General features: G+C 60.0%; 56 protein-coding genes, 1 tRNA gene and 2 pseudogenes (2 of these 59 running past the window's edge). 25 read left to right on the top strand and 34 right to left on the bottom strand.

Annotated features, from left to right (window positions below; translation table 11 throughout):
* Both FB598_RS06510 and FB598_RS06505 read right to left on the bottom strand, forming a co-directional pair.
* Positions 1-1,043, bottom strand: the 5' portion of a protein-coding gene (locus tag FB598_RS06510; protein WP_255515737.1) for a TonB-dependent siderophore receptor. It extends 1,090 nt beyond the left edge of the window; only the first 1,043 of its 2,133 coding nucleotides appear in the window; its start codon is at positions 1,041-1,043; the stop codon falls past the left edge of the window.
* Between the two features lie 432 nt (positions 1,044-1,475).
* Positions 1,476-1,551: transfer RNA gene (locus FB598_RS06505), tRNA-Arg, on the bottom strand.
* Between the two features lie 232 nt (positions 1,552-1,783).
* On the opposite strand from FB598_RS06505, the gene FB598_RS06500 reads away from it, so the two are divergent.
* Positions 1,784-2,359, top strand: coding sequence for a cytochrome c5 family protein (locus FB598_RS06500; RefSeq protein ID WP_141913944.1), 576 nt, complete (start codon positions 1,784-1,786; stop codon positions 2,357-2,359).
* A 76-nt stretch (positions 2,360-2,435) separates the two neighbouring features.
* Here FB598_RS06500 and FB598_RS06495 read toward each other — a convergent pair whose 3' ends face one another.
* The 5 genes from FB598_RS06495 to FB598_RS06475 form a co-directional block, all read right to left on the bottom strand.
* Entirely contained in the window at positions 2,436-3,134 is a 699-nt protein-coding gene (locus FB598_RS06495; protein ID WP_141913945.1) for an OmpA family protein, read from the bottom strand.
* Positions 3,135-3,315: 181 nt separating this feature from the next.
* A complete protein-coding gene (locus FB598_RS06490; protein WP_370455005.1) occupies positions 3,316-3,729 on the bottom strand; it encodes a hypothetical protein in 414 nt (137 codons plus the stop codon).
* Between the two features lie 62 nt (positions 3,730-3,791).
* Positions 3,792-4,193: a phage holin family protein gene (locus FB598_RS06485; RefSeq protein WP_141913947.1), complete on the bottom strand. Its 402-nt coding sequence runs from the start codon at positions 4,191-4,193 to the stop codon at positions 3,792-3,794.
* Between the two features lie 11 nt (positions 4,194-4,204).
* Complete coding sequence (locus FB598_RS06480) at positions 4,205-4,513, bottom strand: YqjD family protein (protein WP_141913948.1); 309 nt, start codon at positions 4,511-4,513, stop codon at positions 4,205-4,207.
* 243 nt (positions 4,514-4,756) lie between these two features.
* Positions 4,757-5,809, bottom strand: coding sequence for a gamma-glutamyl-gamma-aminobutyrate hydrolase family protein (locus FB598_RS06475; RefSeq protein WP_141913949.1), 1,053 nt, complete (start codon positions 5,807-5,809; stop codon positions 4,757-4,759).
* Between the two features lie 319 nt (positions 5,810-6,128).
* Here FB598_RS06475 and FB598_RS06470 point away from each other — a divergent pair, with 319 nt between their 5' ends.
* Both FB598_RS06470 and FB598_RS06465 read left to right on the top strand, forming a co-directional pair.
* Positions 6,129-6,689 carry an NAD(P)H-dependent oxidoreductase gene (locus tag FB598_RS06470; protein ID WP_141913950.1) on the top strand — a complete coding sequence of 187 codons (561 nt, stop codon included), beginning with the start codon at positions 6,129-6,131 and terminating at the stop codon, positions 6,687-6,689.
* Positions 6,690-6,702: 13 nt separating this feature from the next.
* Positions 6,703-7,641: pseudogene (locus tag FB598_RS06465) on the top strand (monovalent cation:proton antiporter-2 (CPA2) family protein); the annotation flags it as partial.
* A 406-nt stretch (positions 7,642-8,047) separates the two neighbouring features.
* Here the strand turns inward: FB598_RS06465 and FB598_RS06460 are convergent.
* From FB598_RS06460 to FB598_RS06440, 5 genes are all read right to left on the bottom strand, one after another.
* Complete coding sequence (locus FB598_RS06460) at positions 8,048-9,529, bottom strand: DegQ family serine endoprotease (RefSeq protein WP_141913951.1); 1,482 nt, start codon at positions 9,527-9,529, stop codon at positions 8,048-8,050.
* Positions 9,530-9,759: 230 nt separating this feature from the next.
* Complete coding sequence (locus FB598_RS06455; protein ID WP_141913952.1) at positions 9,760-11,091, bottom strand: ATP-binding protein; 1,332 nt, start codon at positions 11,089-11,091, stop codon at positions 9,760-9,762.
* A complete protein-coding gene (locus FB598_RS06450) occupies positions 11,088-11,744 on the bottom strand; it encodes a response regulator (protein WP_141913953.1) in 657 nt (218 codons plus the stop codon). The genes FB598_RS06455 and FB598_RS06450 overlap by 4 nt, the downstream gene beginning before the upstream one ends.
* 17 nt (positions 11,745-11,761) lie before the next feature.
* Positions 11,762-11,956 carry a DUF2905 domain-containing protein gene (locus FB598_RS06445; protein ID WP_050467708.1) on the bottom strand — a complete coding sequence of 65 codons (195 nt, stop codon included), beginning with the start codon at positions 11,954-11,956 and terminating at the stop codon, positions 11,762-11,764.
* Between the two features lie 10 nt (positions 11,957-11,966).
* Positions 11,967-13,127, bottom strand: coding sequence for a class I SAM-dependent methyltransferase (locus FB598_RS06440; RefSeq protein ID WP_141913954.1), 1,161 nt, complete (start codon positions 13,125-13,127; stop codon positions 11,967-11,969).
* A gap of 22 nt (positions 13,128-13,149) precedes the next feature.
* Here FB598_RS06440 and FB598_RS06435 point away from each other — a divergent pair, with 22 nt between their 5' ends.
* The 9 genes from FB598_RS06435 (at position 13,150) to rfbD (ending at position 21,444) form a co-directional block, all read left to right on the top strand.
* Positions 13,150-13,929, top strand: a complete 780-nt coding sequence (locus FB598_RS06435) for an SDR family oxidoreductase (protein ID WP_141913955.1) — start codon at positions 13,150-13,152, stop codon at positions 13,927-13,929.
* A gap of 18 nt (positions 13,930-13,947) precedes the next feature.
* Positions 13,948-14,343, top strand: coding sequence for a dihydroneopterin aldolase (locus FB598_RS06430; protein WP_183405700.1), 396 nt, complete (start codon positions 13,948-13,950; stop codon positions 14,341-14,343).
* A 20-nt stretch (positions 14,344-14,363) separates the two neighbouring features.
* A complete protein-coding gene (gene ttcA, locus FB598_RS06425) occupies positions 14,364-15,356 on the top strand; it encodes a tRNA 2-thiocytidine(32) synthetase TtcA (RefSeq protein WP_221292210.1) in 993 nt (330 codons plus the stop codon).
* A 452-nt stretch (positions 15,357-15,808) separates the two neighbouring features.
* On the top strand, positions 15,809-16,885 hold the full coding sequence (rfbG, locus tag FB598_RS06420; RefSeq protein WP_183405699.1) for a CDP-glucose 4,6-dehydratase: 1,077 nt from the start codon (positions 15,809-15,811) through the stop codon (positions 16,883-16,885).
* Between the two features lie 35 nt (positions 16,886-16,920).
* On the top strand, positions 16,921-17,931 hold the full coding sequence (gene galE / locus FB598_RS06415; RefSeq protein ID WP_141913958.1) for a UDP-glucose 4-epimerase GalE: 1,011 nt from the start codon (positions 16,921-16,923) through the stop codon (positions 17,929-17,931).
* 16 nt (positions 17,932-17,947) lie between these two features.
* Positions 17,948-19,012 carry a dTDP-glucose 4,6-dehydratase gene (gene rfbB, locus FB598_RS06410; RefSeq protein ID WP_141913959.1) on the top strand — a complete coding sequence of 355 codons (1,065 nt, stop codon included), beginning with the start codon at positions 17,948-17,950 and terminating at the stop codon, positions 19,010-19,012.
* A 2-nt stretch (positions 19,013-19,014) separates the two neighbouring features.
* Complete coding sequence (gene rfbA / locus FB598_RS06405) at positions 19,015-19,911, top strand: glucose-1-phosphate thymidylyltransferase RfbA (protein WP_141913960.1); 897 nt, start codon at positions 19,015-19,017, stop codon at positions 19,909-19,911.
* A gap of 26 nt (positions 19,912-19,937) precedes the next feature.
* On the top strand, positions 19,938-20,483 hold the full coding sequence (rfbC, locus tag FB598_RS06400) for a dTDP-4-dehydrorhamnose 3,5-epimerase (protein ID WP_141913961.1): 546 nt from the start codon (positions 19,938-19,940) through the stop codon (positions 20,481-20,483).
* Between the two features lie 10 nt (positions 20,484-20,493).
* A complete protein-coding gene (rfbD, locus tag FB598_RS06395) occupies positions 20,494-21,444 on the top strand; it encodes a dTDP-4-dehydrorhamnose reductase (protein WP_141913962.1) in 951 nt (316 codons plus the stop codon).
* Positions 21,445-21,527: 83 nt separating this feature from the next.
* Here rfbD and FB598_RS06390 read toward each other — a convergent pair whose 3' ends face one another.
* Genes FB598_RS06390 through rfbF form a run of 4 tightly spaced genes read right to left on the bottom strand, consistent with a single transcriptional unit; the run spans position 21,528 to position 25,862 of the window.
* Positions 21,528-23,276: a hypothetical protein gene (locus tag FB598_RS06390; protein ID WP_141913963.1), complete on the bottom strand. Its 1,749-nt coding sequence runs from the start codon at positions 23,274-23,276 to the stop codon at positions 21,528-21,530.
* 27 nt (positions 23,277-23,303) lie between these two features.
* Positions 23,304-24,527 carry a class I SAM-dependent methyltransferase gene (locus FB598_RS06385; RefSeq protein WP_141913964.1) on the bottom strand — a complete coding sequence of 408 codons (1,224 nt, stop codon included), beginning with the start codon at positions 24,525-24,527 and terminating at the stop codon, positions 23,304-23,306.
* Positions 24,524-25,081, bottom strand: coding sequence for a dTDP-4-dehydrorhamnose 3,5-epimerase family protein (locus FB598_RS06380; protein ID WP_141913965.1), 558 nt, complete (start codon positions 25,079-25,081; stop codon positions 24,524-24,526). Before FB598_RS06380 ends, FB598_RS06385 begins: the two co-directional genes overlap by 4 nt.
* A gap of 4 nt (positions 25,082-25,085) precedes the next feature.
* Complete coding sequence (gene rfbF, locus FB598_RS06375; RefSeq protein ID WP_141913966.1) at positions 25,086-25,862, bottom strand: glucose-1-phosphate cytidylyltransferase; 777 nt, start codon at positions 25,860-25,862, stop codon at positions 25,086-25,088.
* Between the two features lie 308 nt (positions 25,863-26,170).
* On the opposite strand from rfbF, the gene FB598_RS06370 reads away from it, so the two are divergent.
* The 7 genes from FB598_RS06370 to FB598_RS06340 all read left to right on the top strand — a co-directional run bounded on the left by FB598_RS06370 (position 26,171) and on the right by FB598_RS06340 (position 34,078).
* A complete protein-coding gene (locus FB598_RS06370) occupies positions 26,171-26,950 on the top strand; it encodes a TylF/MycF/NovP-related O-methyltransferase (protein WP_141913967.1) in 780 nt (259 codons plus the stop codon).
* A complete protein-coding gene (locus FB598_RS06365) occupies positions 26,950-28,332 on the top strand; it encodes an FAD-binding oxidoreductase (protein ID WP_141913968.1) in 1,383 nt (460 codons plus the stop codon). The genes FB598_RS06370 and FB598_RS06365 overlap by 1 nt, the downstream gene beginning before the upstream one ends.
* Positions 28,333-28,340: 8 nt before the next feature.
* Entirely contained in the window at positions 28,341-29,054 is a 714-nt protein-coding gene (locus tag FB598_RS06360; protein ID WP_141913969.1) for a WbqC family protein, read from the top strand.
* On the top strand, positions 29,047-29,688 hold the full coding sequence (locus FB598_RS06355; protein ID WP_141913970.1) for a class I SAM-dependent methyltransferase: 642 nt from the start codon (positions 29,047-29,049) through the stop codon (positions 29,686-29,688). Before FB598_RS06360 ends, FB598_RS06355 begins: the two co-directional genes overlap by 8 nt.
* Positions 29,689-30,690, top strand: coding sequence for a class I SAM-dependent methyltransferase (locus FB598_RS06350; protein WP_141913971.1), 1,002 nt, complete (start codon positions 29,689-29,691; stop codon positions 30,688-30,690).
* Between the two features lie 22 nt (positions 30,691-30,712).
* Complete coding sequence (gene rffA, locus FB598_RS06345) at positions 30,713-31,873, top strand: dTDP-4-amino-4,6-dideoxygalactose transaminase (protein WP_141914219.1); 1,161 nt, start codon at positions 30,713-30,715, stop codon at positions 31,871-31,873.
* Between the two features lie 276 nt (positions 31,874-32,149).
* On the top strand, positions 32,150-34,078 hold the full coding sequence (locus FB598_RS06340) for a glycosyltransferase (protein ID WP_255463850.1): 1,929 nt from the start codon (positions 32,150-32,152) through the stop codon (positions 34,076-34,078).
* 48 nt (positions 34,079-34,126) lie between these two features.
* On the opposite strand, the gene FB598_RS06335 is transcribed toward FB598_RS06340, so the two are convergent.
* Entirely contained in the window at positions 34,127-35,173 is a 1,047-nt protein-coding gene (locus FB598_RS06335) for a glycosyltransferase family 4 protein (protein ID WP_141913972.1), read from the bottom strand.
* A gap of 277 nt (positions 35,174-35,450) precedes the next feature.
* Between FB598_RS06335 and glmU the strand changes: the two genes are divergently transcribed.
* Positions 35,451-36,809 (top strand): bifunctional UDP-N-acetylglucosamine diphosphorylase/glucosamine-1-phosphate N-acetyltransferase GlmU, encoded by a 1,359-nt coding sequence (glmU, locus tag FB598_RS06330; protein ID WP_141913973.1) that lies wholly within the window; start codon positions 35,451-35,453, stop codon positions 36,807-36,809.
* 94 nt (positions 36,810-36,903) lie between these two features.
* On the opposite strand, the gene FB598_RS06325 is transcribed toward glmU, so the two are convergent.
* Positions 36,904-37,383: an Lrp/AsnC family transcriptional regulator gene (locus FB598_RS06325; RefSeq protein WP_141913974.1), complete on the bottom strand. Its 480-nt coding sequence runs from the start codon at positions 37,381-37,383 to the stop codon at positions 36,904-36,906.
* A gap of 194 nt (positions 37,384-37,577) precedes the next feature.
* On the opposite strand from FB598_RS06325, the gene glmS reads away from it, so the two are divergent.
* Entirely contained in the window at positions 37,578-39,395 is a 1,818-nt protein-coding gene (glmS, locus tag FB598_RS06320; protein ID WP_141913975.1) for a glutamine--fructose-6-phosphate transaminase (isomerizing), read from the top strand.
* A gap of 66 nt (positions 39,396-39,461) precedes the next feature.
* Here the strand turns inward: glmS and FB598_RS06315 are convergent, their stop codons facing one another.
* From FB598_RS06315 to FB598_RS06275, 9 genes are all read right to left on the bottom strand, one after another.
* Positions 39,462-39,884, bottom strand: a complete 423-nt coding sequence (locus FB598_RS06315; protein ID WP_370454657.1) for a cupin domain-containing protein — start codon at positions 39,882-39,884, stop codon at positions 39,462-39,464.
* Positions 39,885-39,985: 101 nt separating this feature from the next.
* Positions 39,986-40,546, bottom strand: a complete 561-nt coding sequence (locus FB598_RS06310) for a carboxymuconolactone decarboxylase family protein (RefSeq protein ID WP_141913977.1) — start codon at positions 40,544-40,546, stop codon at positions 39,986-39,988.
* 38 nt (positions 40,547-40,584) lie between these two features.
* The gene (locus FB598_RS06305) at positions 40,585-41,499 is read right to left on the bottom strand and encodes a VOC family protein (RefSeq protein ID WP_141913978.1); all 915 of its coding nucleotides are present in this window, start codon (positions 41,497-41,499) and stop codon (positions 40,585-40,587) included.
* 68 nt (positions 41,500-41,567) lie between these two features.
* Positions 41,568-42,413, bottom strand: coding sequence for a fumarylacetoacetate hydrolase family protein (locus FB598_RS06300; RefSeq protein ID WP_141913979.1), 846 nt, complete (start codon positions 42,411-42,413; stop codon positions 41,568-41,570).
* Between the two features lie 21 nt (positions 42,414-42,434).
* Positions 42,435-43,460, bottom strand: coding sequence for an alpha/beta hydrolase (locus FB598_RS06295; RefSeq protein WP_141913980.1), 1,026 nt, complete (start codon positions 43,458-43,460; stop codon positions 42,435-42,437).
* On the bottom strand, positions 43,457-44,794 hold the full coding sequence (locus FB598_RS06290; protein WP_141913981.1) for an amidohydrolase family protein: 1,338 nt from the start codon (positions 44,792-44,794) through the stop codon (positions 43,457-43,459). Before FB598_RS06290 ends, FB598_RS06295 begins: the two co-directional genes overlap by 4 nt.
* Positions 44,794-46,251 (bottom strand): FAD-dependent monooxygenase, encoded by a 1,458-nt coding sequence (locus tag FB598_RS06285; RefSeq protein WP_370454645.1) that lies wholly within the window; start codon positions 46,249-46,251, stop codon positions 44,794-44,796. The genes FB598_RS06290 and FB598_RS06285 overlap by 1 nt, the downstream gene beginning before the upstream one ends.
* 101 nt (positions 46,252-46,352) lie before the next feature.
* Positions 46,353-47,420: a porin gene (locus FB598_RS06280; RefSeq protein WP_255515734.1), complete on the bottom strand. Its 1,068-nt coding sequence runs from the start codon at positions 47,418-47,420 to the stop codon at positions 46,353-46,355.
* Between the two features lie 26 nt (positions 47,421-47,446).
* Complete coding sequence (locus FB598_RS06275; RefSeq protein WP_141913983.1) at positions 47,447-48,724, bottom strand: MFS transporter; 1,278 nt, start codon at positions 48,722-48,724, stop codon at positions 47,447-47,449.
* Between the two features lie 203 nt (positions 48,725-48,927).
* On the opposite strand from FB598_RS06275, the gene FB598_RS06270 reads away from it, so the two are divergent.
* A complete protein-coding gene (locus FB598_RS06270) occupies positions 48,928-49,926 on the top strand; it encodes a LysR family transcriptional regulator (protein ID WP_141913984.1) in 999 nt (332 codons plus the stop codon).
* Positions 49,927-50,052: 126 nt separating this feature from the next.
* On the opposite strand, the gene FB598_RS06265 is transcribed toward FB598_RS06270, so the two are convergent.
* Positions 50,053-51,048: an alpha/beta fold hydrolase gene (locus tag FB598_RS06265; protein WP_255515733.1), complete on the bottom strand. Its 996-nt coding sequence runs from the start codon at positions 51,046-51,048 to the stop codon at positions 50,053-50,055.
* A 93-nt stretch (positions 51,049-51,141) separates the two neighbouring features.
* On the opposite strand from FB598_RS06265, the gene FB598_RS06260 reads away from it, so the two are divergent.
* The gene (locus FB598_RS06260; protein WP_141913985.1) at positions 51,142-51,561 is read left to right on the top strand and encodes an Rrf2 family transcriptional regulator; all 420 of its coding nucleotides are present in this window, start codon (positions 51,142-51,144) and stop codon (positions 51,559-51,561) included.
* A 432-nt stretch (positions 51,562-51,993) separates the two neighbouring features.
* Here FB598_RS06260 and FB598_RS06255 read toward each other — a convergent pair whose 3' ends face one another.
* The 5 genes from FB598_RS06255 to FB598_RS06235 all read right to left on the bottom strand — a co-directional run bounded on the left by FB598_RS06255 (position 51,994) and on the right by FB598_RS06235 (position 54,600).
* Positions 51,994-52,290 (bottom strand): hypothetical protein, encoded by a 297-nt coding sequence (locus FB598_RS06255; RefSeq protein WP_141913986.1) that lies wholly within the window; start codon positions 52,288-52,290, stop codon positions 51,994-51,996.
* A 162-nt stretch (positions 52,291-52,452) separates the two neighbouring features.
* Positions 52,453-52,632 carry a hypothetical protein gene (locus tag FB598_RS06250; protein WP_141913987.1) on the bottom strand — a complete coding sequence of 60 codons (180 nt, stop codon included), beginning with the start codon at positions 52,630-52,632 and terminating at the stop codon, positions 52,453-52,455.
* A 180-nt stretch (positions 52,633-52,812) separates the two neighbouring features.
* On the bottom strand, positions 52,813-53,154 hold the full coding sequence (locus tag FB598_RS06245) for a hypothetical protein (protein WP_141913988.1): 342 nt from the start codon (positions 53,152-53,154) through the stop codon (positions 52,813-52,815).
* Positions 53,155-53,165: 11 nt separating this feature from the next.
* A complete protein-coding gene (locus FB598_RS06240) occupies positions 53,166-54,026 on the bottom strand; it encodes an SDR family oxidoreductase (RefSeq protein ID WP_141913989.1) in 861 nt (286 codons plus the stop codon).
* A gap of 202 nt (positions 54,027-54,228) precedes the next feature.
* Positions 54,229-54,600, bottom strand: coding sequence for an alpha/beta hydrolase (locus FB598_RS06235; protein ID WP_255463849.1), 372 nt, complete (start codon positions 54,598-54,600; stop codon positions 54,229-54,231).
* 113 nt (positions 54,601-54,713) lie between these two features.
* On the opposite strand from FB598_RS06235, the pseudogene FB598_RS06230 reads away from it, so the two are divergent.
* A pseudogene (locus FB598_RS06230) lies at positions 54,714-55,400 on the top strand (LysR substrate-binding domain-containing protein); the annotation flags it as partial.
* Between the two features lie 168 nt (positions 55,401-55,568).
* Positions 55,569-56,042: a cyclophilin-like fold protein gene (locus FB598_RS06225; RefSeq protein WP_141913991.1), complete on the top strand. Its 474-nt coding sequence runs from the start codon at positions 55,569-55,571 to the stop codon at positions 56,040-56,042.
* Positions 56,043-56,139: 97 nt separating this feature from the next.
* Here FB598_RS06225 and tcuB read toward each other — a convergent pair whose 3' ends face one another.
* Positions 56,140-57,235, bottom strand: partial view of a tricarballylate utilization 4Fe-4S protein TcuB gene (gene tcuB, locus FB598_RS06220; RefSeq protein ID WP_141913992.1) — the 3' portion only. 107 nt of this gene lie beyond the right edge of the window; the window shows 1,096 of its 1,203 coding nt (coding positions 108-1,203); the start codon falls outside the window, past its right edge — the gene reads right to left on this strand; its stop codon occupies positions 56,140-56,142.

Below are 57,235 nucleotides of genomic sequence, written 5' to 3'. Positions count from 1 at the left end.
AAGGTGCTGGTGTCGCCGCGCACGTTCATGATGGTGGCGCTGGGCCAGCTCTGCGCCGATTCCGCCACGTGGTAACCGACCGCGCCGTAGGCAGTCAGCGTGTCATCGATGTCATATTCCAGGCGCGTGGCGACAGCCTTGTCGTCGGATTGCAGCGTCGTGCCCGGATAGAGATTGGTCTTGCCCGAAGGAGCGGCCGGCATGGTGGTCAGGCTGCTGTCGATGCTGAACTGCGGACGGAAGTTGCGCGCGTCCTCGTGCTGGGTGTACGCATCCAGGCTCCAGCGCACGCGGCCGCCGTTGTAATCCAACGCGACCGAACCCATGGTTTGCTGCTGGTTGCTGCCGGACAGGCCGGTATTGCCGTCGGCATACAGCGCGTTGACGCGGATGCCCCATTCCTGATTCTCGCCGAAACGGCGACCCAGGTCCGCCTTCAGGCCGAATTGGGAGTTGGACAGGTAAGTCGCGCTCACGCTGGAAACGGGATCCTCGGTGGCGCGCTTGGGCACCAGGTTGACCGCGCCGCCAATCCCGCCGGAGGGGCCCATGCCATACATCAACGTGCCCGGCCCCTTCAGCACTTCGATCCGCTCCACCATCGCGATCGGCATGCGGGTCAGCGGCACCAGGCCGTACAAGCCATTGAAGGCCACATCGTTGGCCGACATCGTGAAACCGCGGATCTGATAGCTGTCGCCGAAACCGCCATTGCCGTTGGTGTTGCGCACGGAAGCATCATTGGCGATCACATCGCCGATCGCACGTGCCTGTACGTCTTCGATCCCCTGGGACGTGTAGTTGGTGGTGCTGAACGGCGTATCCATCACGCTGGCCGTACCGAGCACCCCCAGGCTGCCGCCGCGGGCAACCAGGCCACCGGCATAGGGCGCGGTGGGATCGGCGCTTTCGGTGACGGTCACGGTGGGCAGTACGGCATTGCCGTTGCTGCCGGCGCCGCCCGCCGACGCGGTCTGGGCATAGGCCACCGGAGCCGCCAGCATCGGCGCCATCAGCGCCAGATGGCGCGCAGCACAGGCCACGGCCTTCATTGGGAAAACGGAATTGCATCGGCGTCTCGACGCCCGGACCTGCACCATGATCTGACCTTTCGCTTGGAGATAGAAAAATTGAAACGCCTCATATGGAAAAAAGAAGCGTTCTCATTTGTCATGACCAACGAAAAACCAAAACGGATCACATCATCGGGAATCATCCCGCAACCGGCCGAAGAAATCGGGCCTTCCGCCCCTTTTATCCCAAAGGCTGCATGGCGGCAGTTGCCGACAGCCCGCCTTGATATTGCCTTGACGCCAACAACAGCATCACTGAGCACTGACTTGAACGGCGGACAGCTCCGTCAGCGTTGGGGAATCTTGGAAAAAAACGGGATTTACAATGGCATGGCCTGCCTGCAACGGCGCATGCCGTGCATCAGGTTGGAACTTGAACTGGTGAAACGAAGATCAATTCTGTGGCGCGGCTGGCGGGGATCGAACCCACGACCCTTGGCTTCGGAGGCCAATACTCTATCCACTGAGCTACAGCCGCGTTGTGGGGCAAAACCCGAAGAGGCCTGAAGAATACCGTTTTTCATGCAGGCCGTCCATTGCCGCAGGCGTTTTTGCGTGTCAAACGGAAAGCATTGTGACTATAATCAAGGGTTCGGCGAGAGAGCGCAATGAAAGCCCTGCCTGATAATGAGTCCATATAATGCCAGGCGATACAAAGGGAACCGACGTTTTCCGCCCCAATTTCGAGGAAACATTACGGAGGGACACCAATGAGCACAGCTCATCATGATGAACACGAGTCGGCCATCAAGACTCCCAAGCAATTGATCGCAGCTGTCGTAGCAGGTTTTCTGGTTCCAATCGTCTGCATTGTGCTTCTGGTCCAGTATGTCGCCAACGGGCAGAAGACCGGCGCCGGCTCCGATGGACAAACCCCCGAGATGGTCGCCGCGCGCATCAAGCCGGTCGCCGACGATGGCTTCACCTTCCGTGACGCCAATGCCCCCAAGCAACTGCAATCCGGTGAAGAAGTCTTCAAGTCGACTTGCGCCGCCTGCCATGCCGCCGGCGTCGCAGGCGCGCCCAAGGTTGGCGATGAGGCCGCCTGGAAAGCCCGCCTCGCCGAAGGCTATGACAAGCTGGTTTCACATGCCATCAACGGCCTGCGCGCCATGCCGCCCAAGGGCGGCAATCCCGACCTGGACGATATCGAAATCCAGCGCACCGTGGTCTACATGGCCAACCAGTCCGGCGCCAAGTTCAAGGAACCCGAGGTGAAAGCCCCGGCCGCAGCTCCAGCTCCTGCAGCAGGCGACGGCGCCGCAGCGGCCGCCCCCGCGAAATAAGACGCCGCCAGCAAAAAGCCCCGAATGGTATTCGGGGCTTTTTATTTCCCGGCAACTCACCGGAATCGGACCGCCATCAATAACGTGGCGGAGGCGGCGGCGCATATCCGGCAGGCGCCTGTTGTTGCTGCGCCTGCTGCTGCGGTTCAGCCACGTAGATTTCCACGCGGCGGTTCTTGGCGCGGTTGGCGTCCGAGGTATTGGGCACGAGCGGCTCGTGCGAACCGCGGCCTTCGATCATGAAGCGGCCCACACCCACGCCGCGCGTGGTCAGATAGTCGCGCGTGCGCGCTGCGCGCTGGGTCGACAACGGGTCGTTGATCGCATCGCTGCCGGTGTTGTCGGTATGGCCGACGATGGTGACGGTGGTGGCCGGATTTTCGACCAGGGTCGCGGCGAAGCGGTCCAGCACGGGGCGCAGCTCGGGCTTGATGTCGGCACGGCCGGTATCGAAGGAAATGTCGCTGGGGATTTCAAGTTTCAGGCGGTTGTCCTGGGTCTGGGTCACTTGCACGCCGGTGCCCTGGGTTGCCTGCTCCATGGCGCGCTTCTGCTCCTCCATCCGGTTGGACCAGATATTGCCGGCCACGGCGCCAATGGCGCCGCCGATGGCCGCGCCGCCCAATGCACGTCCGCCGCCACCGCCGCCGGTGACGGCGCCAAGGATACCGCCAATGCCGGCGCCGGTGGCCGTACCGCGCTGCGTCTGGCTCATGTCCGCACAGCCGGAAATCGCCAGGACCCCGGCGATGGCGGCAATCGATAATGTCTTCATCTCATTTCCTTTCTTGCCTTCTCAGCGTTGTTGTTCAGGCCTCGCGGCCGGTCAGATTCAGAGCAGGATGAACGCATTTATGTTCCGCCGCCAGCGATATTTCGCTTCCCGGAAAGAACAAAGGCATCCGGCGCGGCGGATGCCTTTGTCTCGATTGATCATCAACACCGCAGGTTGCCGCTCATGGCGCTTCCGGCGGTTCGTCCTGCCCGGCCGCTTCACTGGCGGCATCCTGCCTGTCGGGACGGTGGCTCAGGTAATACGCCAGGCCGCCGACCGCGCTGATGATGCCGCCATATAAAAGCGGCTTGCGCAGCCAGCGCCTGGACAACAGGGAGACACCGGTGATCAGCAACGGCATGGCCGACTGCAGGTTGACGCCGCCAAGACCGCCGGCAGCCAGCGACCTGATCGACTGCAGGGTCTTGTCGCCGCCGATGAAGGAAGTGGCAAAATGCGCAGCCCGGCTCAATGCCCCCTTGGCCAGCGATTCGGCACTCAGGCTGTGCCGCACCGCGTCACGCGCCTCCATCACGCCCAACCGGTACAACGCCCCTTGCGCCAGCGCTTTGCGCTTGCGTTCTTCGTGCGTCATACCGTCATCCTGGTTTGCTTGCATACGGCTCCTTTCCTCCTTGTCGGCAACGGCTGCCATCGTTACAGCAAGGCATCGCGGTCCTTGCGCAATTCGGACATGGTGGCCGGCAGCGAGAGCTTGCCCTGCAGCAGCACCGAGCGCGCATACAACACCAGGCCGACCGTGAGGACGGTGAAGATGGCGCCGAGCAACGCCAGGATCTTCCAGCCCCAGGTATCCCACGCCAGCATGACGAGCAACACCGACCAGAATGCGACCGCAAACCATAATGCAATGGCTGCCAGCACGAAGATGACCGCGAAGCGAACCAGGTTTGCGCCGATCTCGGACATTTCCAGCGATGCCAGCTCGATGCGGCTGATGATGAGGCCGAGCAGGTTCTTGGCCAGGCCCAGCAGGCCTGCGGTCAGCCCGGGCGTGGCGGGCTGCGCCGGCTGGCCTTCCTTGTGCGGGGTCGCCATCGGTACCCGGCTTACTTGCTGCGGCCGATGACCAGCCCCACCAGCAAACCGATGCCGGCCGAAATAGCCACGGCGCGCCACGGGTTTTCATGCACGTAGTCATCGGTCTTGGCGGCGACTACCTTGCCCTTTTCGATGGCGGCGGCCTGCGCGCCCTGCGCAGCTTCCGCCGCTGCCTCCAGCAGGGTCAGTCCCTTGGCGCGCAAGGCATCGGCCTTTTCGCCGGTGGCGGTCGCGGCTTCAGCAAACAGGGCCTGGGCATCCTTGACGAGGGTTTTCATATCGTTCCTTACGGTCTTGAGAGCGGCGGATTGGGTCATGCGGATTCTCCTTTTTATCCCAGTTGGCGAAATGACAAAACTAAAATGCGAGGCCGGCAGCGATGCCATCAAGCGCAACGCATCGGACCGGCTTGAGTCGATTCTACAGAGACGGTTCGCTGGCGTGTAGCCGGAGCGGGGCAATATTGCGGCAGCGCAAAGAAAGTTCGATGGCACATCCAGGCATTAGTTTCCTGCACGGAAATATAGGCCATGCATGTGCAGGCAGCGCCCGGCCCACACTCAAAAACGCGTCTCGCGCGCCGTGCGCAGGAAACTGTCGAGAATCGGCGTGCAATCCAGCAACTCGGCGCCGCCGGAGCGGTGGAATTCCGGATGCCATTGCAATCCCATGACAAACGGCGCCTTGCGGTAGCGGATGGCCTCGACGATCTGGTCGGGGCCGGACACCGCCTCCACCGAAAGGTCGCGGCCGAGGTCGCGCACCGCCTGGTGGTGGATCGAATTGACGATGGCGTTCTCGGTCTTCACCAGCGTCGCCAGCGAAGAGCCCGGCGGGAACTGCAGCGCATGGAAATTGCTGTCGTACATGTCGTTGACGTGCGGGATCGCGCTCGGCACATCGGTGGCGATGTCCTGGTACAAGGTACCGCCGAAGGCCACGTTGATCAACTGGCAGCCGCGGCAGATGCCCAGCACCGGCTTGCCGGCCTCGATGAATTCGTGCAGCAGTTCCAGCTCGTACATGTCGCGCGCGCGGTCGCCGCTCCATTCGGGGCGCGTCGCCGCCTGGGCATAGCTTTGCGGCGAAACGTCCGCGCCGCCTTGCAGCACCAGGCCGTCGAGATTCTTGGCATAGTCGCGCAAACGGATGTTGCTGGGATGGACCAGGCCGTTGGTATTGACCGTCGGGATCATGAACACCAGCACGTCGCGCGACATCACCCACTGCGCAATCGACTCTTCCAGGTATTGCAGCGTCTTGCTGCGCAAGCCCTTGGAGCCGGACTCGGGGTGGAAAATACGGGCCGACACGCCGATCTTGAGCGTACGCTGCATGACGCGGCGCCCGGCCTTGTCGGACATCGCGCGCAAGCGCGCCGCCAGGAAATGCCAGGTCTGCCTCCACGGCGCGTCGGTGGCATGGTGCGGCGGCGGCGGCAAGGGAGCGTGCTGGGCAACTGGCGGCGGCACTGCCTGGGCAGGCTGCTCCGCCGGCTTCGGCTGGGCTGCCGCATCGGCGGCTTGTGACGTGGCTGGGGGGACTGCAGGCGCGGGCTTGGCCGGATTGGGTTCTCGTGGCTGGCTGGCTTCGGAATCTTGGATATCGGACATGGCTGCAATAACGAGTGAATATGAATAAACTGCGGCGAGTGTCATCTGCTGCGGCGTGCGCGTGGATTCATGGCGCAAGAAGAAGCCGCGGGGGGATGGCTGAGTATAAGCGCATTGCCCGGCTTTTGATACCCGCAGGAAAAACAGGGGAAGGACATGCCTTGGCATAGGCATACCGCGTTGAACCAGCGGCCGCCGGCGCTTTCGTGGCAAACTCCCTTCCCTCGATAAAACAGACAGCGGACAATGCGCGCATGTTCCGGCCAATTTCGGCGGATCGCGCGACCTGCCCGACAACAACGCCAAGCCCGCCACCGCCATGCCCAACATACTCATCCTGTATGCCCACCCCGCCGCCGAACTCTCGCGCGCCAATGGCCTGATGGTCGAGGCCGCCGCCAAACTGCCCAACGTGGTGGTCAACGACTTGTATGAGCGCTATCCGGACTTCCACATCGACATCGAGCGCGAACGGCAACTGCTCACGCAAGCCGACCTGGTCGTGATGCAGCACCCCATCCACTGGTACAGCATGCCGGCATTGCAAAAGGAATGGCTGGATCTGGTGCTGGCGCGCGGCTGGGCCTTCGGCCATGATGGCAACGCCCTGCGCGGCAAAGGGTTCTGGCTGGTGGCAAGCACCGGCGGCGAATCCGGGGCGTACGCTCCCGACGGACGCCACGGCCATCCTTTCAGCGACTTCCTCCCGCCCTACCGGCAAACCGCGCAACTGTGCGGCATGCGCTGGATGGAACCGCTGATCCTGCACGGCGCCCACGACATCGCGCCGCTCGATTTCCAGCGCCACGTAGAGCGCTATCTCGACCAGCTGAAACGCTATCCGGCCCTTTCCGCAACCGACGACGCCCCAATCCCATAAAGATCACGCCGCCATGGATGAACACTTACTCAAAGCCCTGGTTTACCTGCTCGCCGCCGTGGCCGCCGTACCGATCGCCAAACGCCTCGGCCTGGGCGCGGTGCTGGGCTACCTGCTGGCCGGGATCGTCATCGGCCCCTGGGGCCTGGGCCTGATCACCGAGGTCAAGCACATCCTCGAATTCTCCGAATTCGGCGTGGTGCTGCTGCTGTTCCTGATCGGGCTGGAGCTCGACCCCAAACGCCTGTGGGCGCTGCGGCGCTCCATCTTCGGCTGGGGCAGCGTGCAGGTGCTGGCGGTGACGTCCGCGCTGCTGGCCGCGGCGCTGGCCGCCGGCGTACCCTGGCGCATCGGCCTGATCGCGGCGCTGGGCATGTCGCTGTCCTCCACCGCGATTGCGCTGGCCACGCTGGGCGAACGCAAGCTCACCGCTTCGCCGGCCGGCGCGGCCGGATTTTCCATCCTGCTGTTCCAGGACATCGCCGCCATCCCGATGATGGCAGCGGTGCCGCTGCTGGGCGTGGCGGCCAGCCAGGGCAGCGGCCAGGGCTGGCTGCATGCGGGCCAGGTGGCGCTGGTGATCGCCCTGCTGATCTTCGGCGGGCGCGTGCTGATGCGCCCCATCCTGCGCATCATCGCCAAGACCGACATGCGCGAGATCTTCACCGCCTTCGCCCTGCTGCTGGTGATCGCCACCTGCCTGTTGATGCAATCGGTCGGCATGTCGATGGCGCTGGGCACCTTCCTGGCCGGCGTGCTGCTGGCCGACTCCGAGTACCGCCACGCGCTCGAAAGCGACCTCGAACCGTTCAAGGGCCTGCTGCTGGGGCTGTTCTTCATCGCCGTAGGCATGTCGGTGGACTTCGGCGTGTTCCTTGCGCAGCCCTGGCGCATCCTCGGCCTGGTGGCGGCTTTCCTGGCGATCAAGACGGCCGTGATGTGGTGCCTCGGGCGTTGCTTCGGTATCCCCCGCGGCCAGCAATTGTTCTTCGCGTTCCTGCTGTCCCAGGGCGGCGATGAAATTCCGCGCGCACAACATCAAGACGCTGTACGAGCTCTATCCCCACTACAAGGACCAGCAACAGATGGTGTCGATGGCGGTGCAGGCGCGCGAAGAATTGCAAGCCATGTTCGCCAGCGACCGCGAAGCGATGGAGCGCGAACACGCGCATGGCCATTGGCGAAGCGAACCGGCGGCGCAGGAAAAACCGCCGGCCGATCCGGCCTGAGCGGCAGGCGCCAGCGGAGAAAAAAGGCCGGACATGCTTGCGCATGTCCGGCCACTCCCTCACTGCTTACTGCTTTCCACGGACTACCCTCAGGACTACTTAGCGCCGCTAACAAAACGCTACGGAAAATCAGTTCAGCGCCAACGGAACAAAGATCTTCTCATCGCCCCGCTCGACCAGCAGCGCCACGCTCTTGCCGACCTGGCTGGCCAGCTTGCGCAACTGCTCGACGCTGGACACCGGCGTGCCGTTCAAGGCCAGGATCACGTCGCCGCTCTGGATGCCGGCAATTGCCGCCGGGCCGTTGACGTCTTCCACCAGCAGGCCGTTCTGGCCGCCCAGTTGCTTGCGCTCATCCGGATCCAGCGGACGCACCGCCAAGCCCAGCCGCCCCTGGTTCTCGGCCTTGCTGGCAGGCGTGTCGTTCTTGGCGGACTTCATCTCGCCCACCGTCACGTTGATGGTACGCACCTTGCCGTCGCGCATCACTTCCAGCGACTTCGAGGTGCCGGGCGCGGTATCGGCCACCAGCGTGGGCAGATCCACCGAATGGTCGATCGCATGGCCGCTGAAGCTGAGGATCACGTCGCCGGCCTGCAGGCCGGCCTTGTCGGCCGGGCTGCCCTTTTCCACCGAACTGATCAGCGCGCCTTGCGCACTCTTCAGGCCGAACGATTCGGACAACGCCTGGTTCAGATCCTGCACCGACACGCCCAGGCGGCCGCGCGTGACCTTGCCGTGCTGCGCCAGCTGCTGCTCGACCTTCATCGCCACGTCGATCGGGATGGCGAACGACAAGCCCTGGAAACCGCCGGTCTGGCTGTAGATCTGCGAATTGATGCCGATCACCTCGCCCTTCAGGTTGAACAGCGGGCCGCCCGAATTGCCGGGGTTGACCGCCACATCGGTCTGCAGGAAAGGCACGTAATTATCATCCGGCAAGCTGCGCGACTTGGCGCTGATGATGCCGGCGGTGGCCGTGTTGTCGAAGCCGTAGGGCGAGCCGATAGCCAGCACGGGCTCGCCGACCTTCACGTTGGACGGGTCGCCGATCTGCACCGTGGGCAGGTTCCTGGCGTCGATGCGGATCACCGCGATGTCGCTCTGCTTGTCCACGCCCAATACCTTGGCCTTGAATTCGCGGCGGTCGGTCAGCTTGACCACTACTTCCTGCGCGCCCTCCACCACATGGGCATTGGTCAGGATCACGCCGTCCGGGGAAATGATGAAACCCGAACCCAAACCGTGCATGACCTGCGGCTGGCGCGGTATCTGCAGTTGCGGGCCGAAACGCTTGAGGAACTGGGAAAACGGATCATCCGGATCGCCATCGTCGCTGTCGTCGACCACTTTCTTGACCTTGCCGGTGACGCTGATGTTGACCACGGCCGGCCCCGCACGCTGGACGATGCCGGAGAAATCGGTGGCCGCCGCGATCACTGGTCCGGCCGGCGTGGTCGGCCCGGTATTGGAAGCGACCAGCGGCGTGTTGATTGCCGCCGCATGGGCCGAAGGCAGGTCGGCGCCACGGAAATAGACGTAGCTGCCGCCGACGACGGCAGCCAGCGCCACAGCCAATGTGTTGCGAACAAAAACGATTCGACGGCTCATCATGCACTCCTTTGCTTTCCAGAGAAATATCGGTGGCCCGGCAGCTGATGGCTTGGGATGCCGCGGCTGCTCGACCGTTGGAGTGAAGATTAAGGCGGGAAAATTAAGACAAACTTAAGGCAGGAAGAAAGCGGCAGGCGGCAAACCGGCGCAGTCCACCGAACACCGTAGCTCTGACGAAGGTCGGGTTCCAGCGTCTCTCACCATCCCGACACTGCGCGTCGAATCAACTATGGCAGCAGCGCAAACGTGACGCGCGCCTGCAGTCCCTTGCCGGTATTGTTGAGTTCCACCGGCACACGATGCAAATCGGCGATCTGGCGCACGATGGCCAACCCCAGTCCGCTGCCGAACGCGGCGCGGCCGGCGCTCTGCTCTTGCGGACGACGCGCGCGATAGAAGCGGTCGAATACGCGCGGCATCTCGCTCTCGGCGATGCCCGGGCCGCTGTCCTGGATCAGCACCGCGCATTTTCCTTGCTCCGGCATGGCCAACGACACATCCACCACGCCGCCGGCCGGCGTGTAACGCAAGGCGTTGTCGACCAGGTTGTTGAACAGGATGCGCAGGGCGTCGGCATTGCCGCTCACCATCAACGGGCCGCCGTCGCCATCCTCGCCGGACAGCCCCAGGTCGATATCTCCGTCGCTGGCCACCGAAGACAGGTCGGCCACCACGCCGCGCAGGAGCTCACGCAGGTCGACCGGCGCGAAGCGCATCGCATCGGGCTCCTGGCGCGCCAGGGTCAACAACTGATGCACCAGGTGCGTGGCGCGCTCCAGGCCATTCTTCAAATCGGCAAAAGCGGCCTTGCGCTCGCCTTCATCGGCCGCGCGTTCGGCCAGTTGCGCCTGCAGGCGCAAGGCCGTCAGCGGGGTGCGCAGTTCATGCGCGGCATCGGCCACGAAGGCGCGCTGCGCCTCGGTCGATTGTTTCAGGCGCGCCAGCAGGTCGTTGAGCGCATGGGTCAAGGGCTGGATTTCCTGCGGCAGGCCGACGTCGGCGATCGGCATCAGGGAATTCATGTCGCGCGCCTGCACCTCGGCCGCCGCGCGCCGCACCGGCGCCAGCCCACGGCTGACCGCCAGCCACGCCAGGATGCCGATCAGCGGGAACAGCAGGAACAACGGCGCCACCGTCTTGACCGCCATCTGCGCGGCGATCTCGTCGCGCGCGCTTTGCGGCTGCGCCACCTGCACCACCGTGCTGCCGACCTGGGCGCTGTAGACGCGCCACATGCCGTTGGGCCCATGCACGTTCACAAAACCCAGCTCGGCCTGGCGCGGCATGGCGCCGCGCGCGTGCGAGTGGTAAATGACGGTGCCGCTGCTGTCCCAGATCTGCATCATGATCTCGTCTTCCAGTTCCGGCAGTTGCTGCCCCGGCGAAATCGGCGAGAAAGCCTGCCGCGGCAGCGAGGCGGCGATCTGGCGCATCTGGTAATCGAAGATCTGGTTGGCCTCGCCGCGCGCCTGGAAATACAGCCCGACGCCGGCGGCCACGATGATGGAGAACAGTCCCAGCCCGAGCCACAGCAGCAGCTTGTTGCGCATCGAGTTCATGCCGGCACCAGATAGCCGACGCCGCGCACATTCTTGATGAAGTCGCTGCCGACCTTCTTGCGCAGCGCGTGGATGTGCACTTCGACGGCATTGCTTTCGATGCTGTCGTCCCAGCCGTAGAGCTTTTCTTCCAGCTGGGCGCGCGACAGCACCACGCCGGGGCGGTCCATGAAGGCATGCAGCAGGGTGAACTCGCGGGCCGACAGGTTGACCGGCTGGCCGGCCACGGTGACTTCATGGGTGGCGGGGTTCAAGACCACCTCGCGCACCTGCACCAGGCTGTCGGCGCGGCCGGACTGGCGGCGCAGCAGCGCGCGCATGCGGGCGCCGAGTTCTTCCAGGTCGAACGGCTTGATCAGGTAATCGTCGGCGCCGGCATCCAGGCCTGCCACGCGGTCGGCCACGGCATCGCGTGCGGTGGTGATCAGTACCGGGATGCGGTTGCCGCGCTCGCGCAGGGTCTTCAAGACCGCCAGCCCATCCTTGTGCGGCAGGCCGAGGTCGAGCAGCAGCATGGCGTAGTCTTCGTTGCGCAAGGCGGCGTCGGCCGACTTGCCGTCCTGCACCCAGTCGATGGCGAAACCGTCCTGGCGCAAACCCTTGCGCACCGCTTCGCCCACCATGGGATCGTCTTCCACCAGCAATACCCGCATATCCGCTCCGCGCTCTTTTACAAGATCTTCGCCAGGATGAACACCACCGTCGACAACAAGATAGTCGAAGCGAACGGCAACGAGAAGGTGCGGCCGAACAGGCGGAAACGCAAGTCGCCCGGCAAACGGCCGATGCCCAGCTTTTCCAGCCAGGGCAGCAGCGACGAAAACACGATCACGGCGAGAAAAATCACGACAACCCAGCGTATCACGCGCGCTCCTTCACAGGCGGTGGGTGCGGTCATGGCGCAGCATGCGCTGTGGCCACTCCACGTTCTTGCCGATGGCCAGCACCTTGAACAGCTCGCCCATCTCGGCGGGTGAAATCAGTTTCTGCATGGCGTTGGCTTGCGGCAGATATTGCAGGCTAGCCTCCGGCGAGGTGCGCAGCAGCAGTTCGCCGATGCCGGCGTTGAGCAGGAAAGCGCCCTGGCTGGCATAGGCCAGCACTTCCGCGCCCGCTTCCACGGCGGCCACCGCCATGGCGGTGAAATCGACGTGGGCGGTGATGTCCTGCAGCCCCGGCAGGTAGAAAGGGTCGGGATGCGCATGGTGGCGGTAATGGCACATCAGCGTGCCCTGCGAGCGGTCATCCAGATAGTATTCGGCCGCCGGGAAACCGTAGTCCGGCAAGATCGCCACGGCGCCTGCGCCGCGCGCGATCATGCCCGCCAGCGTGCGCATGAAACCGATGGCCACCGGCGCCAGTTCGGTCAGGTAACCCTCGGGCAATGCCTCGGCGTCGGGGATCTGCGCCACCGGCACCCCATCCACGGCGCGGTCGGCAAATACGAAGGCGCCCTCGGCATTGACGGCCACGCCACGCTCCAGCCAGATGCCGTCCGCCTTGACCGCCAGGCGCACCGGCATGGCGTCCAGCACCTCGTTGCCCAGCACGATGCCGGAAAAACTTTCCGGCAAGGCATCCAGCCATACAACCAGCGCAGCGAATTCCCCCAGCGTTTCGCGCTGGCGCGCGCGCAGCTGGGCCGATATTTCCACAATGAAATATTGTTGCGGCAGCTGGTTGCGGGATTTCAGTTCCGACAGGATGTCGAACGCCAATTTGCCGGTGCCGGCCCCGAATTCGAGGAAAACATTGGCAATCGATCCACTGGTTGCGATCAGTTCTGTCGCCAAATGCGCCAAAGTCGCGCCAAACAGCGGCGAAATTTCCGGGGCGGTTGTAAAATCACCGTCTTTGCCCAATTTGGCCGCGCCGCCGCTGTAATAGCCGAATTGCGGCGCATACAGCGCCAGCTCCATGTAGCGCTCGAATGATATCCAGCCGCCCGCTGCGGCGATCTCGCCAGCGATCAGTTGCCGGAGGGCTTGTGAGGCGGCCTGTGCATCGGCGCCTGGTTCAGGTAATTGCAATTGCATGGGCCGTATTGTATTTGAACTTATGACATCCCAACCCTATTCCCGCACCGCCCCACGCGTAGCCCTGGTCACCGGCGCCGCGCGCCGCATCGGCCGCCACATCGCGCTGGCGCTGGCGCATGCCGGCTGGGATGTGGCCGTGCATTACAACCGCTCGCGCGACGAAGCCGATGACGTGGTGCGCGAGATCGAGGCGCTGGGACGCCGCGCGCTGGGGGTGCGCTGCGAACTGGGCAACGAGGAGGAAGTGCGCGGCTTGTTGCAACAGGCCGCGCCGCTGGGGCGCGTGTCGTGCGTGGTCAACAACGCCTCCCTGTTCGATTTCGACGATGCCGCCAGTTTCGGCAATGCGCGCCTGATGCGCCACATGTGCGCCAACGTCGGCGCCCCGGTATTGCTGGCGCAGGCGCTGTTCGAGGCCACGCCCGAGGGCGGGCAGTCGGTGGTGGTCAACCTGCTGGACCAGAAACTGTACAATCCCAACCCCGACTACCTGTCGTACACGCTGTCCAAGGCCGCGCTGCACAGCGCCACCACGCTGCTGGCGCAAGCGCTGGCGCCGCGCGTGCGGGTGGTCGGCGTGGCGCCTGGCATCACGATGGCCTCAGGCGACCAGACGGCCGAAGAGTTCGGCCGCGCCCACCAGGTCACGCCATTGGGCAAGAGCAGCACGCCCGACGACATCGCCGCCGCGGTCTGCTACGTCGCCTCGGCGCCGGCAGTTACCGGCGCCACCTTGCTGGTCGATGGCGGCCAGCATTTGCTCCCCCTTTCGCGCGACGTCATGTTCGTGGCGAAATAATCTCTTTCCTTTCTTATCATGCTCGCATTGTTCCATCCGTCCCTGCAAGATTGCCGCCGCCTGTTCCTGCGCAACTATGAAGTGCTCATCAACATCGGCGTGCACGAATTCGAGAAGAAGGGCGAGCAGCGCATCCTGATCAACGTCGACCTGTTCATCCCGCTGGCCGACTCGACGCCCAAGGCCGACTTGCTGGATGAAGTGGTGGACTACGATTTCATCCGCTCCACCATCGCCCGCCGCATGGCTCAGGGCCACATCCACCTGCAGGAAACCCTGTGCGACGACGTGGTCGCCGCCATGCTGGCGCATCCGAAAGTGCGCGCGGCACGCGTGTCGACCGAAAAGCCGGATGTCTACCCCGACTGCGACGCGGTCGGAGTGGAAGTCTTCCGCATCAAACGCGACAACTGAACCAACCAACGGGCAGCACCATGAACGACCGACTCCATCCCTCCGCCGACACCTCCGCCGCCCTCCCTGCTGGCGACGCATCCGACCAGGCCGCCATCGGCGCCAAGAAAGCGGAGAAGATCGCCTACGAGAACAACAAGCTGCACAAGCGGCTGTGCCGCCAGGTCGGCCAGGCCATCGGCGACTTCAACATGATCGAGGACGGCGACAAGGTCATGGTCTGCCTCTCGGGCGGCAAGGACAGCTATGCGCTGCTGGACATCCTGCTGACGCTGCGCGAGCGCGCGCCGATCCATTTCGACATCGTCGCCGTCAACCTCGACCAGAAACAACCCAATTTTCCGGCCGACGTGCTGCCGGCCTACCTGGAAAAGCTCGGCGTGCCTTACCACATCGAAAACCAGGATACCTACAGCATCGTCAAGCGCGTGGTACCTGAAGGTAAGACCACCTGCGCACTGTGCTCGCGCCTGCGCCGGGGCATCCTGTACCGGGTCGCCACCGAGCTGGGCGCCACCAAGGTGGCGCTGGGCCACCATCGCGATGACATCCTGGAAACCTTCTTCCTCAACATGTTCTTCGGCGCCAAGCTGAAGGGCATGCCGCCCAAGCTGCAGTCCGACGATGGCAAGCAAATCGTGATCCGCCCGCTGGCCTATGTGAAAGAAGCCGACCTGATCCGCTACGCCGATATCAAGCAGTTCCCCATCATCCCCTGCGACCTGTGCGGCAGCCAGGAGAACCTGCAACGCAAGCAGATCAAGGGCCTGATGCGCGAATGGGAAAAGAAATTCCCGGGCCGGGTCGACAACATCTTCTCGGCGCTGTCGACCGTGGTGCCCTCGCACCTGATGGACCGCGACCTGTTCGGTTTTGCCGCGCTGCAAGCCAGTGGCGAGGCCGACGCCAACGGCGACATCGCCTTCGACGAGGAACCCTGCAGCACCGGCGCCGGCCTGGCGGCCGACAATGCATTCGGTTCGCAAATCATTTCGCTGTTTCCCTCCGACTGACTGAAATCCAGGCCGCCACATCAATCCGGATGCTGGCGGTGCTGGCTGCAGCTGCGGCATACCACCGCAGATGGCGATACACCCCGTTCCACCATTACCCTGTCAAAGCCGCTCCCCTGCTGGCTTCCCCCGGATTTCCGGCGGTGTCGGAAGTAAATTTTTGTTGGCGCAAAGATATACGCCGGGATTAGATGACAAATACCCTCCTGATTCTCGCATGAAGCGCAAAAACCCCATGTTCTAATCTGACCGTCGCAGTCGATGCCGCAAGGCGCCACTGCGAGGGAAGAGCAACCATAACCATGCAGTCGTGGTTTCGCAGGGAAACGTGACATCGGCGCGGAAAAACAGGAAGGCCTGCAACACTGCTTTTACCGGTCGTCCGCGTGCAGCACCGCATTCTCGCCTCTGCACTCAAACGACTCTCCGCAATACGTGTATGAGGCTGCCTGATGGCTAACTTTTGGCGCGACAAGCGCGTTTTCGTAACCGGACATACGGGCTTCAAGGGCAGTTGGCTGACGTTGTGGCTGCACCTCATGGGGGCGAAAGTCAGCGGCTATTCCCTGCCTGCGCCGACCAATCCCAGCCTGTTCCATCTCGCACGCCTGCAAAATTGCGTGCAAACCACGACCGGCGACGTGCGCGACGCCCGGCACGTGGCCGAAACCATGGCCGCCGTCCAGCCCGACATCGTGTTCCACCTGGCGGCGCAGCCGCTGGTGCGCGACTCCTACCTGACCCCGCTCGACACCTACGCCACCAACGTGATGGGCACCGCGCATGTGCTCGAAGCCGTGCGCAACACGCCCAGCGTGCGCTCGGTGGTGGTGGTCACCAGCGACAAATGCTATGAAAACCGCGAATGGCTGTGGGGCTACCGCGAGGATGACCCGATGGGCGGGCACGATCCCTACAGCAGCAGCAAGGGCGCGGCCGAACTGGTCACCTCAGCCTACCGCCGCTCCTTTTTCGCCAAGGCCCCCGACAACCAGACCGGCATCGCCAGCGTGCGCGCAGGCAACGTCATCGGCGGCGGCGACTTCGCGGCCGACCGCCTGATTCCCGACTTCATCCGCGCGCTGGAAAAAGATGAACCGGTCAATATCCGCAACCCGCATGCGGTGCGCCCCTGGCAGTTCGTGCTGGAGCCGCTGTCGGGCTACCTGCAGATCGGCCAGTTGCTCTACGAGCACGGCAACAAGTATGCCGAAGGCTGGAACTTCGGCCCGGCCGATACCGATCTGCAGACCGTCAGCCAGTTGTGCGCCACCTTCAACCATTCGCTGCAGAAGAACGACGTGACGCCGGTCGAGGTGCGCCTGGAACCGCAGCCGCATGCGCCGCACGAGGCGGCTTTCCTGCGTCTGGACATCTCCAAGGCGCGCCAGCGCCTGGACTGGATCCCCAGGATGGAGCTCTATACGGCGCTGGAGCTGACGGCGCAATGGTACGCCGGCTACCTCAACAATGAGGACCTGCGCGCGCTCTCCGAGAACCAGATCGCTTTCTACCAGAGTCTGACATAATCGCCCTGTTGCGGTTTTCAGAATCGGAAGCACCCATGAACATCCTCGTCACCGGCGGCGCCGGCTATATCGGCTCGCATACCTGCGTGGAACTGCTCAAGGCAGGCCACGAAGTCGTCGTCTTCGACAATTTCTGCAACAGCAGCCCGGAAGCGGTCGCCCGCGTCCAGAAAATCGCGGGCAAGTCCGTATCGCTGGTCAAAGGCGACGTCCGCAACCGCGAACAGCTGGAGAGCGTGCTGCGCGAATTCAAATGCGAGGCGGTGATCCACTTCGCCGGCCTGAAGGCCGTCGGCGAATCGGTCGAGCAACCGCTCATGTACTACGACAACAACGTCCTAGGCACCGTGCGCCTGCTGGAGGCCATGGAAGCCACGGGCGTCAAGACCATTGTCTTCAGTTCGTCGGCCACGGTCTACGCCCCTCCCCAATATCTGCCGCTGGACGAAGACCACCCGCTGGCGGCCAGCAGTCCCTACGGCCGCAGCAAGATGATGGTCGAAGACATCTTGCGCGACTGCTACCGCGCGCATCCCGACTGGAAGATCGCCCTGTTGCGCTACTTCAATCCGGTCGGCGCGCATGAAAGCGGCCTGATCGGCGAAGACCCCGACGGCATCCCCAACAACCTGATGCCGTTCGTGGCGCAAGTCGCCATCGGCCGCCGCGAGCGGCTCAACATCTGGGGCGGCGACTACCCGACGCCCGACGGCACCGGCGTACGCGATTTCATTCACGTGGTCGACCTGGCAACCGGACACCTGGCTGCGCTGCAAACACTGACCGAACCGCAATGCTTCGCCATCAACCTCGGCACCGGCACCGGCCACAGCGTGCTGGACGTGGTCAAGGCCTATGAGAAGGCCTGCGGCAAAACACTGCCCTACATCATCGCCGAGCGCCGCCCGGGCGACATTGCCGAATATTACGCCAACCCCGCCGCAGCAAAGCGCAAGCTGGGCTGGGAAGCCCAACGAGGCTTGGATGCCATATGCGCCGACTCATGGCGCTGGCAACAGATGAACCCCAACGGCTTCAAGCCGTAACCGAACCAAGAAAGATATGCTCTTCATTACAGGCGGCGCCGGCTTCATCGGCAGCAACTTCATCCTCGACTGGCTGGCGTCCGGTACGGCCGATCCCGTGCTCAACATCGACAAGCTGACCTACGCCGGCAATCCCTACAACCTGGCCACCATCGCCGGCGATGCCCGCTATCTTTTCTCGCAAACGGATATCTGCGACGAAACGGCCATCGCCGCACTGTTCGCGCAACACCGGCCCCGGGCGATCCTGCATTTCGCAGCGGAGAGCCACGTCGACCGCTCCATCGCCAGCCCGGACGAATTCATCCGCACCAACGTCAACGGTACTTTCAACCTATTGGAAGCGGCACGCCACTACTGGAACACGTTGCAGGGCGAGGAGCGCGAGGCCTTCCGCTTCCTGCACGTTTCCACCGATGAGGTCTACGGCACGCTGGGACCGCAAGACGCGCCATTCTCGGAAACCACGCCGTATGCCCCCAACAGCCCCTATTCGGCCTCCAAGGCGGCCTCCGACCATCTGGTGCGGGCTTACCACCACACCTACGGCCTGCCTACGCTGACCACCAACTGCTCCAACAATTACGGCCCCTACCACTTCCCGGAAAAGCTGATCCCGCTGGTGATCTCCAATGCGCTGGACGGCAAGCCGCTGCCGGTCTACGGCGACGGCATGCAAGTGCGCGACTGGCTGTACGTGCGCGACCACTGCGCAGCGATCCGGGAAGTGCTGGCGCGCGGCAAGCCGGGAGAAACCTACAACGTCGGCGGCTGGAACGAAAAAGCCAACCTGGACGTGGTGCACACCCTGTGCGACATCCTCGACCAGCTCAAACCCAAGGCCGACGGCAGCTATCGCGACCAGATCACCTTCGTCAAGGATCGTCCGGGGCACGACCGCCGCTACGCCATCGATGCCCGCAAGATCGAACGCGAACTGGGCTGGAAGCCGGCCGAGACCTTCGAAAGCGGCATCCGCAAGACAGTTCAATGGTACCTGGCCAACCCGCAATGGGTGGCCAATGTGCGTTCGGGCGGCTATCTGACATGGATGGAACAGCAATACGGCGTGAGGGGATAAAAATGGAACATACAGCGAACCGCCGCAAAGGCATCATTCTCGCCGGCGGCTCCGGCACGCGCCTGTATCCGGCCACCACGGTGGTTTCCAAGCAGCTCATGCCGATCTACGACAAGCCGATGGTGTACTACCCGCTGACCAGCCTGATGCTGGCCGGCATCCGCGACATCCTGGTGATCTCCACGCCGCAGGATACGCCGCGCTTCGCCGACCTGCTCAAGGACGGCAGCCAATGGGGCCTCAATATCCAGTACGCAGTGCAACCGTCGCCCGACGGATTGGCGCAAGCCTTCATCATCGGCAGCGATTTCATCGGCAACGATCCTTCCGCGCTGATCCTGGGCGACAACATCTTTTACGGGCGCGACCTGGAACCGCCAATGCGCGCCGCCAGCGAACGAGCCGACGGCGCAACCGTCTTCGCCTACCACGTGCAGGACCCGGAACGCTACGGCGTGGTCGAGTTCGACAAGCAGCGCAAAGCCATCGGCATCGAAGAAAAGCCGGTGCAGCCGAAATCCAATTTCGCAGTCACAGGCCTGTATTTCTACGACAGCCAGGTAAGCGGCATCGCCCGCTCGCTCAAACCCTCGGCGCGCGGCGAACTGGAAATCACCGACGTCAACAAGGCCTATCTGGAACTGGGCCAACTGCAGGTGGAACTAATAGGACGCGGCATCGCGTGGCTGGACACCGGCACTCACGAGTCGCTGCTCGATGCAGGCCAGTTCATCGCAACGATCGAAAAACGCCAGGGCCTGAAAGTAGCCTGCCCGGAAGAGATCGCCTATCGCCGCGGCTACATCGATGCGGCGCAACTGGAGAAATTGGCGGCGCCTTTGAAAAAGAATGCCTACGGCCAGTACCTGATGCACTTGCTGACCGATATGAGCTACTGAAAACCAGCATCCGGAACCCCATCAATATGCAGGTCAAACTCCCCCCCCTCTCCGGCGTGCTCCTCATCGAACCGCGCGTGTTCGGCGACAGCCGCGGCTTTTTCTATGAAAGCTTCAATGCCCGGCGCTTCCTGGAAGAAACCGGCATCGATGCGCCATTCGTCCAGGACAACCATTCCAAGTCGGCCCGCAACGTGCTGCGTGGCCTGCACTACCAGATCCGCCATGCGCAAGGAAAACTGGTGCGCGTCATCCGCGGCGCCGTGCTGGACGTGATACTCGACATCCGCCGCAATTCGCCGACCTTCGGCCAATGGTTCAGCACAGTGTTAAGCGAAGAAAACAAATTGCAGCTCTGGATTCCGCCCGGATTCGCGCATGGCTTTTCGGTGCTGGAAGACGATACCGAATTCCTCTACAAGACCACCGATTACTGGATGCCCGAACATGAGCGCTGCATCCTCTGGAACGATCCCGCCATCGGCATCGACTGGCAATTGCGGGATGCGCCCATCATGTCCGACAAAGACAAGCTGGGCGTCTTGCTGAATGCGGCCGAGGTATTTGAATGAAAGCCAATGCATGAACGCCATGCGTATCCTGTTGACCGGCGCCAGCGGCCAGGTGGGCGGCGAATTCCTGCGCCGCCTGCGCGCCATGCCAAACCGCATCGAGGTGATCGCGCCGCATCGCGCGCAGCTGGACATGGCCGATCCGCAAGCCATACGCCAGGCCGTCCAGGCCGCCAAACCCGACCTGATCATCAACCCGGCCGCCTACACCGCCGTGGTCAAGGCCGAATCGGACAGCGCGCTGACGCGCGCCATCAATGCCGAAGCACCGGGCGTGCTGGCCGAAGAAGCGAAGAAGATCGGCGCCGCGGTGCTGCATTTTTCCACCGACTACGTCTTCGACGGCAGCCATGCCGGCGCTTACACCGAAGACATGCCGACCTGCCCCATCAACGTCTACGGCGCCACCAAGCGCGACGGCGAACTGGCCATCGCCGCGACCGGGGCGGCACATTGGATCCTGCGCACCAGTTGGGTGTACAACCTGCATGGCGGCAATTTCATGAAGACGGCGATCCGGCTGGCGCAGCAAAAAGAGGCTTACACCATCGTCGGCGACCAGTTCGGCGCGCCGACCTGGGCCTCGACCATCGCCGCGGTGTGCTGCCGCATGCTGGCCGGCGAACACGGTGGCCGCGAACGGGTGCACGCCACCAGCGGCACTTACCATCTGACCGCGGCCGGCGCCACCTCCTGGCACGGCTATGCCTCGCTGGTGGCCCGGGAACTGATGGCGCGCGGCATCCCGGTCAAGCTCAAGGGCCTGGAACAGATCACGCCGGTGCCGACCTCCACCTATCCCACGCCGCCGCAGCGCCCGCTCAACTCGCGCCTGGACTGTGGCAAGCTGGAACGTACCTTCGGCATCACGCTGCCGACCTGGGATGAAGATGCGCTGGCCTGCCTGCAGCAGATCATCGCGCACTACGGGCTGGACCAGGGCAAGCTGCTGCCCGACTGAACTGCGAACCGCACGCGCCAAAAACGACAGCGCCGCCGCACTCGTTGAAAGTGCGGCGGCGCTGTCGTTTCCGGAAAACATCGTCAGTGGCTGGGCACGTATTGCTTCTGGTCACCCTTGGTGATCAGGTTGAGCTGGCCGAAGAAGCGCTGGTAAGCCGGCTCGCCATAACGCGCGCGCAATTCCCGCAACAACAGGTAACTGCCCAGGCGCTCGGCGCAGAACGCCCAGGCGCGGGCCTGGTAGCCCTCGCGGCGGGTGTCGTAGCGCTGCACGCAATACCAGGTCACAGCCTCGATCTGGCCGATGGCCTGCAGCCAGAACTGGGCCGGGAACACGCCCAGTTCGACACCGCCCATGAAGAACACCTTTTCATTGAAGAATGCCTCGGCTTCGGCCTTGCCGAACACCCCCAGCTCGGTTGCCGCCGCCGCGTAGCGCAACAGGTCCTCGGCATGGTGCGCATGCGCATAGTGGGTCAGGTAGCCGGCGCCCTGGCCGCCATAGCTGAAGCCGCAGGTGCGGCCGACCACGAAGTCCTGGGAACCCGGCTCCAGCATCTGCTCCAGGCTCTGGCTGGCAAATTCCCGGTCGGACACCACGTCCATCATCCAGTTGTCGTCGGCCGGCACGCCGCTGATGCGCTCGCGCGAGACAAACTTGCGATACATGCACACGCCCACGCGCTGCGCCTTGGGATATTCGCGCAAGATCAGGTTGCGCAGCGCGAAATTGCCCAGCATGCCGCCCACGATGGGGTGATAAGGTACCCATTCCGGCGCCAGGTCGCGCAGGTTGAGCGCGCCGTCATGCTGCGATTCGCCCAGGTAGATCGGCAAGACATGATCGGGAAACTTCACCGGCAGCGGCACGTGGGTCATGCAACCGAACACCAGTTCGCCGCGCGCGGCCTGTGCGGCGGCATCGGTAGCTGCGACAGGCGAAATGCCGCCCAGCCTGAGCCCGGATGACGAAATCGCCGCAGCAGCGGAAGAAATACTGAGCGGGCGCTGCTCGGCCGCCACCGCCGACGGCGGGCGAACCGGCGCCGCGTCCATTTCACGCAGCAGGCGCGCTGCCAGCGCATCGAAACGGGAACGCACGAGAGGATCGTTGTATTGCGCATAAGCGGCGCGCAGCGCCTCGAGCGCCGCCAGGTCCTGCGACGCCAGTTGCTGCGCCCCGGGCATCCGCGCAGGCGGGCAGTGCCATATTGTCAATTGCTGATCCAACGCCAGCACCAGCGAGGCCAGCCGCTCCCCCAGCAAGCGCTTGGCGCTGGTCGTCCGGCTCGCCGGCGCTACCGAATTGAGCTGGTCGGCGAGCGGCCCGGGCTCCTGGTCCGCAAGTTGATGCAGCCGTTCGGCCAAATCGAACCAAGTCCGCCAAAACACCGGCTTGGCCAACACGAAGCCATTGAGCACATTACTTTGCCAGGGCGGCACGAAATGCTCGGGATCGAGCGCCAACCCCACGTTCTCCAGGAAGGCGCGCGTCGTGCCGGCCAACCCCGGCAACTGGCGCTCACCCTGCAGGAGCAGGTTCAAATTCCCGGCCGCATCGACCGTGTGCGGAGAAAAGGTATAAGCGTCGCACCCCGGCGCGGCCTGCGCCAATTCAATCAAGTGCGCGGCGTTCAAACCGGTCTGCGCGATGAAGTCGCGCGGCACGAAGGCGTACCAATGCTCCTCATCCACCGCTTGCGCATGGAAAAAGCCGCGAATCGCAGCGAAGTCGCCCCAGGTATCGGAGGCGGGATTGGCCAGCGGCGTGAAACCGGCATCGCCGGCGTCGCCGCCATCGGGGCAAATCTGGAAAAGATGGATGTTCATGAATGCCTTATTGTGTCGCCGCGCGCCTCACCAGACCTGCAACTGCGGCACGGCGATGGCAAAATGGCCGCCCCAGCCGCGGATCTCGGCCAGTTGCCGGGCCACCTCGTCCTTGATGTTCCATGGCAGGATCAGCACCACGTCGGGTTTGTCCTGCAGCAGGCGCGCCGGCGAAACGATGGGGATATGGCTGCCCGGCATGTACTTGCCCTGCTTGGAAGGCGCGGCATCGGCCACCAGCGGCAACAGGTCGGGATGGACACCGGAATAATTGAGCAGCGTGTTGCCCTTGGCCGCGGCGCCGTAGGCCAACACCTTCTTGCCGGCGCGCTTTTGCGCCAGCAGGAATTCCAGCAAGCCGGCCTTGATTTCTTCGGCCTTGCGCTGGAAGCCGTCGTAGGCCTCGATGCTTTCCAGGCCGAAAGCGCGTTCGCGCGCCAGCATGGCGGTCACCGCCGGCGTCGTGGCCAGCGCCGCATCCAGATGGCAGGCATAGATGCGCAGGCTGCCGCCGTGCGTGGGCAGCTCCTCGACGTCGTATACGCGCAGCCCTTGCGCGCGCATCACGCGCTCCACCGCCACCAGCGACAGGTAAGAGAAATGCTCGTGGTAGATGGTGTCGAACTGCGATTGCCCGATCAGGTTCAGCAGATGCGGACACTCCACCGTCACGGTGCCCTGCGGGGCCAGCAGCGCCGCCATGCCGCCGACAAAATCATTGATGTCGGGCACATGAGCCAACACGTTGTTGGCGGCGATCAGGTCGGCTGCGCCATGGCTCCGGCGCAAACGCTGCCCCAGTGCAACGCCGAAGAATTCCTCGACAATGGGAATGCCCTTCTCGCGCGCGGCGTCGGCGGTACTCCTGGTCGGCTCCACGCCCAGGCAGGGAATCCCTTTTTGCTGCACGTACTGCAACAGGTAACCATCGTTAGCGGCCAGCTCCACCACCAGCGACTTCGCACCGAGGTTCAACCGCGCGGCGATCATGTCGACGTAGTCGGAAGCATGCTTGAGCCAGGTGCTGGAGGTTGACGAGAAATACGCGTAGTCGGTAGCGAACAACTGGTCGTAATGCGTGTAATCCTCGGTCTGCACCAGCCAGCACTGGCGGCACACCATCACCTTCAGCGGGTAATGGGTCTCGGGCCGCTGCAAGTCCTCCGCCTTCAGGTAGGCGTTGGACGGCGGCGAGAAGCCCAGATCGATGAAGGTGTCATGCAATTCAGTCTGGCAATGGCGGCATTTCATAGAGAGATTCCATCGAAATCGGAAGCCAGCAACGGATGCTGGAGGTCGCGCGGCGACAAATTCTTCGGCGGCAGCGGCCAGGCGATCGCGGCGCGCGGATCATCGTGGCGCACGCCGCCTTCGGCAGCCTGCGCATAGGCCGCAGTATGCAGGTAAAGCAGGGAAGCGTCAGCCGAGAGCGCCTGGAAACCATGCGCGCAGCCCTCGGGAATCAGGATGGCGCGGTCGTCGCCGGCGGCCAGTTCAACCGCGCGCCATTGCAGGAAAGTCGGCGAACCGCGCCGCAGATCCAGCACCACGTCGAACACGCGGCCGGCGATGCAGCGGATGAGTTTTTTTTCGGCATGCGGCGCATATTGGAAATGCATGCCGCGCACGCTGCCAGGCTCGGCCGTAACCGAATTGTTGATTTGCACGATGCGGCTGCCCCCCAGCACGGACGCCAGCTCATCCTCGCAGAACCAGCGCGCGAAACCGCCGCGCGCATCGCCGCGGCGCACGCTGGATACGACCACGGCGCCGGCGATGCCGGTTTCCTCGATCCGCAGGTTCACGACGTCAATCCCAGGTCTTCCAGCGCGCCTGGTCCTGGTCCCACATCTGGTTCAACTGGATCTTGTCGCGCAGCGTATCCATGCATTTCCAGAAACCGTGGTGCGGCCAGTTCAGCAGCTTGCCGTCAGCGGCGATCTGCTCCAGCGGCGCGCGCTCGAAGATGGTGCTCTCGCCGTCCTTCAAATAATCGAACACGCCCTGGCGGCACACCATGAAGCCGCCGTTGATCCAGCCCAGGTCGCCCGGCGGCTTCTCGCGGAAGTCGCGAATCAGGCCGGCCTCGTCGGTCTGCACCATGCCGAAACGCGCCTCGGGCTGCACCGTGGTCATGGTCACCAGCGACTGGTGGCTGCGGTGATGCCGCACCAGCGCGCCCACGTCCACGTCGGAGACGCCATCGCCGTAAGTGAGCATGAAATCGTCGCCCTTGAGGTAATCGCGCGCAGCCAGCAGGCGCCCGCCGGTCTGGGTATGCAGGCCGGTTTCCACCAGCGTGACCTTCCACGGCTCGGACTTGTTGCGATGCACCTCGACGCGGTTGTCGGCCAGGTCGATAGTGACATCGCCCTGGTGCAGGAAGTAATTGGCGAAGAACTCCTTGATCATGTAGCCCTTGTAGCCGAGCAGGATCACGAATTCGTTGAAGCCGTGCTGCGAATAGCCCTTCATGATGTGCCACAGGATCGGTTTGCCGCCGATTTCGACCATCGGTTTCGGCCGCACATCGGTTTCTTCCCCGAGCCGCGTGCCCAGGCCACCTGCGAGAATGACGACTTTCAACAGTACCCTCCACCTGAATTTTCTTGCCAACTCTGCATAAAACCTCCGCTAAACACATTTCTATCAGTGATAAGAATCCTACCTATTTTATTGTCGTAACAAGTACCAAGCTAACCTGCTTATCATGCGTAAATCTTCTTTTTATAAGTTAGCTTAGGCGCGTCGCCCCCCTCCCAAACTGACAAAAAACATGGCGAAAGTGAATATAACCCCCAATAGGATCGTTTTTCCTGCATTTCTACCTGTTGCACTGACCGTATAGTTCAATACATCCTGCAATCGAACCGCTTCCCCTTTTGGAGTCAAACATGCATGAGTCATCGATCATTACCAATGCCGATCAAGATCAAGTAAAAGCCCGACGAGAGCTGTTTTCCATGATGGCGGCATATCCGGCGACTGAAGAGGAAACGGAAAGATCACTTGGACTATTCATCAGAGGTTCATTGCTCGCCCGCATTTTAGCGACGTTCGAAGTGTATCAACGAATTGTAAAGCTACCCGGAGCTATTGTTGATATGGGGACATGGCGCGGTCAAACTGCCGTACTTTGTGAAAATTTCCGGGCAATTCTGGAGCCGCTCAATTTTCAACGTCGAATCCATGCCTTCGATACCTTCACGGGTTACGCAGGCTTCAACGAAAAAGATCCCCGTGATGCCAAACTGTATTCAGATGGCACCTATTCGCTCTCCTCTGAGTACGCAAATCTACTAAAGACCCTGCTTCAATTACATGAACGCAACAATGCCATGGGACATGTCAATGGGAAACACCGTGTTTGGGAAGGAGATTGCCGCCAGACTTTCGATACTTTCAGAAAAGAATTCCCCGGCGAAATGATCTCATTGGCATGGTTCGATCTAAACGTGCTCGAACCAACCCGCGACTCTTTCAAAGACGTAATACGCCAGTTAGTCCCAGGAGGGATTGTTGCATTTTGGCAATTAACTCGTGGGGGACAAGTCCCGACAGAAGGCATGCATTATTTAAATGACATTCTCGGCGAGTACAAGCACACCATACATAAGGCTGAAGCTTACCCCTCGCTTTGCTATCTTACTTTTCCAGAAGGCGGCGGATTCTAATGAAAATCGCAATCATCGGAAATGGCATCCTCGGAATGATGAGTGCCCGTGCATGGCTGTATGCAAATCCGAATGCCGAAATATCGCTTATTGGCCCATCCGATCGTCCAGGCTCTGCAACGCGGGCCGCTGCCGCGATGCTCAATTCCTTCACTGAATTAGAGGGCGACTCTTTAAAAACTGACCTGGATCGCTTCAAATTCGACCTTAGTCGAGCTGCGACCGCTGTGTGGCCAGAAGTCTTCCAGGAAATTTGCCACGGCTCGGAAATAACATACGGTTTCGGAACGTACGTACTCAATAATGCTGCAACAGACGATCTGGATGATGAAAATTTCGCTGCTGTCGAGCGGTTCTGCCAAGAATATGACGAGCCCCATGAGATAGTCGCCCCTCGCGACATTCCCAATTATCATCCGGACTCAAGGCATCGAGCCCTAAAAGCGATTTACCTAAAGAGGGAGGGCTGGGTTAATCCCAAACAATTCCTCGACAAACTGACCGACACAGTACGCAGTAACCCCAATGCACGATTAATCGATGCCCAAGCTGTAACACTGGTTTCGAAGAATGGAGCCCTTTCACATATAACCCTGGATAACGGCGAAACAATAGAGGCCGATCAATTCATTCTATGTAATGGGGCAAGCCTCACGAAATTGCTGGAATCTCTTAAAGAGCAGTTACCGGTGCAAAGGCTATTCTATGGCGTCGGCATGTCCATTGAATTGCAGAGCAAAGACAACGTCCATACACATTGTGTCCGAACCACGAATAGAGGTTTGGCATGCGGCGTATATTCTGTTCCCTACGGCAAAGATCGCACTTTAGTAGGCGCAAGTAACTATATTAGTCCATGGCCGTTAAATCATGGACATGCCGGAAGCGCCTATACCCTGCTCAAATCAGCCATGGATCAAATCAATAGCCATTTCTCCCGTGCCAGCCTGGTGAATGTAAATGTTGGTTGGCGGCCAACTACATCAGATACATACCCGCTTTTCGGGCGCACTTCATTGAACAATCTCTGGATACTGGGGGGTACCAAACGAGATGGCTTCCATCTGTCGCCCATCATCTGCCGAGATTTAGTATCAGCGATGTCTGGCCAAGACATCGATCCACGTTACTCACAATTGGCGCCCGAGCGAAAATTAATTCGTAATATATCGCGTGAAGCCGCCATAGCGAAGGCCGTTCGACATCAGATCAATGCATCTTATCAACATGATTTCGTTCCAGCCCGAAATAGAATGGTGGAGCAGTTGAAACAGTCAATCCAGTTTGACCTTGAGACACTACATGACAAACTTGGCGCTACCGACTGGGGCATTCCACCGGAACTCGTCGATATGTACCGTTACGGCCACATTCCTGCCTGAAAGTAGGTATGAAGCGAGTAGCAATCGTCCAGTCGAACTACATTCCCTGGAAAGGTTATTTTGACTTAATCTCATCGGTTGACGAATTCGTCTTGTATGACGATATGCAATATACCCGACGCGATTGGCGAAATCGAAATCAAATCAAGACACCACAAGGCGTACAGTGGTTAACCGTCCCCGTCAAAGTCAAAGGAAAATATCTCCAGACAATTCGTGAAACCGAAATCGATGGAAACGAATGGGCGGCTATGCACTGGAAAAGTTTGCAGCAGAACTATTCACGCGCGCCTTTTTTCTCTTATTACGCAAACCAACTTGAACAACTCTACCTCCAGCGCCCTTTTGTTTTTCTTAGCGATCTGAACCGCACACTCCTGGAGTGGGTTAATACACAGTTAGGAATTAAAACAACGATTTCCTCTTCGTCAGATTACCAACTGCAAGGAGATCGTTCCGAAAAACTATTGAACATCTGCCTGCAAGCAGGTGCACTGAGATATCTATCCGGGCCGGCCGCTCAAGAATATCTGGACGAAAATATTTTCAGGGAAGCTGGCGTGGCAGTCGATTGGTTCAGCTATCCAAGCTATCCCACCTACCCTCAACTTTGGGGAGAATTTACGCATGGCGTAACAATCCTCGATCTGCTTTTCAATTGCGGCCCTCAATCCGTACATCATGCATTGCCAAGCCGCGGAAAGAAGGATTTCAATGGATGACTCTTTACTGTCGGGAATACACCTCGACGTGGCACATTATTACAATTCCAAATTGACCGAATATGGGGCGACCGCTCGCGGCGTTGACTGGAATAGCGAAACCAGTCAATTTCAACGGTTCGAGGAACTCTCGAAAATCCTACCCAGATCAGAAAATTTCTCTCTCAATGACTTTGGGTGCGGTTATGGAGCATTTCTAGAATATGCAAAAAATCGTTTACCGATGCAGCTTTATATGGGAAACGATATTTCGGCGGAAATGATTCACACAGCGCAGACACGTTATGGTCACCTTGAGCATACGCATTTTTCCCAATCTGCTCATCCCGCTTCACAAGCCGATTTCACCATTGCGAGCGGAATATTCAATTTAAGACAAGGCCGTGATGACACATCATGGCTTCAGTACATTCTCTCGACTTTGGATATCCTGAACGCGTATTCCAAAAAAGGCTTTTCATTCAATTGCCTGACCAGCTATTCCGATTCCGAACGCATGCGTCCCGACCTACTCTATTACGCCGATCCATGTTTTTTGTTTGATTACTGCAAACGTAACTATTCACGCCAGATTGCACTTCTTCATGATTATGGACTTTACGAATTCACAATTCTTGTCAGAAAGGATGCGTAAATGTCCGTACTTACCGTCTCCCCTAGCGACTTCGACGTTGCCACGCAACCCGGGATGCGTGATCAACTAGCGGAAATCTATAAAGAATTTCGCACCAAACAAACCCATAGCCAGCATGTTTTACACGACTCCGAAGTCACCTACCGCCTGAATTGCCCATCCTGTCTCGCCAATACTGAAAATGCAACCGTACTCTTTGAGAAAAACGGCGTGCCGCATGTTCAATGCCATACTTGTGGCTTGGTTTATACATCGATGACATTAACAGACGCTGCCGATGCCGCACAGTACGACGATACGGAATTCATGCGCGCCTATGTAAGACTCAAACGTCACTCTCTGTTTACACGACTTGAAGTTACCAAAGCCAGATTTCTCTTGCAGCAAGCGATACGCCATCACCACAATCTCAAAACCGTTCTGGATGTCGGCGCAAGTACGGGGGCAGTACTCGCAGCCGCCAATTACGAAAAAATTGAGGCTTATGGCATAGAACCCGACAGTGCCATGGCCGAGCCGCTCAACGAACAATTTCCAGGACGCGTAATTAACGGATACTTTCCTACCGATATAGCTCCACTGTGGCCCCCCTTCGATCTCATCACCCTATTGGATGTGCTTGAGCACATGATTACTCCTGTAAGTTTTGCCCGCTCCTTGAAGAACAACCTGGCACCGAATGGTTTAGTACTGATTCAGGTCCCGAATTACAACAGCTTGTTGGTACGTCTTGAAGGCAGCCGAAACTCCAATTACTGCGTTGGGCATTGGCAGCATTTCACAGACACCACGTTAACTGACGTCATGGGCAGGGCCGGATATCGTTGCCTTGAAACTGGCACATGCATCACCGAATTCGACCGTATCATGGCTTTTCGTGACGAAGAAAAATCCAGAACCATTCAAGATCTGTTGGGCACGACTGCAGAAATTAAAACACCTGAAGATTTGTATCGCTACAAACTAGGCTACAAATTGTATGGATTATTTGCACCAACCTAGAGCACTCATTGCAGGGATAGGCATGTTAGAAAAGTCCAACTTGGAAACAATTCCTTTCGGTCGCCCCTTCATTGTCGGCAAGGAGCTTTATTACATAGCTCAAGCCGTCGCACAAGGTAGCTTAGCCGGAGACCAGCGATTCACTAAGCTTTGCCATGCATGGCTGGAACATAATCTTGGTGTGCAACGTGCCTTATTGACTCATTCTTGCACAGCTGCACTGGAGATGGCTGCCATTTTGACTGAGGTAGGCCCCGGCGATGAAGTGATCATGCCTTCATATACTTTCGTCTCGACAGCCAATGCCTTTGTTACCCGCGGCGCAACTCCGGTATTCGTAGACATCCGGCAAGACACTCTCAATATCGATGAAAATCTTGTAGCTCAAGCCATTACCGATCGAACCAAAGCCATTGTTCCGGTTCACTACGCGGGGGTACCATGTGAAATGGACGCACTGGCTCTGCTGGCCAAGGAACATGGAGTATGGCTGATTGAAGACGCTGCGCAAGCATTCCAATCTACCTATAAAGGAAAAATGCTCGGCAGTCTTGGAGACCTGGGTTGCCTCAGTTTTCATGAAACAAAAAATGTTATCTCCGGAGAAGGCGGAGCCCTCCTCATCAACAATCTGGAATTAGCTGAACGCGCCGAAATCATTCGCGAAAAGGGAACCAATCGCTCTCAATTTTTCAGGCAAATGGTTGATAAATACACTTGGGTTGACATTGGCTCATCGTATCTTCCGGGCGAGCTTATTTCTGCATTCCTCTATGCCCAACTGGAACATGCCGACGCCATTACCAATGAGCGCTTGAACGCCGTAAGACGCTATCATGACATGCTGCTTCCATTGTCCGATACCGAAAAAATTGTGCTGCCCAAGACCAAATTGCATGAAACCGGCAATGGCCACATGTTTTATTTCCTGGCTAAAAATCTTGAAGATCGAACCAATCTGTTGCAGTTTCTACGTGAGCATGGCTGTAGTGCGGTATTCCATTATGTCCCACTACATAGCTCCCCGGGAGGCAAACGTTTCGGCAAACAGCAATCCGCTATGCATGTAACGGATGACATCAGTGACCGCTTAGTGCGTCTCCCTCTGTACTATGGAATTTCAGAGGCAGAGCAACGCAAAGTTTGTGACTTGCTTTTCTCTTATTACAAGCAAAAAGAATAATCGATTAGATCTGATGAACAACTCATCATCTGCTCTCTACTTTAGATTTCCGTACCTAATAACTAGACATCTAGAATGAAGAATCCTCAAATCTTCGCTCCGCTAAATCAGCCGTACTACGTTTATAGCCCACCTTTCCACCAAACTTCTGGAGGAGCGAGGGCCTTACACTACCTCTGTCACGCGCTGAATCTGATCGGGGAAGAGGCTTATGCGTTAAACCCTAATGTCAACCCTCAACTTCGCACGCCTATCCTAACGCAGGACATCATACGAATGCATCAGGAAGCCGGGCGCAGTCCTATTGCAATTTACCCAGAAGTTGTCAGCGACAACCCGCTCAACGCACGTAACGTTGTCCGCTATCTGCTTGCTGAACCAGCTATCTACACAGGACGACCAATCAATCTTCAGCCTCGGGATCTGGTCTATACATTTGGCCCCACGCTTGTCCCCAAGGGATGGGTTGCCGATATGTTGCGCATCCCTCTTGTCGACACGCGGCTATTCAACAGCATTGGCGTCGATGATACAAAACGTAAAGGAACGGCTGTTTTCATCCATAGGCATCTAAATAAAGGAGGGGAACTACACCCCATCGCTGCAGATTCGATAGAAATTTCATATCGAGTACCCGAGCGTTCCGCAGCACAACTGGCCGAAATCTTTAGATCTGTCGAATGTTTGTATATGTATGAGCACTCAACAGTGTGCTTTGAAGCCCTTTTGTGCGGGTGCCCGGTTGTCTACATCATGAATGCAACCTCTCTCCCAGAAAGCTTTCCATGGCTCATGAAAGGCAAGGGCATTTCTTGGGGCCTCAATCCTGAAGATATTGCGCAAGCAAAACAAACTGTACATGAAGCCAGTGATGTTTATCAGGAAGAAGAAGATGCATTTTGGAACGATCTTCGCAGCCTCGTCGAAAAAACACAAAAGTCGGCAGTAGGCCTGAATGGTGAACCTATACATAAAACACATTCACCGGTTGCGGTGAACTCAACCATCACAGCAACAACTTTACCTCCTGTTGGCGGGGTCTTCGCGAAACGGAAAAAACGGCTGTTAGTGTTCAGTGTGGAATCGACCTGGAGCCCCTGCCCGCAGATCCGGTTAATTCGTCCTTTTGCGAAAATGTCCGACGAATGGGAAATAGAATGGGGCATCAAAAACAGCCAGCTTGATACCGCTGCCGCCGCACGTGCCGATGTTATCTTATTACATCGTTTTACCCCCGGCTTACTGCCAATCTCGGCACTGGATGTGATATTCAAGTTAGGCAAACCAGTCATCTACGAATCCGATGATCTACTTAATGAGATTCCCACAGACCATCCCGAAGCCGCTGCCGGCGCCAGCTGGAAAGAAGGTATCGAATACTCTGTGAAACGGGCGCAAGCCGTAGTGGTATCCACCCATTTCTTGGCCGAAAAGTATCGTCAGCTCAACGCTAATGTTCACGTCCTCCAGAATTATCTGGATTACGACATTTTTCATCGAGACGTGCCGCGCAAGCAAAAAGGAGAGGCCATCACTATTGGCCTGCTCGGCTCATCTATTCAGCCATCGAATTTTGCACTCGTACATCAGGCCTTGCGCACAATATGTGAACGTTATAGGGATAAAGTACGCATCGACTTCGTTGGTTGGCATTGTCCCCAAGGCTGGGAACAGCATCCCAATGCTCGCTTCACATCCTTCATTCATGAATACGAGAAATATGCAGTACAACTTAAGCATATGGAATGGGATATTGCCCTGATTCCTTTGGCTCAGGACGAATACAATCAATGCAAAAGCTTTGTCAAATGGCTGGATTACTCTGCCGCTGGCATCGCATCTATTTTTAGTGACGTATCAGTCTATAACGCCGTTGTTACGAATGAGAGCACCGGTTTGCTCATGCCAAACTCCAGTCAAGCCTGGCTGGATGCTATCGTTTCACTGATTGAATCTCCTGAATTGCGGAGTAAATTGGCAATACAGGCTCAGCAAGAGGTCAAAAACCGTTTCGGCTTAAAACAACATGTACATTTGTACAACGAGGTCTACTCAAGCTTCATCCATGGCGCGCCTAAACCAACCGTCCAACGCTCTGCGTCAGAAATAAACATGTCCACTCCCCAAGCTATCCCACGACGAATCGCTGGCATTAATGCTGGAGTAACTGCCAGCGCCCGTAACATTCTAAAAAAGACAAATTAACAGTTCTAGGATGAACTAGAGCCAATACAAAATTTCTTGGGAGAGGACTCAATAACCTAAACTCTTAATCTCCGCCTGCGCCTGCGCTCGATAGATAATGCGCTCGAACTCATCGGCCCAGTCGCTGGCCAGGCGACCGAGCAGCAGGCTCTTGCCGGCGCGGGAGACACTGCGGCGCACCTCGTCGCTGGTCAGCAACATGCGCAGGTTGGAAGACAGCATTTCGATGTTGCCCACCGGGTGCATCAACGCATTGACGCCATTGCGCAGGCCAATATGCCGGTAGGTTTCCAAATCGGACAGGCAGACCGGCACCTCGAGCTCGAAAGCCTCCCAGATCGTCAGCGGCTGCGACTCGGAATTGCTGGCCAGCACGTAAGCATCGGCCGAGGCCAGGTAGCGCAGGGTCTCTTCGTTGGGAAGCTCGCCCATGAACCGGTAGAGATTGGGGAACGCTTCGGCCAGGCGCCTGGCGCCATCGCTCATCTGCAAGTACTTGCCGATGAAAAGCACTTCGACGCTGTCGCGCAACGCCTCATCCATGGCGTTGACCGCCATGATGACGTCCTCCATGCGCTTGCGTTGCTCGATGGTGCCGATGCAGACGATGCGCTTCTTGTCTTTCGACTTGGGAGCGAGGTCTTCCTGCCGGTAAATGGCATCGTTCCAGAACGGCAGCACATGGGTGGCGGCCGGACTGTCGAACAGGAAACTGCCGTAGACGATGCGCTGGAATTCGGTCTGGAAAACGATATGCGAAGCCTTCTTGAAACCGGCTGCCATTTGCGGGTAGTGCACTAGCAGATCGCGCCCGATTTCTGCCTCATGGATCCACCAGACTACCGGGCAACGCGACGCCAGGTCGGCGACCGCCGCTCCCGACAAGATGCAGTTGGAGACGATCACGTCGGCGCTATCGATGTTCTTGACGATGGGAATGCCCAAGGCTTCGAACTTCTTGCGCACATCTCCCTGGCCGTCGATACGCGGCATGACGTATACCTCGTGGTGCTGCACCAGCCGTTCTGCCAGGCGCAACATTGCGATGCTCGCGCCGGTGGTATAAAACTCGTCGTTCAACAATAAGATCTTCATTGACTGCTTCCATGGATATCCCGGTCTTGCCGGGATCCGTTATCGTTATCTTGATGCTATTGCAACCCGGCCGCCGGAATGATGCCGCGCCGCAACTGAATGCGTCTCCCAGTGCGTCAGACGCATTCAGTGCAGAGTGCCATCATAATTGCCGCCCAGCCACGCAAAGGGTCGAGCACATGCGGAAATGACCTTCAACTTTGCATTTGGACAAGGCCCGGAACAAGGCCTGCATGCTAGACTTCCGGCTTTCGTTCCGCTCGCTACAAGCTCTTACATGAACATCGTCATCCTCGCCGCAGGCATGGGCAAACGCATGCAGTCGGCCCTGCCCAAAGTCTTGCATCCGCTCGCCGGGAAGCCGCTCCTGGGCCACGTCATCGACACCGCCCGCTCGCTCTCGCCCCGGCAACTGTGCGTGGTTTACGGCCACGGCGGCGATGCGGTGCCCAAGGCGTTCGCGGATGCCGGCCTGTCGTTCGCCAAACAAGAACCGCAATTGGGCACCGGCCACGCAGTGATGCAAGCCCTGCCGCACATCGAAGACGATGCGCCGACCCTGGTCCTCTACGGCGACGTGCCGCTGACCACGTCGGCTTCCCTGCAGCGCCTGCTGGACGCGGCCGGCAACGACAAGCTGGGCGTACTGACCATTACCCTGGACGACCCGACCGGTTACGGTCGCATCGTGCGCGAGAACGGCCGGATCACCAGCATCGTCGAGCAAAAGGATGCCAGCCAAGCCCAGCGCGCCATCCGCGAGATCAATACCGGCATCATCGCCGCGCCCACCGCCCGGCTGCGCAAGTGGCTGGCCGCGCTGTCCAACCAGAACGCCCAGGGCGAATATTATTTGACTGACATCATCGCCCTGGCGGTGGCCGATGGCGTCGAGGTGGTCTCGGCCCAGCCCGACGATGTGGCCGAAACGCTGGGCGTCAACAGCAAGGCGCAACTGGCAGAACTGGAACGCGTGCACCAGCGCAATATCGCCAACCGGCTGCTGGAGCAAGGGGTGACGCTGGCCGACCCGGCGCGCATCGATGTCCGCGGCGAGCTCACCTGCGGCCGCGATGTCGCCATCGACGTCAACTGCGTATTCGAAGGCCGCGTCAGCATCGCCGAAGGCGCGGCCATCGGCGCCAATTGCGTGATCAAGAACGCCAGCATCGGCGCCTGCGCCAACATCAAGCCCTTCACCCACATCGAAGGCGCGACCGTCGGCGCCGGCGCCCAGGTCGGCCCGTACGCGCGCCTGCGCCCCGGCACCGAACTGGAGCAGGATGTCCACGTGGGCAACTTCGTCGAGGTCAAGAACAGCATCGTCGGCATCGGCAGCAAGGCCAACCACCTGGCCTACGTGGGCGATGCCGATGTCGGCAGCGGCGTCAACATCGGCGCCGGCGTGATCACCTGCAATTACGACGGCGCCAACAAATTCCGCACCGTCATCGAAGACGACGCCTTCATCGGCAGCGATTCGCAACTGGTGGCGCCGGTGCGCGTCGGAAAGGGTGCCACGCTGGGCGCCGGCACCACGCTGACCAAGGATGCCCCGGCCGGCCAGCTCACGCTGTCGCGCGCCAAGCAGCTCTCGCTGCCGGGCTGGCAGCGTCCGGTGAAAATCAAGAAATAATCATCCCGGCAAACAGCGCCGAAAAACAAAAAGGACCGGCTCCGTGACTGCACAACACGCGGGCCGGTCCTTTTTATATTGATCCCACTCCTGCCTATTCCTTCTGCACATCGATCGGCACCGCCGTCTCGAATTTGCTGCGCAATACAGAGAAATAGCTGCGCACGTTGCGCACGTTCTTTTGCGAAGCGAACAAGCGATGCGCCAGCGCATGATAGGCCGGCATGTCGGCCACCAGCACCACCAGCACGAAATCCGGGCCGGGCGACACCCGATAGCACTGCTGCACCGCCGGCTCATCGGCCACCAGCGACTCAAACGATTGCTGCTCTTCATCCCCCTGGCGATCCAGCGTGATTTCAACGATGGCGGTCAAGGTCGATGCCAGCTTGTCCGTATCTAGCAAGGCCACCTGGCGCGCGATCACGCCCGCCTCGGTCAGCCGCCTGACCCGGCGCAGGCAAGTCGGCGGCGACGCGTGCACCGACGCCGCCAACTGATGGTTGGTCTGGCTGGCATCGCTTTGCAGCGCCTTCAAGATACGGCGATCCAGGTCGTCGAGTTCGAGTTTCATCCGGCACCTTGCTTGCAATGAAGTTGTTCGAGCAATTAAATATGAAACATAATTTCATATTAATTAAATATGTTTACGTTAATTCCAACATAAATCCTAATGGCAATAATAGTTCATATTTAAATTATTTTAGAAATCTTATTTCATACCCCCTCGCCTAATATGGCCTCACATTTCTTCCAGCGAGGTTCATCATGTGCGGCATCGTCGGCGCGGTTGCGCAACAAAACGTCACTCCCATCCTGCTCGAGGGCTTAAAGCGCCTCGAATACCGCGGCTACGACTCCTGCGGCGTCGCGCTGTACGTGGACGGCAAGCTGCAGCGCTCGCGCAGCACCTCACGCGTCGCCGAACTGCAAAAGCAGATCGAACAGACCGGCCTGGCCGGCTTCACCGGCATCGCCCACACGCGCTGGGCCACCCACGGCGCCCCGGCCACACACAACGCCCATCCGCACTTCTCGCGCGATCGCATCGCGCTGGTCCACAACGGCATCATCGAAAACCACGACGAACTGCGCGCCGAGCTGCAAGCCGCCGGCTACACGTTCGAGAGCCAGACCGACACCGAGGTCATCGCCCACCTGATCGACCACATGTACGACGGCGACCTGTTCGCCACCGTGCAACAGGCCGTGCGCCGCCTGACCGGCGCCTACGCCATCGCCGTGTTCTCGTCCGACGAACCGCACCGCGTGGTCGCTGCCCGCCAAGGCTCGCCGCTGATCGTCGGCCTGGGCGAAGGCCAGAACTTCGTCGCCTCCGACGCCATGGCGCTGGCCGGCACCACCGACCAGATCATCTACCTGGAAGAAGGCGACGTGGTCGACCTGCAATTGCAAAAAGTCTGGATCGTCGACGCCGCCGGCCGCTCGGCCGAACGCGAAGTGCGTACGGTGCAAGCCTTCAGCAGCGCGGTCGAACTCGGCCCCTACCAGCACTACATGCAAAAGGAAATTTTCGAGCAACCGCGCGCCATCGCCGACACGCTCGAAGGCGTGGCCGGCATCATGCCCGAACTGTTCGGCGACAAGGCCTACAAGATCTTCAAGGAAGTCGACTCGGTCCTGATCCTGGCCTGCGGCACCAGCTACTACGCCGGCCTCACCGCCAAGTACTGGCTGGAATCGATCGCCAGGATCCCGGTCAACGTCGAGATCGCCAGCGAATACCGCTACCGCGACAGCGTGCCCAACCCGAAATCGCTGGTCGTCACCATTTCGCAAAGCGGCGAAACCGCCGACACCCTGGCCGCGCTCAAGCATGCGCGCAGCCTCGGCATGCCGCACACGCTGACCATCTGCAACGTCGCCACCAGCGCCATGGTGCGAGAATGCGAACTGGCCTACATCACGCGCGCCGGCGTCGAAGTCGGCGTCGCCTCGACCAAGGCCTTCACCACCCAACTGGTGGCCCTGCTGCTGCTCACGCTGTCGCTGGCGCAAACCCGCGGCCTGCTGACGCAAGAGCAGGAAGAAGCCCACCTCAAGGCCATGCGCCACCTGCCTGCCGCGCTGCAAAGCGTACTGGCGCTCGAACCCAGCATCGTCGCCTGGGCCGAAACCTTCGCCCGCCGCGAAAACGCCCTCTTCCTCGGCCGCGGCCTGCACTACCCGATCGCGCTGGAAGGCGCCCTGAAGCTCAAGGAAATCACCTACATCCACGCCGAAGCCTACGCCGCCGGCGAACTCAAGCACGGCCCGCTGGCGCTGGTAACCGACCAGATGCCGGTAGTCACCATCGCCCCCAACGACGCGCTGGTGGAAAAACTGAAATCGAACATGCAGGAAGTGCGCGCCCGTGGCGGCCAGCTCTACGTGTTCGCCGACAGCGATTCGCACATCCACTCAAGCGAAGGCCTGCACGTGATCCGCATGCCGGAGCACTATGGGGTGTTGTCGCCGATCCTGCACGTGGTGCCGTTGCAGTTGCTGGCTTATCACACGGCGTTGGCGCGTGGCACCGATGTGGATAAGCCGCGGAATTTGGCTAAGTCGGTGACGGTGGAATAAAAATGCCCCGGGAAGTCCTCTGGGCAGAACCTCCGCTGGCAGCAGAGGAGATGAAACTGTTCAGCCTTATGCCCAGGGCGCGGGTTCCGGCACTGCACATGGCTCCGCTACCCCGATGCTGGCGAAGTCGGCCGGGCCGACCACTTCCAGGTACTCCATATCGGGCGAGTAGTCGAACAGGAAGTGGCGGATACCCGGCGCCTGATGCACGCAGTCGCCAGCGCTGACGAGCGTTTCCTTGTCTTCGTACATGAACTTCGCCCAGCCCTTCAGCATGTAGACGATGTGGAACTCCGCCTCGTGCACGTGCCATCCGGTGCCAGCCTCAGGAGCCGCATTTGCGCGCACCAGTTGGGCGATGACCTTTCCTTGGGTGGCCTCGGCGACGCCCAGGTCCCGATAGACGAAAAAATCCCGCAGGCCCCCCTCAACGAACTGAGTGTCACCAGGCTTCACGTGCGTGAATTTCGTCTGCAAACTCGTATCCATCATTTCTACCGCCTCCGTTAGTTCAGAAATCTGCTAAAGCGGATAACGGGATCAGGCCAGTCATCCGCTCGAAAAAGGACTGGCCCGGTTGCAGCGGACCATTACGGGGTATCTGGGAACGGCAGCTCGACTTGCCCGTCCGCCCTGACGTCAAATACGTTCAGGCTCATCGCCACCAAGGTGTAGTACCCCAGCAGCCCCACCAGATTCACCACCGTCTTGACGCCGAAACTGGTGACCGCCTCGTGATAGATCTCGTCGGACACCCGTCTCTTCTGGTACAGGTCCTCTACGAATCGCCAAATCAAGGCTTCGTCGCCGTTATCGAACTTGGGCGGCTTATCCTGCCGGAGGTCTTCGAGCACTTCTGGCTTGAGCCCGGCATCAACGCCTATCGGGTAGTGGATATACCACTCGGCTTGCGACTTCCACTTGGCCGCCGTGCACAGGATGGCGAGCTCGGAGAGCCGCAGAGACAATCCCGTGCCGTAGCGGCAGAACGCCCCCAGCTCCTGCGCACGGCTTGCCAGCTCGGGGCTATGAATCCACGAGAGAAATGGGCCATTCAGGTTGCCGCGCGGGCCGGAGAGAATCGCATGCAATACGTCCTTCTGCTCCGGAGATGCGCTTTCAACGGAGAAATGGGGCAGTCTGGGGCTCAAGTTGTTCATCCTTAAAGTGATGTGCGCTCAATACTGGCTCATGCCTCGGTATTGAAGATGAAATTCTCCGGCACGCCGGGCCCCCACAGATACAGGGAGTCCTCCGGCGGGAAGTCGCCGGCCGGCCATGGCTTGCCTGCGGACACATAGTCGATGTCGGCCGAAAACTCGCAGAAGGAACCCCAAGGATCCTCTACATAGTGGAAGTAATTGGAGCCGAGTACATGGCGCCCGGTGCCCCAGCCCTTCACATACCCAGCAGCAGCCATCTGGGCGGCGCCGGCACCCACCGCATTGACGTCTGGTACGTCCCAGGATGAGTGATGCCAGCCTCGCGCGCTGCTCTTGGCGAAAGCCACTAGGTGATGGTCGCAGCCATGGGGAGCATGCATGAAGGCGATGATATCGCGGGACTTGTCCGAAAGGCGCAGTCCCAGGGCGCGCTCATAGAAAGCCACCGAGCCAAGGACATCCGGCGTGAACAGCAGCACGTGCGAGAGCCGGGTGGGCTTCACTGTCACCGCCTCAGCGCGTGTGCATGCCCCGCGCTTGTCCGCCGGCGTGCTCTCGCTCGTCCTGGTCGGTTTCTCATCCAGCGTGGTCTTGGGGCCGACACGTACCTGAATCCGGTTGCCATCCGGGTCGCGGAACCAGAACGAGGGCTCGTCACCCTGCGAAATGGCCGATACCTGAGTCGCCCCCGCCTCCACCACCTGGCTATGCAACCGGAAGATATCTTCCTGGTAGGCGTTGAAGGTCAGATAATCCAGATGCTTCCGGTCGCCCGGCACGAGCCGCGCCCAGCGGTGGCCATCGGCGGCGAACACGTTCAGGCCACCTTCCGGACTCGTGTTCTCCTTGATATCCAGCCCGAAGGTGGAGAAAAACGTCCTGGCCTGGTTCAAATCTGGTACTGCCAGCGCGAAATGGTCAATCGAATGGATGGCTGTCACGACATATCTCCTAAACGCCACGGGCCTCACGATGCGTTGCCGGAGGCCCGTTTTACTTCCGGGACTACTTAGCGTGCTTCGTCCATGATGACGTTGCGCAGCGTGCCAATACCCTCGACGCGGACCTCGCACACGTCACCGGCCTTCATCAGCAGCTTCGGCGAGCGCGCCCAGCCGATACCCGACGGTGTGCCGGTGACAATCACGTCACCCGGTTCCAGGGTAATAGCCTGGCTGACGATGCTGATAACGGTTGCGATATCGAAGACCATCTCGTCGGTACTGGCCGACTGGACCACTTCCCCGTTCAGGATGGTTTCCAGGCGCAGGCCCTTGGCGCCGGCCGGCAGCTCGTCGGCGGTGACCAGGTCTGGGCCAAAGGCGCCGGTACCGTCGAAGTTCTTGCCGACGGTCCATTGCGGGGTCTTGAACTGGTACTCGCGCACGGAACCGTCGTTGAAGAGGCTGTATCCGGCCACATGCTCCAGAGCGTCAGCGGGCGCGATGTGGCGACCGCCCTTGCCAATCACGGCGGCAATCTCACCTTCGAAATCGAGGCCTTCGCTGTCCTTCACCGCTGGGCGAATCATCGGTTGCGCATGCGCAACCAGGCTGGTATTCACGCGGAAGAACAGCGTGGGGTAATCCGGCTGGACGAAGTTGCTCTCCTTGGTGTGGTCGGCATAGTTCAGGCCGACGCAGATGATTTTCGGCGGACGGGACAGCGGCGGCAGATAGGTAACGTCCTGTTCCGCCACGACCACGCCTTCCTTGAAGGTCCCGCCGTAGTTCTTGAGGCTGACACCACGCGCCAGGAGGTCTTCCAGAGATTCCTCACCGATGATGCGAATTCCCTTGCTTTCGCGAACACCGAGGGCCTTTTTGCCTTGATACAAAACCGATACGTAACGCATTACAGAACTCCTAAGAAAAAATCAGCTGAAAGTAGCGGCGCTGCATCCCGCGCCCTCACTGGAATAGGCCTCAATCCAGCGAGAGAAAGACTGGCAAATCTGGTCATTGGCAAGGCGCGCCCCGGCCGACGCTTCGAACATGCCGAAGAAGAGGTGAAACATGCTGTCGAAGTCGAGCACCTTCACCGGGACTCCGTTTTGGGCCAGCTTGTCGGCATACGCCAGGCCTTCTGGCCGTAACGGGTCGTGGCCGGCGACCGCAATGAGCGCCGGCGGCGAACTTTCCAGGGCCGTCGCGCGCAGCGGCGACGGAGGGAATTCCGTGGACTGGGTCATGTTCTCGCCCATGTACAGGCGGGAAATGTCGCGCAAATCGTTCGGCTTGAGCATCGGATAGTCGATGCCACGGGCCTCAATTTCCGACACATCCCGGGCCATATCAATGCCAGGGACCACCAGCAGCTGGGCCACAAGGCTCCTTGGAGACTCACGGGAAACCAGAATTGCGGCGGACGTTGCCAGGTTGGCGCCGGCGCTTTCGCCAGCAACGGCCACACGGAGCGGGTCGCCACCGAGCGTTTCCACGTTCTTCAAGGCCCAGCGAGTAGCCGCCAGGGCGTCATCGTGCGCGGCCGGAAAAGGATGTTCGGGCGCCAGCCGGTAATCCGCGGACACCACGACGGCGCCGGTATCACGGCACAGCTTGCGCACGATGTCGTCCATGAGCTCAACGCTGCCCAGGACAAAGCCGCCACCATGGAAGAACACGACGGTTGGGATCCGCCCCTGGAAAGCCAAGGGCCGATACACACGGACAGGAACCTCGATAAGCTGGCCATTGACCTCGTCCGATGCCACGACATCCTCCGTCGAGAGCACCTCAGGCAAGGTCTTACCCGCCCTTGCGCGCTCGATTGCCTGGCGCAGGCGGCCCCGGGCCTGCTCTGGCGTGCCTGAAAACGGCGGAGGAATGCCGACCTCGGCCACCTTGCGGACGATTTCCGCCAGTTGAGGATCCAACTCTTTTGCTGAATTGGTCGACGTCATTGCAGCCCCAGAACGAACTTCTGCGAGCTCACAGCGCGGTCGCGCACCTGATCGAGGTCCACGGACAGCAGCTTGCCGCCCTTCTTGACCGCGCGGCCGGCCACGTACACCGAATCCACGTTACCGGGGTGGGCGGCCAGGACGATGGCTCCCACTGCATCCGAGACCGGCGCCAGATTGATGTCGTCGGTACGAATCATGACGATGTCAGCCTGCTTGCCAGGAGTCAGGGAGCCGATTTTGCTCTCCATGCCGGTCGCCTGCGCGCCCGACAGGGTTGCGAACTCCAGCACGTCGCGCATCGTCATCGTCTCCGGTGCACCCTTTGCCTTGGAGTGGCCGCCGCCCATCCAGGAACGGTAATAGGCGAATGCATGCCGCATCTGGGTAAACATGTCGCCGGCGCACTTCGTTTCGGTGTCGCCGCTCAGGCTGGGGCGAATGCCGGCCGCCAGCAGGCGGTCGAACGGGATGTCGCCGATACCTTGGGCGTTCAGCTCGCAGTGCACCCCGAGGGATGCGGTGACGCCAGCATCAGCCATCATCGAAATCTCGTCGTCGTGGGAGCAGCAGCAATGGACGAAGGTCAAATCCGCGCCGAGGACGCCCGCTTCATGCATCTGCGCGATGGCGCGCACCTTGGCGTTCCGTGCATAGGCGCCCATGTGGATGCTGGAGCGAATACCGAGCTCTCGGGCCAGGCGCAGGTCGCCGAGCCAGACATCCCGGGTGGCCATTTCAGGGCCACGGCCGGCCATGGCCAGGGTGACCAACTGGTCGTCGGACGAGAAGAACTGCTGGCGCAGGCGACGGATGTCTTCCAGGTGTCCGCGCTGGCTGTTGAACATCCAGGATGCGCCTTCGACCAGCGGCCAGCCGTGGGCGAAGATGGCGCGCATGCCAGAGTCCTGCAGGGCGATGACCGCGGCATCCGTGTGCTCAGGGCTATTCTGGATGTGCGACCAGTCCAGCATCGTGGTGATGCCGGAGTCCAAGGCCGACACCGCGCCCAGCAACGTGCCGATATACACGTCTTCCGGCCGATACGCCGCGCCCTTCGCTCCCAACATCTCCGCGAAGTAGATTTGCGGGTCGATATCAGCGTAGCGGTGGCGAACGCAGGTCTGCCAGGTGTGGCGATGGGTATCCACAAAGCCTGGGATGACAATCATCCCGGAGGCATCAACCAGTTCGGCGTCCGCCACTTCCAGGTTGGGCGCAACCTCGACGATTTTGTCGCCGTCGACCAGGATATCGGCCGAACGGTGGTCACCCACCTTCGGGTCCATGCTGACGACCCAGCCGCCCTTCAAAAGCTTCCGCTGCGTTTGCATCAGAGACTCCCGTTAAACCATTTCGAAAGCTGGCCTTCGACTTCCCTCACCAGGCCAGTGCTGCTGCCAGCCCAGGCGATATAGCCATCCGGCCGGACCAACAGGGCCTTCACGTCACCGAGCACGTCGGGAATCTTCGCCAGGCGCGCTTGAACCACATCGATGGGGTACTTCGAGACATCGAGATCGGCGAACTGGCGGCTGAAGCCCTCCAGGTCCAACAGCAGGAACTTGCGCGAGCGCAGCAGGGACAGCATGCTGGGCGTAGAGCCATCCAGCAGCGTCAGCAGGATGTCCGGACAGCGCAACCCTTCCGCCGGGTGCGCCCCTTCAGCGCGGGGATACGGAGTTTCCAGGCCGCACAGCTCCAGCACCAGCTTCTTCTGGACATCCGGCAGCGGGATGATGTGCTCCTGCATGCGGCGCTTCAGGACAACGGCGTCCTCGGAGAAGTTGAACTGCAGCGCACATTGCGCCTTCACGCTCTCCAGCAGTCGTTCCATGACCGGCATGCGCTCGGAATGGTAGGTATCCAGGGTATCGGCTTTGGCGAGACCCTTCACCACGTTGGCCAGCTTCCAGCCCAGGTTGAAGGCGTCCTGCAGGCAGAAGTTCATGCCCACGCCGCTGGCCGGGTAGTGAATGCGGGCCGATTCACCGACCAGGAACACACGTCCCTGGCGAAGCTGCTTGACGCTACGCATCTGGTCATCGAAGCGCGACGCCCAGCGATAGGAGGCAATCCCGTAGTCGGTGCCATGCACGTCGCGCAGGCACTGGAGCACCTCGGGCAGCTCGACTGGCTCCTCCTTGGGGGCATGGCGCCGGTCGCGGTGGACGATGTTGAAGCGGGTGATGCCCTCGCCGAACGTGTAGCCGCGAATCCAGCCCATCTCGTTGTCGACGTTGATACGGCCGCCCGGCCACGGTGCTTCCAGGTGTGCATCCACGACAATGCCGCGGAAGGTGCCGGAGTGACCGTCGAAGTCCATGCCCAGCTTCGTGCGGACGGCACTGCGGCCGCCGTCAGCGCCCACCACATAACGGGCACGGATCTCCCTCTCTTCACCGGCAGACGAGCGCACCAGAACCGTGACGCCCTCAGCGTCCTGACGAAGGTCGATGAGCTCGCTGTCCGAGACGACCTCGGCGCCGCACTCCTTGGCCCATTCCCAGAGAATTTCCTCGGTATGGTTCTGGGGCAGACCCAGCGTGAAGCCGAAGCGCGAATCCAGGTACTTCCAGTCGATGGGATGGAACCCCGACCAGATGTGCGACGGCCTGAACGGATACGGAGCGATTTGCTTCGTCTTGTTGATGAAGCGGTCTGCTATACCGCGTGCATCGAACAACTCGAGCACACGAGGAAGGATGGTTCCTGCGCGCGACTGGACGCCTGCGGTGCGCCTCTCCACTACCAGGGTTTTCACGCCGGCGCCTGCGAGTTCACCCGCCATTGTTAAACCCGAGGGCCCTGCCCCGACTACGACCACATCCCACTGCATTTTCACTCTCCGTATGAACGAGTTGAACGAAACAACAAACTGCTTAACCGGGGTCAGAAGACATGAGTAACACCGACCTCAAACACGACCTGCCTGCTCGTCGAAGCGATAGGCTGGAACCGCATGGCCGCGACCTGCCCCTGGCCTGCTGCCTGGAAGACGCTCAGAGCGTAGAGGCTGGTGCGCTTCGACAGGGCGTAATCGGCGTGTGCATGCACCACGTTCCACTTGTAGTTCTCCAGCTTCGTGTAGGCGTAGCCGCCGCCAAGGCGCAGGGCCGTTGTGACATATTTATAGGCGCCGACGTCGATGGTCTGGGCCTTTGCTGAAATTCCCAGCGCGGACAGCTTGGTGTAGCTGTAGTTGCCCATCAGGCGCCATCCTGCGTTGGAATACACAACACCAGTGCTCGCCGTGTTCTGGTTCTGTGCCACCTTGGTGGTGGGGTTCTTCACCAAGTCGATGCCATACAGCGTCGGCACGCCCAGGGAGCTGCGCGGCGAGTAAGGGACGTCATGCACCGTCTCCCACACCACCAAGAATTGCCACGGATTGGAGGTGTAGCTGGCGCTGAAACCCATCGTATTGCCGTTGTTGGTGGTCGATGTCGGGGTTCCATAGCCATATTGGGCGCCAAACTGGAAACCCTTCATCTCCGGCGACTTGTACTTGACCAGGCTGTTGAGCGGATTGCCGACCGTGCGGTCCAGGTTGCCCGGGTGCGTCGCAAGGTTCGAGGTGAAGCGCTCGGACGTGTACGGAACCAGGTCGGCCAGCAAGTCGTACTGGTTGCCCAGTGTTACGGTGCCGTAGTCACGCGAGCTCAGGCCCACGAAGGTCTCGAAGGGGCTGAAGCCGCCGGTATCGAGTTGTACATAGTTGGCCCATTTGAAGATGGCCGATGCGCCGCCCCCCAAGTCTTCACGGCCGGTAAATGCGATGAACGGGACAGCATGGGTATTGCCTTGCTGCATGCGGGCGCCGCCATTGGGGTAGCTTGCGTTATTTGTGTATAAAACGCCCGCACCCAACACACCTGAAATCGTCACGTTCTCTGTCTGGGCTTGTGCCGACGCAGCGACAAGCATCACTGCTCCTGCCAATAAAGTCTTCTTCAACACGTCATGTCTCCCTGTTTTTTATGTAATCAGGCGGCCGAATTCTGATGCTCGGCTTTGATTCCGCCTGTGAACCTGCGCTGCACAACAAAAACCAGTCTCATCGCCGCCAGGCAGGCAATACATCCAGCTGTAACGAACACTGTGGCCATCGCATAGGGCAGCGCATGCTCGCTACCGCCGTAGACGTAGCGTCCAACCAGGGCAATCAGCGTCGGGGAGAAGCCTTGGCCGACCAGGCCGTTGAGGAAGAGCACCACCGCCATCACCAGGCCAACTGATGTGGCCGGCACCGTACGTGCGATGACCACGGAAGTGACTGACATGAAGGTCCAGGAGCTCAGGACGACGAAGCAGTTGATGGTCCAGAACCACTGCAGGCTGGAAGACAAGACCAGCGCGGTCGGCATGATGGTCATCGCCAGACTCGATACCAGGCCGACAGACATGATTCGAGCGAGCGGATTATTGGCATTCTTCTTCTGCATCGCGATACCGGCCAGCCAGAGACCCAGGGGGCCGGCGGTCAGCATGATGATGCCCTGCGAAAGACCAAACGTACGCATCTCCAGCATGAACTTGCGACCCGCCATTGCAGGCAACCAAGCCGCCATGCCGAAGGTGACAATTGCGTTGGCGACGACGAACAGCAGGATGGGGATGAAGAACGCGCGATTCGCCCAGAGATAGTCCGGCAGTGATGAAGCTCGCGCATTCGAGGCAGCCAGCTCCGCCGGTGCCGCAGCAGACCGGCCCGGGTCGCGATTCAAGAACACGGTCATGGCCAGCGGCAAGCCCACGGCGCCAATCAAGAACAACGTGAACTGCCAAGAGGTGACGTGACCCAGAACCGGGATATACGTCCATCCGGCATTATGAACAGCGGCTAGCAGCGGCCCGCCAAGAACCAAGGACAGGCCTGTCCCCAGCATCAGGGCCATTGTGTAAATAGAGAGTGCGCGTGCCCGGCGGTCTTCATCGACACCATCACGAATGAGCGAGTACGACGAGGGCGGGATGAGCGCTTCAGCTCCGCCGACAATCACACGGGCCGCCACGAGGCCGAAGAAGCTGGCTGCCACCGCATTCGCCGACAAGGCCAAGGACCAAATAATGACGCCGGCCGCAATGACTACACGGCGGTTCCACTTATCCGCCATCCAACCAGCCGGTATGCCAACAGCGATGTTGGCGATTGCAAATGCTGCACCAATCAGGAAACTGATTTCGACGTCGCTGACGCCGTAGGTCTTTTGAATCGGCGCGACCATCAAAACCAGAATGTTTTTGTCGAGCTGCGCCAGCATGCTCAGTATCGTCAGGGTGGCGACCAGCCCCCACTGTCCGAACCTCGAACGTGGCGTTCCATTTTGAACAATCACCGTCTCTCTCCAGTTGTAGTTGAATGTCGACGGTTGTTCTTCACCGCTTGAATGGATTATAGGTTTGGCATTACATTTGTGAAATTGATTGTCTAAATCCGAAACATTTACAGCATAAATATCTTGCCATGCGATTCAATAAACTCGATTTGAACCAGTTGGTTGTCCTGGACGCGCTGCTATCTACCCGCAGCGTAAGCAAGTCTTCGGAGCGTCTGTTCCTTAGCCAGCCCGCCACCAGCTGCGCCCTTGCGAGACTTCGCGAGTATTTTGAGGATGACCTACTCGTGTCTGTCGGGAAGACAAATGCGCTCACACCGCTGGGCTCCAGCCTCATCAAGCCCGTGCGAGACGTGCTTTTGCAGGTACAAACAATCACCCGCGCGCGGCCGTCGTTCGACCCGTCGACGTCGACTCGCAAATTCACTATCGAATCGTCCGACTACGTCATCAATGTTTTCCTGTCGGAGGTGATTAGGCGCGCGTCAGTGGTGGCGCCGATGATGGAGTTCGACCTGCGGTCAATCAATCCACAGACACCGGACAATCTGGAGAATGGAGATGCTGAGATTCTTATCATTCCGCACTATGCGATTGTCCAGGGGCATCCCAAAGAAGAGCTGTTCGAAGACAAATTCTCTTGCTTAGTCTGTGCGAATGGGGCGTTTAAAGACAAAGAAGAATTGACGACTGAGGAATACTTCGACGCGAATCACATCAGCGTGGAATGGGGTGGTGGCCGAAGAATCACGTTCGATACGCGTGTCATTGCAGCCGGCAACAAGCACAGGAAACAAACGGTGGTTGCACCGAGTTTCTCCCTCGTTCCAGAACTACTCATCGGGACAGATTTGATTGCAACTCTTCCGCACAGACTAGCTGCGAAGATTACGAGGCAGTTTCCGTTGAAACTATTGCCCTGTCCTACAGAAATCCCTCACTTCACGGAAAACGTTCAGTGGCACAAGTTTCGAGACAATGACCCGTCGGTCCTGTGGTTGCGGCAACTGTTCCAGGAAACGGCCGCCAGCATCAAGGAGCGCGACTCGGCGCCAATAAAATCCTCGAGCAAACGTTCCGTGAAAACACCGGGTGCACGAACTGGCGCCGCCAAAAAGGCCCGCTAAACCTTCCTGCATCCGTTGGAAACGAACCATTCATTTTCCGTAGCCATCAGCGCCTTTCCGATAGACGAGCAATCTTCGCATCGATACCCAGAGCGTTTTAGTTCGGAGCCTGACTGGAAATCTTTGCTACGCCTGCCTGACCTCCAACTCATTAGCAAAGTCGATGATCATCTTGGACAAAATGGCTGGTCGTTCCTGTGGAATCCAATGACCGCATTCTGGAATGACATGCGCACCACGCAAATCTGGCACCAGTTCCGGCATCGACGCGATTATTTCTCTCATGCCGGGGATGCTCAACCCTGTGTCCCTCTCACCAACCAGGTATAGCGTCGGCACAACAACGACGGCATCCGAGTAAGCTGCCTCTTGTTCCCAGTTCCTATCCAGGTTCCGGTAGTAATTTAGTCCTCCTCGGAAGCCACTTCTTCCAAACGCCTGTGCATAGACGTCGATGTCTTCCTGGCTCATCCAAGGCGGTAGTGGGTTGGGAACCGGAAGAGTTGCGAGCAGGCCCGCCTTCCGGTTCACCATTCCAAATGGATTTGGCGTTCCATCCCCCTCTTTGCGCGGCCCAGCCTCACCTGAGGCTGCGTACAGTATCTTGAGCACGGATTCGGCAACGTTTTCTTCGAATTCCTGTTCTGCGGTTCCAACACCCTGGAAGTAAAGCGCATAGAGTTCTAACTCTTCTGTGCGCGGGAAAAACGTCGTCGGCGGTACAGGTGCCCGCCGCATCATGGGCACGCCAAGGGCTACCAAGCCGCGGAAACGACGCGGAAATCTCAATGCCGCTTGCCAAGCCACGCTAGCCCCCCAGTCGTTACCAACGATCAGGGCATCCTCAACCTCCATGGAATCAAGCAGTCCGACTATATCGCCCACCAAATGCTCCATCGAGAATTCCTCGACGCTACCAGGACTATCAGTCCTCCCATATCCGCGCATATCCGGTGCGACCACCTTGTAACCGGCTTCGGCCAGGGGCCCCATCTGGTGCCGCCATGAATATGATGTCTCAGGAAATCCATGGCAAAGCAATATCACAGGCCCCTGTCCCTGCTCAGAGACATGCATGTTGATGCCGTTCACAGCAACCAATCGGCTTTGGATAGCTTTCACGATAGAATCTCCGGACATGAAATACGCGTAACATCATAAGTTACACATATTTCCCGGTCAACCCCACCAATCGTTGTTCATGGAAAGTCGTAGATGCGCACTGACACGCGTTTGTCCCGCATGTTGCACGTTCTGGTTCATATGCATTTACTCGGCGGCAGGGAAACGTCGGAAACCATTGCGCTCATGCTGAACACGAATCCGGTGGTCGTCAGAAGAACGATGGCATGCTTGAAGAGCCACGGCATTGTCCAATCGGAAGGCGGGAAAGGCGGCGGTTGGATCCTCGCCAAGCCAGCCGAGCATGTGTCACTACTGGACGTGCAAAATGCACTGAGCACAGAAAATATCTTCGCAATTGGACCATCGTCGGACCATCCCCAATGCCCGGTCGAGGCTGCGGTCAATTCGGCCGTAGGCGGAGCACTGCAACAAGCGCATGAACGATTCAGCGAAGCTATGCGCGGCACCACACTGGCTGATTTAGCCAGCACCATCGCGCAACCTCGATAGGTCTCAATGTTCGTGACGGAGCGTTTGCCAAGGTTGTCGGGGAAAAGCCCGTGGATAGCACGGATGCCCAATCCTGCAAGGCAGCCCAGGCGGCTTCAGGCAGAACTTGCCAATTATCTGAGCACGCATAAACGACTCGCCTGCAATGGACGTCCAGCCGGCGCCAGGGTGAATGGTCGATATCGGCCTTCGCCATTGGCTTATCACGAGGTCATTTTCAACGCGTCGATTACCAGAGCCAGTGCTGGCGACTGTTGACGCCGGTTCGCAAAGTACAGATTAGGTGAAGAATACTTAAAGAGGATATTAGCCAGGCTAATCAATCCTTGGCGCTGGCGGCATGAGATCGGCGGTTCTATCACGAGCAAAATCTGCTCGTGATAGCTACCCGCGATCGATGGAAGGTAACGCTGGGGAATCGGCCAAGCCCGTTTATTTCGCGCTTTCCGGCCGCGACGAGTTTTCTGCCGGCGTTCCCGAGGAGTGGACAGGCGCCGGGCTATCCGGCGCCGCCCGCTTCGATGCGCCTGGCGCGGCGGCGCCTCCGCGCATCGGTTTCTTCTGCTGCGCAGCCTTTTTCCCGTTGCCTGCCGGTGGCTCCTGCGTGCCGGGGTTCCCGGTGGCGGCGCGATTATCGCCGGTGGGACCCGGCTGGCTAAACGGTTGGGCGCTGACCGCAGCCGCGGCCAGCGATAACGCCATTGAAAGAACGATCTGTTGAGTTTTCATTCATTTTTCCATTGTAATCGTTGGGATTCGAGGCCGCCGTCCCTGAAAAAGGATGCGACGGATATGACAGCCTCCCTTCAGGAACGCTCGTCATCATGGCCGCCTCAGGCCAGCCTGTTGACGAAGCAACGGCCGCCTTTTGCCGTTGAGGCGGTCAGCGCATCACTTGGTGTTCTTGTGACTTTGCTGCCCGGCCTTCACGTGCTGCTCATGCGTGCCGCCCTGGGAAGAGCCGGCCGACCTGGCGCCGCCGCTGCCCGCCCCCGGCGAGTTCTTGTGGCTTTGCTGTCCTGCCTTGACGTGCTGTTCGTGGCTGCCACCACGGGTATGTTCACTAGACATTTGCATATCTCCTTGGTCGGTTGAAAAACTCGGACGCGCATCGGCGCTCCGAACATCCAGCCTAACGAAGTCGCCGCCACGCGGCTATCGGCCCAGCACGCCATTCCTGGTGAGCATTTTCCGACAATGAAGTCGGCGCGGCTTGATGAGGGCCGGGCCTGCGCGGCAGCGACCGGCGCATCACGCCATCGCCTCGCAGCTTTCCGCACAGCGGCGGCAGGCGTACTCGCACTCTTCCATGTCGATCTTGCCCGCGCAGCGGCGCTCGCATTCGCGGCAGACCTGCGCGCACACGGCGCATATCTGGCGGCGATATGGCGAGCCCGACAGTTGCCAGTTGGCCGACAGCTGGCACAGCTCGGCGCATTCGAACAGCACGCGGACATCGTCCAGGTTCATTTCCTGCGCCGCAGCCGGGCTCATGTCGAACGCGGTTTTGCGGCAGACCTCGTGGCAATGCCAACAGGCCTCCCGGCAAGAATCGGCTTCGCCTTCCGGCAACGGTTGATTGCGGGTGAGCATGATGCGTCCTCCTAACTGTTGATGATCTCGCCGCCGTTGGGGTGCAGCACTTGCCCGGTCATGTAGGAAGCGCCCTCGCTGGCGAGAAAGACGTAGGCCGGCGCCACCTCGTCCGGTTGGCCGGGGCGGCCCAGCGGCACGTTCTTGCCGAACTGTTCAACCTCTTCGGCAGTGAAACTGGATGGGATCAGCGGCGTCCAGATCGGTCCCGGCGCGACTGCGTTGACATGGATGCCGGCCTGCGCCAGCTGCTGTGACAGCGAACGCGTAAACGAGACGATCGCTCCCTTGGTCGCCGAGTAATCGATCAGGTGCTTGCTGCCGCGATAGGCGGTGACCGAGGCGGTATTGATGATGCGCGCGCCGCGCGTGAGGTAAGGCAGCGCCTCCTTGACCATGTAGAACATCGAAAAGACATTGGTGCGGAAGGTGTGCTCCAGCTGCTCGCCGGAGATATCTTCGATGGTGGCCGCCGGATACTGCTGGGCAGCGTTGTTGACCAGCACGTCGAGACGGCCATAGGCATCGATCGTAGACTGCACGGCCTGCCGGCAGAAGGCCGGGGAAGCGATGTCGCCCGGCAGCAGCAGGCAGGGCGCGCCCATCGCCTGCACCTCGTCGCAGGTACGGTGCGCATCCTCGTGCTCATCGAGATAGACGATGGCCAACCTGGCGCCCTCCTGCGCGAAGGCCAGCGCGACGGCGCGCCCGATGCCGCTGTCGCCGCCGGAAACCAGCGCGACTTTTCCGGCCAGGCGCCGCGCCGGGCGGGCAGCCGGCCCGGATGCCGGCTGCGGTTCCATCAGCTGCTCGCTGCCGGGCTGACGATCCTGGTGCTGGGGTGGAATGGATTCTGTCTCATGGGTATTCATGTCGACCTCCGTGCATGGCTGAATCGCCATGTTAGGCGACAGCATTTCAGAGGTATGTCAGAAACTGGCCTGACTTGCGCCAGCGAACTCCCGATTTTTGACAGCCGGATGAATGAAGATGAGCTGCTTTAGATGAGCTGTTTCCAGGGTTCACCGGGCGGCGCTACATTGCCCGGATTACCCGGATTGCCTCATGCGCGCTTCATTTCAAGCTTGAACGGAAGAAGGACGCCAGTTTGTCGAAGGGAATGAGATCGGTGCGGTCGTAGAGATCCACGTGCCCCGCGCCTTTGACCCAATAGAGCTCTTTGGGCTGTCCGGCCAGGCGATATGCTTCCTCGCTGAACTCCTTCGAATGCGCCTGGTCGCCGGCAATGAACAGCATCGGGCGCGGCGAGATCGTCTCGATATCGTTGAAGGGGTAGAAGTTCATGAACTTCACGTTGCTCGTCAGCGTCGGATGCGTGGTGACCTCGGGAGTCGAGGTCGCCGGCGTGAATTCGCCGCGAGGCGTGCGATAGAAGTCATAGAACTCGCGCTGGATCGGGTGGGTATCCGCATCAAGCCGATGCACCGTGCCGCTGGTATACCTGGTCGCGCCGCCGGTGAACTCGGCATATCGCTGCCGGGCCGCCTCGGCGATGATCTGCTGGCGCTGTTGCAGCGTTTGCGAGTGGTTCAGCGCATAATCGCTTTGACGAGATCGAGGCCGAACTGGACGCGTTGACCGCCATGCGCGAGAAGCCCGGCGGTACGGTGCGCATCACTTCCGGAGACGGCATTATTGAGCGCATTCTGCTTCCCAAGCTCACGCCGCTGCTGCGGGAGTACCCGGACATCAAGTTCGAGTTCGACATGAGCTATGCGTTTCGAGACATCGTCGCCGACCGCTTTGACGCCGGCGTGCGCTGGGGCAAGACGATCGACAAGGACATGATCGCCATTCCGATTGGCCCGCCGCTGAGGATGGTCGTCGCTGCATCGCCCGCTTACTTCGAACAACACCCGGTTCCCAAACATCCCGACGACCTGATGTCCCACAACTGCATCAATCAGCGCATGCCTACCTCGGGAGGGCTCTATGTCTGGGACTTCGAGAAGCGCGGCAAGAAGATCAATGTGCGGGTGGACGGCACCTTGATCTTCAATACGGCGCCGCCGCAGATTGATGCGGCATTGGCCGGCCTGGGCATACTGCTGTTGCCGGAGGACGATTTGGCCGCTCACCTGGAATCGGGACGGTTGGTCAGAGTGCTCGAAGACTGGTGCCCCAGATTTGAGGGCTATCACCTGTACTATCCGAGCCGGCGGCAGCCGTCGCCGGCATTTGCGTTGGTCGTCAATGCGCTTCGCTATGAGAGCCGCCGACATTGATGCGCGGCGATATGCATGGCGAGATGCGTGACAATGCCTGGGCAATGCGAGGACAGCAAGCCCGATTAATTAATGTGGCTTATGGGAGCAAGTAGCCATCGATCGGTATTCTGATTTGCCCATTGCTGAAACAATGAACCGTGGAAAGCAAAGCATCTCAACCCTAATATGTCCAAGAACCGTTCTTCCTTTCGCATGCCGGCGCTCATGACGGCATGCGTATTGACCGCTCCAGCCATTGCTGAAGCGTCTTCCGATCCTCTACAGCAAACTGCGACCACAATGACTGGCACCATTCAGATCCGCATTACGACCAATGACGCTGTGCTTACCGCAGAGTTGGAATCCAGCGCCGCCGCGCAGGATTTCGCGGCAATGCTCCCCCTATCTGTCGAACTGACCGATTACAACCGCACGGAAAAGATCGCCCAACTGCCCAGAGGGCTTTCAACAGCCGGCTCTCCCGAGGGATTCACTCCTAAGGCAGGAGATATCGCCTTCTATGCCCCTTGGGGAAACCTGGCGATTTTCTACAAGGGATTCGGCTATTCAAAGGGACTGGTCAAGCTGGGCAGGATTCAGGGCGATGCGGGCATGCTGGGGAAAATGGCGCCGCAGCAAGCGCGGATAGAACGCAAATAGCGCGCCGGGCGCCATGACTGGTCTCAAGACGAGCCTCAATGACGGGCCTTTCTCTTTTTATTGACCCGTCCTGGCCGGCCTCGGTGGATCGGGCGAATCAGGTGGATCCGGGATCGATGTGGACGGCCTGTCGTTTTTCGATGGCGGCTTTGAGCAGTGCTGCGCAGCGGTAGATGCCATGGGCGAACTTGCCGTAGGGGAGCGTGGCGAACAACGCCATCACGCATCCCAGGTGCAGGGCCAGCAGTGCCGCCATGGCAGCGCTGTCGCGCCAGGCCAGCAGCGCCAAGCCCGTCAGGCTGGTCAACAGGAGCAATACGATGAAGCCGCGGTCCATGGGGCGTTGCCTGATATCGCCATGCTCGGGATGGCGCCGCAGGTTCAGCCACAGCAGGCCGGCCGGCCCGATCAGCAAGCCGATGCCGCCGGCCGTTCCCAGCAGGACGGGCAAGCTCAAGATCGGATAAGGCGCCTCCATCCCCAGCGCATAGTGATAGAAGGTCGCCACCGTAGTCGCCGCCAGGCACAGCATGAAACCGTAGAAAGTGAAGTGGTGAAAGCGCCGGCGCAACAGGGTGAACGCGTCGTCGGATTCGTTGCATCCCTCGCCGTGACCTCCCCCCAGATAAGTCAGCGCGAGCACATTGCCGGTCGTTTCGAGCACGGCGCCGGCGCTCGCCGTTCCGGCCGAGACATCGCGCCAGAAACGCGTCACGCCGATGCCCAGCGCCAACACGGAGAATCCGAAAACCGCGCCGAACATCCCGGCCAACTGGTTGTGGGGAAACACCGCATAGAAGTTGGCGCCCAGCTGACCGCCGGCCAGCGTGCCATTGGCCGCCAGCGCCATCAGCAGGAACAGCGCCAGGCCGGCCACCAGCGCCAGCGCGACCGCCAATCCGTTGCGCTTGTACAGCGCCCCGGCCGCCGCCGGCCACACATAGCTGGCATAGGTGTCGAGCCGCACCTTGGCCATGGCCTTGGGCACGTTGACCGCAAATTCATGCGGTGGCGCGTACTGGCAGGAGTGGTAGCAGGCGCCGCAGTTGTGGCACAGGTTGGCCAGGTAGTGGACATCGGCCTTGCCGAATTCCAGCCGCCGCGTCATGGCCGGGAAGACCGCGCAAAAACCTTCGCAATAGCGGCAGGCATTGCAGATCTGCATCTGCCGCGCCACTTCGGTTTCTTCGGCG

It is taken from the genome of Herbaspirillum sp. SJZ106 (assembly GCF_006715495.1).
GTDB lineage: Bacteria > Pseudomonadota > Gammaproteobacteria > Burkholderiales > Burkholderiaceae_D > Herbaspirillum.
Note: the sequence above shows the minus strand (reverse complement) of the source record. Positions and strands in the feature narration are given on the sequence as shown.

Coding starts and splice junctions, on each gene's coding strand:
- FB598_RS06275 (WP_141913983.1), bottom strand. CDS start 48,724: ATGCTGGCGCAGCTCGACAAAAACATTCTGGTTTTGATGGTCGCGCCG.
- FB598_RS06490 (WP_370455005.1), bottom strand. CDS start 3,729: ATGACGCACGAAGAACGCAAGCGCAAAGCGCTGGCGCAAGGGGCGTTG.
- FB598_RS06500 (WP_141913944.1), top strand. CDS start 1,784: ATGAGCACAGCTCATCATGATGAACACGAGTCGGCCATCAAGACTCCC.
- FB598_RS06315 (WP_370454657.1), bottom strand. CDS start 39,884: ATGGATACGAGTTTGCAGACGAAATTCACGCACGTGAAGCCTGGTGAC.
- FB598_RS06390 (WP_141913963.1), bottom strand. CDS start 23,276: ATGAACATCCATCTTTTCCAGATTTGCCCCGATGGCGGCGACGCCGGC.
- FB598_RS06300 (WP_141913979.1), bottom strand. CDS start 42,413: ATGCGTTACGTATCGGTTTTGTATCAAGGCAAAAAGGCCCTCGGTGTT.
- FB598_RS06460 (WP_141913951.1), bottom strand. CDS start 9,529: ATGAGCCGTCGAATCGTTTTTGTTCGCAACACATTGGCTGTGGCGCTG.
- galE (WP_141913958.1), top strand. CDS start 16,921: ATGAACATCCTCGTCACCGGCGGCGCCGGCTATATCGGCTCGCATACC.
- FB598_RS06485 (WP_141913947.1), bottom strand. CDS start 4,193: ATGGCGACCCCGCACAAGGAAGGCCAGCCGGCGCAGCCCGCCACGCCC.
- FB598_RS06340 (WP_255463850.1), top strand. CDS start 32,150: ATGCATCAGGAAGCCGGGCGCAGTCCTATTGCAATTTACCCAGAAGTT.
- FB598_RS06475 (WP_141913949.1), bottom strand. CDS start 5,809: ATGTCCGATATCCAAGATTCCGAAGCCAGCCAGCCACGAGAACCCAAT.
- ttcA (WP_221292210.1), top strand. CDS start 14,364: ATGAACGACCGACTCCATCCCTCCGCCGACACCTCCGCCGCCCTCCCT.
- FB598_RS06440 (WP_141913954.1), bottom strand. CDS start 13,127: ATGCAATTGCAATTACCTGAACCAGGCGCCGATGCACAGGCCGCCTCA.
- FB598_RS06285 (WP_370454645.1), bottom strand. CDS start 46,251: ATGGCGGGTGAACTCGCAGGCGCCGGCGTGAAAACCCTGGTAGTGGAG.
- FB598_RS06240 (WP_141913989.1), bottom strand. CDS start 54,026: ATGAATACCCATGAGACAGAATCCATTCCACCCCAGCACCAGGATCGT.
- FB598_RS06455 (WP_141913952.1), bottom strand. CDS start 11,091: ATGAACTCGATGCGCAACAAGCTGCTGCTGTGGCTCGGGCTGGGACTG.
- rffA (WP_141914219.1), top strand. CDS start 30,713: ATGTTAGAAAAGTCCAACTTGGAAACAATTCCTTTCGGTCGCCCCTTC.
- FB598_RS06260 (WP_141913985.1), top strand. CDS start 51,142: ATGCGCACTGACACGCGTTTGTCCCGCATGTTGCACGTTCTGGTTCAT.
- FB598_RS06480 (WP_141913948.1), bottom strand. CDS start 4,513: ATGACCCAATCCGCCGCTCTCAAGACCGTAAGGAACGATATGAAAACC.
- FB598_RS06430 (WP_183405700.1), top strand. CDS start 13,948: ATGCTCGCATTGTTCCATCCGTCCCTGCAAGATTGCCGCCGCCTGTTC.
- FB598_RS06365 (WP_141913968.1), top strand. CDS start 26,950: ATGAAAATCGCAATCATCGGAAATGGCATCCTCGGAATGATGAGTGCC.
- FB598_RS06250 (WP_141913987.1), bottom strand. CDS start 52,632: ATGTCTAGTGAACATACCCGTGGTGGCAGCCACGAACAGCACGTCAAG.
- FB598_RS06225 (WP_141913991.1), top strand. CDS start 55,569: ATGTCCAAGAACCGTTCTTCCTTTCGCATGCCGGCGCTCATGACGGCA.
- FB598_RS06245 (WP_141913988.1), bottom strand. CDS start 53,154: ATGCTCACCCGCAATCAACCGTTGCCGGAAGGCGAAGCCGATTCTTGC.
- rfbG (WP_183405699.1), top strand. CDS start 15,809: ATGGCTAACTTTTGGCGCGACAAGCGCGTTTTCGTAACCGGACATACG.
- FB598_RS06495 (WP_141913945.1), bottom strand. CDS start 3,134: ATGAAGACATTATCGATTGCCGCCATCGCCGGGGTCCTGGCGATTTCC.
- FB598_RS06370 (WP_141913967.1), top strand. CDS start 26,171: ATGCATGAGTCATCGATCATTACCAATGCCGATCAAGATCAAGTAAAA.
- FB598_RS06355 (WP_141913970.1), top strand. CDS start 29,047: ATGGATGACTCTTTACTGTCGGGAATACACCTCGACGTGGCACATTAT.
- FB598_RS06255 (WP_141913986.1), bottom strand. CDS start 52,290: ATGAAAACTCAACAGATCGTTCTTTCAATGGCGTTATCGCTGGCCGCG.
- FB598_RS06350 (WP_141913971.1), top strand. CDS start 29,689: ATGTCCGTACTTACCGTCTCCCCTAGCGACTTCGACGTTGCCACGCAA.
- FB598_RS06270 (WP_141913984.1), top strand. CDS start 48,928: ATGCGATTCAATAAACTCGATTTGAACCAGTTGGTTGTCCTGGACGCG.
- FB598_RS06470 (WP_141913950.1), top strand. CDS start 6,129: ATGCCCAACATACTCATCCTGTATGCCCACCCCGCCGCCGAACTCTCG.
- FB598_RS06385 (WP_141913964.1), bottom strand. CDS start 24,527: ATGAAATGCCGCCATTGCCAGACTGAATTGCATGACACCTTCATCGAT.
- glmS (WP_141913975.1), top strand. CDS start 37,578: ATGTGCGGCATCGTCGGCGCGGTTGCGCAACAAAACGTCACTCCCATC.
- rfbD (WP_141913962.1), top strand. CDS start 20,494: ATGAACGCCATGCGTATCCTGTTGACCGGCGCCAGCGGCCAGGTGGGC.
- FB598_RS06435 (WP_141913955.1), top strand. CDS start 13,150: ATGACATCCCAACCCTATTCCCGCACCGCCCCACGCGTAGCCCTGGTC.
- FB598_RS06295 (WP_141913980.1), bottom strand. CDS start 43,460: ATGACGTCGACCAATTCAGCAAAAGAGTTGGATCCTCAACTGGCGGAA.
- rfbA (WP_141913960.1), top strand. CDS start 19,015: ATGGAACATACAGCGAACCGCCGCAAAGGCATCATTCTCGCCGGCGGC.
- FB598_RS06450 (WP_141913953.1), bottom strand. CDS start 11,744: ATGCGGGTATTGCTGGTGGAAGACGATCCCATGGTGGGCGAAGCGGTG.
- glmU (WP_141913973.1), top strand. CDS start 35,451: ATGAACATCGTCATCCTCGCCGCAGGCATGGGCAAACGCATGCAGTCG.
- rfbC (WP_141913961.1), top strand. CDS start 19,938: ATGCAGGTCAAACTCCCCCCCCTCTCCGGCGTGCTCCTCATCGAACCG.
- FB598_RS06325 (WP_141913974.1), bottom strand. CDS start 37,383: ATGAAACTCGAACTCGACGACCTGGATCGCCGTATCTTGAAGGCGCTG.
- FB598_RS06335 (WP_141913972.1), bottom strand. CDS start 35,173: ATGAAGATCTTATTGTTGAACGACGAGTTTTATACCACCGGCGCGAGC.
- FB598_RS06360 (WP_141913969.1), top strand. CDS start 28,341: ATGAAGCGAGTAGCAATCGTCCAGTCGAACTACATTCCCTGGAAAGGT.
- FB598_RS06290 (WP_141913981.1), bottom strand. CDS start 44,794: ATGCAAACGCAGCGGAAGCTTTTGAAGGGCGGCTGGGTCGTCAGCATG.
- rfbB (WP_141913959.1), top strand. CDS start 17,948: ATGCTCTTCATTACAGGCGGCGCCGGCTTCATCGGCAGCAACTTCATC.